The sequence below is a fragment of the Aquamicrobium sp. NLF2-7 genome, from assembly GCF_022359935.1.
In the GTDB taxonomy this organism is placed as follows: domain Bacteria; phylum Pseudomonadota; class Alphaproteobacteria; order Rhizobiales; family Rhizobiaceae; genus Mesorhizobium; species Mesorhizobium lusatiense.
Genome location: NZ_JAKSED010000001.1, coordinates 1,466,104 through 1,523,774, shown reverse-complemented (window position 1 = coordinate 1,523,774; position 57,671 = coordinate 1,466,104). Strand labels below are relative to the sequence as shown.

Here is a 57,671-nt window from a genome sequence, read left to right as displayed (position 1 = left end):
TTCACAGCTCGATTGTGAATGGTGGAAAGAAATTAGAAAAGGCCTATGCGGGCTGAGGCGCACAAAGTCCACAGGTGGCCTGCGACCTTTTACCGGGTAAATGCGGGGCGCCGGGTAAATGAAATGACGGCTAAAGCCATGGCGCGGCCAAATTCGTTCCTGTATGGTCCGCGCGCATAAAAGGCGGATCATGATCATGTCAGTTGAAAGAACCACCGCCCGTGGCGGCATGGAAACCTCCTACGGATTCCGCCAGGTCGGCGCCGGCGAAAAGCAGCCCCTGGTCAACGAGGTGTTCCACAAGGTCGCCAATCGCTACGACCTGATGAACGACCTGATGTCGGCGGGCATGCACCGCATCTGGAAGGACGCCATGATCGCCTGGCTCAACCCGCCGAAGCGGCCGGGCTGGAAAGGGCTGGACGTGGCCGGCGGCACCGGCGACATCGCCTTTCGCATCATCGAGGCCAGCCGGCGCAACGCCCACGAAACGGTGCTCGACATCAACGGTTCGATGCTTCAGGTGGGGCGCGAGCGCGCGGAAAAGAAGGGGCTTTCGACTTATCTCGATTTCGTCGAGGCCAATGCCGAGGAACTGCCTTTCGCCGATTCCACCTTCGATGCCTATACGATCGCCTTCGGCATCCGCAACGTGCCGCGCATCGATGTGGCGCTGTCGGAAGCCTTCCGCGTGCTGAAGCCCGGCGGACGTTTCCTGTGCCTCGAATTCTCCGATGTCAATATGCCGCTGCTCGACCGCTTCTATGAGGCATGGTCATTCAACGCCATTCCGAAGATTGGCGAAATGGTGACCGGCGACGGCGAGCCTTACGCCTATCTGGTGGAATCGATCCGCAAGTTTCCCGACCAGAAGAATTTCGCCGAGATGATTTCCTCGGCCGGCTTCGAGCGCGTGAGCTTCCGCAACTATTCGGGCGGCATCGCCGCACTTCATTCGGGCTGGAAGCTTTGACTGGACAGCCTTCATGAGCAGCGTGAGTGCGGGTTTCCGGCTGGTCAGGGCCGGCTGGGTTCTGGTGCGTGAGGGTGTGGTTGCCGCCCTGCCGGGCGATCAGCTTTCGGGTCTGCCGAAACTGGGCTGGCGGGTCGCCACGATGTTCACGCGGCGGCGCGCGCTGAAAGAGCAGCGCAGCGACCGGCTGGCGCATGCGGTGGCGCGGCTGGGCCCCTCCTATGTCAAGCTCGGCCAGTTCCTTGCTACCCGCCCCGATGTGGTCGGCAACGACATCGCCCTTGAGCTTGCGCTGTTGCAGGACAAGATGCCGACCTTCCCCAAGGCGGCCGCGCAGGCGGCTGTCGAGGCGTCGCTGGGGCGCACGATCGGCGATCTCTACCATGACTTCGGGGATGCCGTGGCTGCCGCCTCCATCGCGCAGGTGCATCCGGCAGATGTCGATTATCCCGATGGCCGGCGTCAGGTCGCGGTGAAGGTCATCCGCCCCGGTGTGCGACGGCGCTTCAATCAGGATCTGGAAAGCTATTTCCTCGCTGCCCGCCTGCAGGAGAAGTACATTCCCTCAAGCAGGCGGCTGCGCCCCGTGCAGGTCACCGAAACGCTGGCGCAGACCACCCGCATCGAGATGGATCTGCGGCTCGAAGGGGCAGCTCTTTCCGAGCTTGGCGAAAACACGAAGGACGATCCCGGTTTTCGCGTGCCGGCGGTGGACTGGGAGCGTACCGGCCGCGACGTGCTCACCATGGAGTGGGTCGACGGCATCAAGATGAATGACATTGCCGCGCTCGCTGCGGCAGGTCACGATCTGAGGGCCATCGCCACCAATCTGATCCAGTCGTTCCTGCGCCATACGCTGCGCGATGGCTTTTTCCATGCCGACATGCACCCGGGCAACCTGTTCGTGGAAGCCAATGGCACCATCGTCGCCGTCGATCTCGGCATTTCCGGGCGTCTCGGCAAGCAGGAGCGTCGCTTCCTGGCCGAAATTCTCTACGGTTTCATCACACGCAATTATCTGCGTGTGGCGGAAGTGCATTTCGAGGCCGGTTATGTGCCTGCCAGGCACGATGTCGCCGCCTTCGCGCAGGCGATCCGCGCCATCGGCGAGCCGATCCACGGCCAGCCGGCCGAGACCATCTCCATGGCCAAGCTGCTGACGCTGCTATTCGAGGTAACGGAGCTGTTCGACATGCAGACCCGGCCGGAACTGGTGTTGCTGCAAAAGACCATGGTGGTGGTGGAAGGCGTGGCCCGTACGCTCGATCCGGCCTTCAACATGTGGAAGACAGCGGAGCCGGTCGTGGGAGACTGGATACGGGACAATCTGGGGCCGCGCGGTTTGCTGACCGACGCCCGGGACGGGCTTTACGCCGTCACGGCGCTGGCACGTCAAATGCCCGAATTTGCCAAGCGCACGGAGCGCCTGTCGCGCGAAATCGATCATATGGCCGAGAACGGCCTGCGGTTCGATGCCGAGACGGCGCAGGCGATCGGCAAGGCCGAAGCCCGCCACACCCGCTCTGGCCGACTGGCTCTGTGGGTGATCGCGCTGACGCTCATCTACATTGCGTGGAAGGTGTTCTGAACGGCAAATTGACCGCACCGGCAGTCCTGCCTAATTTGCTTTTCCAGACAGGACGCTGCTTACGGAGTTGATCAACGGCATGTCGAGTACCCTTTCCGGCAAGCGCATTCTGCTTATCATTGGCGGCGGTATTGCCGCTTATAAAACGCTGGATCTCATTCGGCGGCTGCGCGAGCGCGGGGCGGCGGTGCGGCCGGTGATGACGCAGGCAGCGCAGCAGTTCATCACGCCGCTGGCAGTCGGGGCGCTGGCGGCGGACCATGTGTTCACCGACCTGTTCGACCGGCAGGACGAGCAGGATGTCGGCCACATCAGGCTGGCGCGCGAGGCCGATCTGGTCATGGTCGCGCCGGCAACAGCCGATCTGATGGCAAAGCTTGCCAATGGCCTTGCCAGTGATCTGGCTTCTGCCGTTCTTCTGGCAACGGACAAGCCGGTGCTGATCGCGCCGGCCATGAACCCGAAGATGTGGGCGCATCCGGCGACACGGCGCAACCGCGAGACGCTGGCAGGCGATGGCGTTTGCTTTGTCGGGCCGAAGCGGGGCGAAATGGCCGAAAGTGGCGAGGCGGGCGAGGGCCGCATGGCGGAACCGCTGGAAATCGTGGCAGCCATCGAGGCGCTGCTGGCGCCGGCGGCGAAACCGCTGGCGGGACGGCGCATTCTTGTCACCTCCGGCCCCACGCATGAGCCGATCGATCCGGTGCGCTATATCGCCAATCGCTCGTCGGGCAAGCAGGGCCATGCCATCGCGGCCGCCCTTGCCCGGCTGGGAGCCGATGTGCATCTCGTCTCCGGCCCGGTGACCATTGCTGATCCGGCTGGTGTGTCGGTTATGCATGTGGAAAGCGCGCGCCAGATGCGTGACGCCGTCGAAAGCTTGCTGCCGGCCGATGCGGCGATCTTCGTTGCCGCCGTGGCCGACTGGCGCACGGCCGATGCTGCCGGGGAAAAGATCAAGAAAGTGGCGGGCGAGGGACCGCCGGCGCTTCAGATGGTGGAGAATCCCGACATTCTGGCCGGCATTGGTCACCATTCGGGGCGACCATCGCTGGTCATCGGCTTCGCCGCCGAGACGCAGGATGTCGTGAGAAACGCACAGGCCAAGCTCGACAAAAAGGGCGCCGACCTGATCGTCGCCAATGACGTGTCGCATGACAGCGGCATCGGCGCTGGTGGGGTGATGGGCGGTGATCGCAACCGGGTGCGCATTGTGTCGCGAACCGGCGTGGAGGAGTGGCCGGAACTCACCAAGGATGAGGTCGCGACCCGGCTTGCTGATCTGGTTGCAGATCGTCTGGGCGGTGCAACCGGCTAAAGCGCATCGCCAGAAAATGGCCAGCGGATGCGACCCGACGACAGATGTGAGAATAGGAAACTAAAGCTTCAGGAACGAATCTGAAGGATCGCGACGCGCTTTAAGCCTGCAGGCATTCGGCAGGACGCCGTGATCGCCCTGCGGTGTGTTCGGCCGGGCTGCCCGATACCGTGAAGGACGCCGGCGAAACGCTGGGTTCCGCCGGCGGAATTTCCTTATTTCAGCGAGTGAACCAGTTCCAGCGACTGCACGGCCACCGCGAGGTTGAGGCCGGTCTGCGCCTGCACGCTGAGCGGCTGCAGGGCATAGGAGCGCTCGAAGCCGCCGACCAGCAGATTGGCGCCGCCACCGGTGATGACGCTGGCTTCGGCATTCACACCGAAATACTTTCCGGCGATGCGGCCGCTGTCATAGTTGCGGTTGGCGGCAAGCACTGCCCAGACGAGATTGCCCTGATGGGTCTTGCCGAGATCCACACCAAGCTTGGACACGACGCCGCTGTAATACTCGGTCGCGCGGCCATTGGAGGGCTTGAAGGAGCAGGCAAGGCCCTTGTTCGAGGTGATGAGGTAGCCAACACCGCCGTCGATCTTGCAGTCGAGAATGCCGAGTTCGAACATGTCGGCTGCATTTGCGGTGGCGGTCATCGAAGCAAGGCCGACCACTGCGGCGGCAACAAATTTCCTGATCATGAGAGAACTCCTGAATTCCTGATCGCGCATTGGCAGAATCGCCATGGCGATCAACGCCTGAAAGCGCGATACGTTGCGTCGAACCATGGCGCGATCATGGCGCGGCGATGCCGGATCGCCGCGATATGGCTGACGCTGCGGAAGAATATGTGCCCTTATCGGGTGCTTACTGAGTGCGGGAAAGCCCGTCCTTGGCAGGCTGATAGGCCGGCTTGAGGCGTACCGCCTCGCGATAGGACTTGGCGGCCTTCGCCTTTTCGCCGCGCCGCTCGTAGATCAGCGCCTGATTGGTCCACGCTTCGGCGTTCTTCGAATCCAGCTTGATCGCCATGTTGAAGTCGGCGAAGGCGTTGTCCTCCTGGTTCATGGCCAGATAGGAAAGGCCGCGGCCATTGTAAGGCTCGGAGGCGTCCGGGGCGAGGGAAATGGCCGACGAGAAGTCCTCGATGGCATAGCTGTGCTGGCCCTGTCCCTGATAGATCAGGCCTCTGTTGTGATAGGCGCGGGCATCGGTGGTGTCGAGCTGGATCGCCTTTTCGAAGTCGTTGAAGGCTTCCTGCGTGCGGCCTGCCTGCCGATAGACATTGCCGCGCCCGATATAGGCTGCGTCATAGCTCGGGTTGATCTGCAGGGCGCGGTTATAGTCGGCCAGAGCCTTGCCGCTGTCGTTCATGAAGCGATAGATCAGGGCGCGGTTTGCATAAGCCTGATAGAAATTCGGATTGAGCGAGATGGCGGTGTCGAAATCCTTCAGCGCCTGCTGGTAGCGGCCGCCGCGCCCATAGGCGGAGCCGCGGACATTGTAGCCTTCGGGATCGCGCGGATTGGCGTTGATCACCTGCGTCAGCGAAGAAATGTTCTCGCTCGAAGCCTGCGTGACGTCGACATTGCTGAGGTCGATGGCGGAGCCGGACTGGCAGGCGGCCAGAATCAGTCCGCTCAGGGCGAGCGCGGCGATGGAAGATCCGTGACGCGCGGCGCGCCGTTCGTTCACTGTTTCCATGGCAGTCTGTCCTCGCTTTGTCCTGTGTAGACCCTAGCCTGCAGCCAAAGCCCTGTCCCGGCTAAAGTGCCCCGGCAAAAACAAAAGGTGGCCGCGACCGGAATCGCGCCACCTCGATACCCTGCAAAAAGGGCGAAAGACAGATCGTATCAGCGCGCGGCGCGGGCGGCCGGAGCCGGGCGGGGGGCGGCGCCGGGAAGCAGGCCTTCGCGCTGCGCACGCTTGCGGGCCAGCTTGCGCGCACGGCGCACGGCCTCAGCCTTTTCGCGCGCCTTCTTCTCGGAAGGCTTTTCGTAGTGACCGCGCATCTTCATTTCACGGAAGATGCCTTCGCGCTGCATCTTCTTCTTGAGGGCGCGGAGCGCCTGATCAACATTGTTATCGCGAACGAGTACCTGCACGGGCGTTCCTGTCTCTCAGGTTAGGATGCATAAAACTGGCGGACAAAGCCTCCAGCTTCCGTGACGGCTCCCGCCACGAATTTGCGGCGGCTAGTATCAGAATGGGGGTTTGTTGTCCATACCATATTTCGCCGGTGGACCTGAGAGTGCAGCGCTGTGGCGCATGTTATTCGGCAGCGTCGGCCGAAGGCGCGGCTTCATCGGGCGCGTTGGGATCTCCGGGCGCGGTTTCGCAGCCGAGATCCGGGAAAGCCACGACGCGATTGTTGTGGAAATCGGTGCGCACGACGATCAGGTCGCGCTCCTCGAAATAGGTGAGAAGCCTGCGGGCACGGCGCGCTGAATGGGTGCCGTAGGCGCGCGCCAGCGTGGCGTCGGAGGGACAGGGCGCGCCGGTGACGGCGGCCTGCGCCACCATAAGAAACACGCCCTGCACGTCATCGGGCAGGCTTTCGGACAGCTGGAGCGCCTGCGGCCAGGCTTCGCCGCCGGCGGTCTTGCGGTCGACGCCCGCACGGGCGACGGCAAGGCGCCTGCGGAAAGCGGCTAGTTGCAGCGGTTCGCCCACGACCCGGCGAATGCGGCAGCGCACCAGAAAATCCTGATAGAGAACGGCATCGGTGCGGAAGCCGGCGTCAGGATCTTCGAGGATTTCCTTCAGCACGGTGTCGATGCCCGCCTCGCGCTCCGCCTCGTCGATTTCGGGGAACATCGGCTCGACCGGGGGTGGCATCGGGGCCGGTTGCGGACGCGCAAGCTGGGCCATCAGATCGGCGGTGGGAATGGGCTGAGGTGCTGCTTTGCGCATCGGCATGCGCACCTCCTCCGGACCCGGCGTGAACACCAGGTCGGCCATGTCCTCCGTCTTCTCGGGAAGCGGCATCAGCTTCGGGCTGACCGAGCGCGCCGAGGTTTCAACCGCGCCGATGGTGATCGGCAGGGGGCGGCGCGACATGGCAGGTCCGAGCGCCACGAAACGGCCACGGGCCAGATCGCGGAACATTTCGGCCTGCCGCCGCTCCATGCCCAGAAGGTCGGCGGCGCGGGCCATGTCGATGTCGAGGAAGGTGCGCCCCATGAGGAAGTTGGAGGCTTCCGCCGCGACGTTCTTGGCGAGCTTGGCCAGCCGCTGGGTGGCGATGACGCCGGCAAGGCCGCGCTTGCGGCCACGGCACATCAAGTTGGTCATGGCGGCAAGCGAGATGCGGCGCGCCTCGTCGGAGACTTCGCCGGCTGCGGCCGGTGCGAAGAGCTGCGCCTCGTCGACCACGACGAGAACCGGATACCAGTATTCGCGCTCGGCATCGAACATGCCGCCAAGGAAGGCGGCGGCGGCGCGCATCTGCTGGTCGACGTCGAGACCTTCCAGATTGAGCACGGCGGAGACGCGATGCTGGCGGATGCGGCCGGCGATGCGGGTCAGCTCGGCCTCGGTGCGCTGCGCATCGACCACCACATGCCCGAACTTGTCGGCCAGGGTGACGAAATCGCCTTCCGGGTCGATCACGCATTGCTGCACCCAGGGCGCGCTCTGCTCCAGCAGGCGGCGCAAAAGATGCGACTTGCCCGAACCCGAATTGCCCTGCACGAGCAATCGGGTGGCCAGCAGTTCCTCAAGATCGATCATGGCCGGCTTCCCTGGGGAGGCCGTGCCCATGTCAATGTCGACTCTCATTGCAGCTCCTTGTACTGGCGCTTTACCATTGCTGCGCCCCGGTTGCGAAGCCGTGCGGGGCGATACCCACAGGCGCGCTTCGCCGCAGCCGCTGACGGCGTTTATTGCGGCGGGCTCCGTCGCAAACAGCGCATGGGTGGCCGGGCTGTTTGGCTAGTGATAAGAAAAAGCACCTTCGTCGGAAAACTTGCCGTCCAATCGCGAGGCGTCGGAACGTGAAGAAATACTCGGTATTCGCCATCGCGCGGGAAGCCATGCGCGGCCACAAGGGGTGGGAGCAGCAATGGACCTCGCCGGAACCGAAGGCGGACTATGATGTTATCATCATAGGCGCGGGCGGGCATGGGCTGGGCACGGCCTACTATCTCGCCAGGGAGCACGGCATCACCAATGTGGCGGTGCTCGAAAAGGGCTGGCTCGGTGGCGGCAATACGGGCCGCAACACCACCATCATCCGCTCCAACTATCTGTATGACGAATCGGCCGGCATCTACGACCATGCGCTGAAGCTGTGGGACGGGCTTTCGCAGGACCTTAACTACAATGTGATGTACTCGGCGCGCGGCGTCATGATGCTGGCGCACAATGTTCATGACGTGCAGTCGCTCAAGCGCCATGTCCATGCCAATCGGCTGAACGGCATCGACAATGAATGGCTGACGCCGGAACAGGCGAAGGAATACTGTCCGCCGCTCAACATATCGCGCGATGCGCGCTATCCGGTCGTCGGCGCTTCCTTGCAGCGTCGTGGCGGCACGGCCCGCCATGACGCGGTTGCATGGGGCTATGCGCGCGGCGCCTCGGCGCGCGGCGTCCACATCATCCAGAACTGCGAGGTCACGGGCATCACGCGCGGGCCAAACGGTGCCGTTACAGGCGTTGAAACATCGCGCGGACCGATCGGCGCGAAGAAGATCGGCGTAGTCGCGGCCGGCAACACCTCCGTCGTCATGAATATGGCCGGGGTGCGCATGCCGCTGGAAAGCTATCCGCTGCAGGCGCTGGTATCGGAGCCGGTCAAGCCGGTGGTGCCCTGCGTGGTCATGTCCAACACGGTTCATGCCTATATCTCGCAGTCCGACAAGGGCGAACTGGTGATCGGGGCGGGAACCGACCAGTATTATTCCTATTCGCAGGCCGGCTCGCTTCACAATCTGGAACACACGCTCGATGCGATCTGCGAGATGTTTCCGGTGTTCACCCGCATGAAGATGCTGCGCTCATGGGGCGGCATTGTCGACGTGACGCCCGACCGCTCGCCGATATTGGCGAAGACGCCGGTGAATGGGCTCTATGTGAATTGCGGCTGGGGCACCGGCGGCTTCAAGGCGACTCCCGGCTCGGCGCATGTCTTCGCCCACACGATCGCGCGCGACGAGCCACATCCGATCAACGCGCCGTTCTCGCTGGAGCGTTTCCGCACCGGCCGGCTGATCGACGAGGCGGCGGCGGCCGCCGTGGCGCATTGATGCCGGTGCTTTCGGCGATCCTGCTGGCGGCGCAGACGGCGACAGTCACGTCGGTGCGTGACGAGCGCAGCCTGTTTCATCTGCCCAGCCCCGAAGAGGTGCGCGTGCAGTCGGTGGCGCGCACGGACAACGAGCAGCACTGGCCCTTCGTGCCCGAAGAGGGGCTTTTGATGTGCGTCTGGAGCGGAGGGCGCAAGGTCGTGATGTTTGCGGCGAAGCCGGACGGGAGCGAGACCGAAGCAAGGCCCGATCTGGTTTTCGTCTCGACCAATCCTCTCGATGCGACGCTGATGAACATGGGCAGCACCCATCTGATCGCGAAGACAGAAGGTGTCGGGGAACTGATCAGGCGCTTTGCGCCCTTCGAGCAACTTGGCCAGCGCCTGTGCAACCAGCCACAGGGCGCGAGGATCGGCCATAGCGAATTATAGGACAGGAATGGCGAGCCCATGCTTTTGATCCGCTGCCCCTATTGCGAGGAAGAACGCCCGGAGACCGAGTTCCGGCATGCGGGCGAGGCCCATGTGGCGCGCCCGTCCGACATCGCTTCGATCAGCGACGAGGCGTTCGAGGCGTTCTTCTTCATTCGCGCCAACACGCGCGGCACCATCTATGAGCGCTGGCGTCACATTCACGGCTGCGCCCGCTTCTTCAACGCGGTGCGCGATTCGGTGAGCGACCGCCTTATCGTCACCTATAAGGCCGGCGAGCCGAAGCCGAAGAAGCTTCCGGGGGTATAACATGGCCGAATCTCTCCGACTTCCGGGCAAAGGCCGCCTTGCGCAGGCCAGAACCGCCCGCTTTACCTTCGACGGCAAGAGCTACAGCGGGGTTGCGGGCGACACGCTGGCCTCGGCACTGCTTGCCAATGGCGTGCACCTTGTCGGCCGCTCGTTCAAATATCACCGGCCGCGGGGCATCCTCTCGGCCGGTGCGGAAGAGCCGAATGCACTGGTCGGCATCCATCGCGATGCTTCGCGCAAGACGCCAAACGTGCGCGCCACGGTGCAGGAACTCTATGACGGGCTGACCGCTGTTTCGCAGAACCGCTGGCCGTCGCTCGGCTTTGACGTGGGTGCGGTCAACGACCTTGCCTCGCCGCTGTTCTCCGCCGGCTTCTACTACAAGACATTCATGTGGCCGAAGGCGGCATGGAAATCGTTTTATGAGCCGTTCATCCGCTCCGCCGCCGGCCTTGGCTTTGCGCCGGACCAGCCCGATCCGGATCATTACGCCGCGCGCTTTGCCCATTGCGAGGTGTTGGTTCTGGGTGGCGGGGCGGCAGGACTCGCGGCGGCTCTGGCCGCGGCGGAATCCGGCCTGCGGGTCATCATCTGCGACGAACAGGCCGAGCTTGGCGGTTCCCTGCGTTTCGAGAGCGGTGCGGTCATCGATGGTGAGAGCGGCTGGCAGTGGGCGCAGGCGGCGCGGGCGAAGCTGGCTGCGATGGACAATGTGCAGGTGCTGACCCGCACCACGGCATTCGGATATTATCTTCAGAACTTCGTCGCGCTCACCGAGAGGGTGAGCGATCACCTTTCCAATCCGTCCGGCGGCCTGCCGCGAGAACGGCTGTGGCAGGTGCGGGCGAAGCGCGTGGTGCTCGCCACCGGCTCCATCGAGCGGCACATGGTGTTCGCGGACAACGACCGGCCGGGCATCATGCTGGCATCTGCGGCGCGCACCTATCTCAACCACTACGGCGTCGCGGTGGGCAAAAATGTCGGCGTCTACACTGCCAATGACAGTGCCTATGCGGCGGCCATCGACCTGAAGAAGGCCGGTGTCGGGGTGGCGGCGATCGTCGACCTGCGCGACAATCCGACCGGCGAGCTGGTGGACGAGGCGCGTGCGCTCGGCATCGAGATCCATGGCGGGCGCGGCGTGGTCCGTGTCGGCGGGCGGCTGCGGGTCAGTTCCATGACGGTGCGTCCGCGCACCGGCAGAGGGGGCGAGCGCACCATTCCTGTCGACGCGCTTTTGATGTCGGCCGGCTGGACGCCGTCGGTGCATCTGTTCTCACAATCGCGCGGCAAGGTCGCCTTCAACGACGAGGTCAAGCGCTTCCTGCCCGGCACCTATGCGCAGGACTGCATCTCGGTCGGCGCCTGCAACGGTACCGACGGACTTTCCGCCACCATCGATGAGGCTTATGCGGCCGGCGTAAAGGCTGCAAAGGAAGCCGGTGGCAAGGTGGCGAAACCGGCAAAGCCGAAGGTGGAAGCCAGCGAGAACTGGTCGCGCGGCATGCTGGGCGCGGGACCGGGGGCGGAGGCCGGCACCACGGTCAAGGCGTTCGTGGATTTCCAGAACGATGTGACGGCCAAGGACATCCGCCAGGCGGTTCACGAAGGCATGCAGTCGATCGAGCATGTCAAGCGTTTTACCACCAACGGCATGGCGACCGATCAGGGCAAGACCTCCAACATGCACGGTCTGGCCATCGCCGCCGAGGAACTCGGCCGGACGATCCCTGAGGTTGGCCTGACCACGTTCCGCGCGCCCTACACGCCGGTGACGTTCGGCGCCATTGTCGGCCACGCACGCGGAAAACTGTTCGATCCGACGCGCCGCACCGCCATGCATGGCTGGGCCGAACGTCATGGCGCGGTGTTCGAGGATGTCGGCCAGTGGAAGCGTGCATGGTATTTCCCGCGCGCCGGCGAGGATATGCAGGCGGCCGTCAACCGCGAATGCGTGACCGTACGCAAGAGTGCCGGCCTGTTCGACGCCTCGACGCTGGGCAAGATCGAGGTTGTGGGGCCGGATGCGGCGGCTTTCATGGAACTCATGTACACCAATCCTTGGCAGAAGCTGGAAGTGGGCCGCTGCCGCTACGGCGTGATGCTGCGCGAGGACGGCTTCATCTATGACGATGGCGTGGTCGGGCGGCTGGCAGACGACCGCTTCCATGTGACGACGACCACCGGCGGTGCTGCCCGCGTCATGAACCATATGGAGGATTATCTCCAGACCGAGTTCCCGCATCTGAAGGTGTGGCTGACCTCGATCTCCGAGCAATGGGCGGTGATCGCCGTTCAGGGGCCGAAAAGCCGCGACATCATCGCGCCGCTGGTCGAGGGCATCGACATTTCGGATGCGGCCATGCCGCATATGTCGGTGCGCGAGGGCAGCATCTGCGGCGTGCCGGCGCGGCTGTTCCGCATGTCGTTCTCCGGCGAGCGCGGCTTCGAGGTGAACGTGCCGGCCGATTATGGCGAAGCGGTGTGGGAGGCGCTGTGGGCCGAGGGGCAGAAGCATGGCGCCTGTGCCTACGGCACCGAAACCATGCATGTGCTGCGGGCCGAGAAAGGCTACATCATCGTCGGGCAGGACACGGACGGCACGGTAACGCCGAACGATGCCGGTCTCGACTGGGCTGTGGGCAAGAAGAAGGCTGATTTCGTCGGCATTCGCGGGCTGAAGCGGCCGGATCTGATGGCGGAAGGGCGCAGGCAGCTCGTTGGCCTGAAGACGCGCGATCCCGATGTGGTTCTGGAAGAGGGCGCGCAGATCGTCGCCGATCCGGAGCAGGCGGTGCCCATGAAGATGATCGGCCACGTTTCCTCCAGCTACTGGTCAGAAAATTGCAGCCGTTCCATCGCGCTGGCGCTGGTGGAAGGCGGCGCCAGACGAACGGGCGAAACACTTTACGTGCCGATGCCCGACCGCACCATCGAGGTGGAGGTCACCGGCACGGTATTCTTTGACGAGAAGGGGGAACGCCTCAATGGCTAAGGCAGCTAAGACCGTAAAGGCGGAAGCGGCGGCCGAGCGGCGGCCTGCGCTCGCTGGGCAGGAGGTATCGGCAAGCGGGGTGCGGGTCGAGGTGCTGCCGCCTGCTAATCGCGTGTCGCTGCGCGTGCCGGAAGAAGCGGTGGCTTCGCTGTCGCGGGCGCTCGGCGTTACCCTGCCACAGAAGCCGAAAACTTCCGCGGCAAAAGCCGCGCGGACGGCGTTCTGGCTGGGGCCGGACGAATGGTTCGTCATTGACACGGCGGGCGGCGACATACTGGCGGATTGCGGTAAGGCAAAGGGGCTTCATTCGGCGGTCGATGTGTCGCACCGCAATGTCGCCTTCGGGGTGAGCGGGCCAGCCGCGGAGGCAACACTTGCCGCCGGCTGCCCGCAGGATCTGTCGTTACAGGCGTTTGCCGCAGGCGCGTGCTCACGCACGGTGTTCGGCAAGGCGGAAATCCTGCTTTACAGGGTGAGCGAACAGGAATTCCGGGTGGAGTGCTGGCGGTCCTTCTCCGATTATGTGTTCGGCCTGCTGTCGGAAGGCGCGCGCGACGCAGCAGCCTGAGGGAACCCGGAGCCGGGGAACCGAGTTTCTGTATCGTCACCTGCTTTGGGACAGGTCCGGGACAAACTGGCCGGGAGAAACTGGAATGGCAAGCAACGTGAAAACCGACAACAAGACACGCAGCAAGACATCTGCCGTGAAGTCGCTGGAGCATGAGCGGCAGGTACAGGATCAGACCGAAGAGCTGGAGGAAGGTCTCGAAGACACTTTTCCGGCCAGCGACCCCGTTTCGGTAACGTCTTCCGCCATTCCCGGCGGGCCCAAGAAACCCGGGCAGGCCAAGACGGTCACAGGTCGCAAGCCGGGACGCTAAGGCGACATTTTTCCGCAGGGCTTTTTACCTTCGGCCAGAACGGCTCCCGGCGACGCCTTGGAAAAAGATCATGAAAAAAGGGCGGCTATCCGGGGGAAGGATGCCGCCCTTTCCGTATCGTGCGTACTCAGAGACCAGGCACGAACGGGTTTACGCCGATACCGAGACGAGGGCCGGAGGTCTTGCCTTCGCTGGTGGCGTTGTTGATCGATGCGGTTTTGGCGCAGTCGATCTTCACTTTCTTGCCAGTGGTGGGGCTGACCGCGACGCACTCGGTCGTGGCCTTTGCCTGTGTCGTGGTGGAAGCTGCCATGCTGACGCCGGACAAGGCGAGCAGGGCGGAAAGCGCGATGAGGGCGGTTTTCATTTCCTTCTCCGATCGTACGTGTATTTTATGGCGTACATGTATAATTATTAAAAACGTAAATCAAGAAGAAATTGTACATGTACGGAAATTGGCGCGCGACAACGTTCCTGCAGCTTTGGCAGGCAGCCGAGGATCATCCGTGCGTCCATCTGCGCTGCGCCCAGCGTGATGCAATCCGCGGACAGGGCGGTGTTCAAATGCAGAGACCTGATGCCCTTGGCCTGAGCGCCTGCACACCCTTTGCCTCAGGATGATGACGCAGAGCCGGGAAACAGTCAGGCAGAAGAGGAGGGAGAATATCTAAAGCGTATCGCGATCATTCAGGTTCGTTCCTGACGCTTTAAGTCCCAGTTTTCACGCATATTGCCCAAAACAGTTCTCACTTTCGGGCGAGATACGTCAGAGCATTTGCAGTGAAACGTCATCGTCTGACGAAGCACGGTGGAGCGGCGGGGTGCCTTCGTCGGAATGCCGCTGGTATGGTGCTACAAGCGCGCTTACCGGATCGGGCCACGCGGCTGACGAGCCCTCTGGCATGACCAGACGAAAGAGCTGCGCTTTCTTCGCCGATCTGAAGGCCGACGGATCAGGTGGGGGGAGCGAGCCGCGCCCGGCACATCGATCCGGGATTGTCACTCAGCGGCTTGATGTCCTGACCCTCAAGAGCACCGAGCGCGAAATCGCACATCTGCTTCAGGAAGGCGTCGCGATCGCCGAACTCGTGGAAGGGGAAGGTGATCATCAGGGAGATGGTGCCGTGGGCTATGCTCCACAGCATGGTGGCGATGGCGAAGGAATCGCCTTTCAGCTTCCCGGCCGCGATGCAGGCTTCGACACGGGTCAGAAGCGCCAGCATGGCGGGGTTGTTGGCCTCCATTTCCTCGAAGGTCATGCCCTCGGGAGGTCTGGTCTTCTCGGTCATGAAGACGATGCGATATTCGTTCGGATTGCCGAGGCCGAAGGCTGCGTATTCGGTCATCACCGCGCGCAGCGCCTCGACCGGATCGTCGGATGTGTTTTCTTCGATGCGCCGCGCAAGGATGGCGAAGCGGTCTTCCGCCAGTGCCAGCAGAATATCCTGCTTGTCGGCGAAATAGGAGTAGACGGACATCGGCGCATAGCCGACTCGCCTGGCAAGCTTGCGGATGGTGAGGCCATCATAGCCTTCTTCCTGCACAAGCTGGCGCGCCGCCTCGATCAGGTCTGATCGAAGCGTTTCTCTGTGTCGTTCGCGCCGTTCCTGAACGGTGGGCGACACGGTCTTTGTTTTGCGAGTGTCCTCCACAGGAGCGACTATATCCCTGATATGAGTGGGGGCAAGCCGTGCCGCAGCGTCAGGCTTGCGGTTCGGCGAAGGTGAGCGTGAGCCAGCGTGCGGTGAAGGCGGGCTTCTTCGATCCTTCGATCTCAACGGTCACATCGTGCATCACCTGCACCCAGCCGGACGGGCGGGCCTTGACGTCGGCCAGCACGAAGCGGGCGCGGATGCGCGATCCGGTCTTGACCGGGGTCATGAAGCGAACTTCGTCGAAGCCCTGATTGACGCCCATCTTGCCCTTTTCCAGCGGCGGCAAAGTCTCGAAGGTCATGGCCGAGAGCAGCGAAAGAAGCAGGAAGCCATGGGCGATGGTGCCGCCGAAGGGGGTTTCCCGGGCGGCGCGTTCAGGATCGCAATGGATGAACTGGTGATCGTCTGTCGCGTCGGCGAACTGATCGATCATGGTCTGCGTTACGGTGCGCCAGGGCGAGACGCCAACTTCCTTGCCAACACTGGCCAGAAGCTCATCGAGCGTGATCGGTTGCATGGCTGCCGCTTCTCCTGATGCCCGCATATCACCTTGGTTCGGGCAGGAGCAATACAGGGCCGTGTCCGCCCTGTCACCCTTCCGGTGTTAGCTTCGTCTGAAGGTTTGCTATTCCGCGGGCTCTACATTGGTGTAGGCGGCTTCTTCCAGCTCGCGGCGCAGGCGGTTCTGTTCCTCGACCTTCGGCGTGACGAAGCGGCCGAGCAGCAGATAGGCGACCGGCGTGAGGAAGAGAGTGGAGACGGTGGCAAGGCCGAGACCGCCGACGATGACCCACCCGAGCGCGATGCGGGCCTCGGCGCCGGCGCCGCTGGCCAGCACCAGCGGCAGGCCGCCCAGCACGGTGCAGATCATGGTCATCAGCACCGGGCGCAGGCGCACGTTGGCCGCCTCTTCGATAGCCTGACGTACATTGGCGCCACGGTCACGCAGCTGGTTGGCGAATTCCACGATGAGGATGCCGTTCTTGGCCATGACGCCGACCAGCAGCACCAGTCCGATCTGGCTGTAGGCGTTGAGGCTGGTGCCGGTGAGCACCAGCGCGACGATGGCGCAGGCGAGGCCGAGCGGCACCGTGGCCATGATGATGATGGCCGATATAAAGCTTTCGAACTGCGCGGCCAGCACCAGAAGGATGATGACCAGCGCGAAGCCGAACACGGTGATCATGCCCGCATTGGTTTCGCCCAGCGTCGCGGCTTCGGCCAACGGCAGGATCCGCACCCCGGCCGGCATTAGCGGTTCGGCGATGCGCTGCGCTTCGACATAGGCGTCGCCAAGCGCGAAATCGGCGCGCAGATCGGTGGTGATGGCCACCGAGGCCTGGCGCTGCTCGCGCGTCAGGGTCGGCGGCACTGCCTTCTCGGTCAGCGTGGTGATGGTCGACATCGGCACGAAGCGGCCGTCGCCCGTCCTGAGGAACAGGTTCTCCAGATCGGTCGGGTCGTTGACCGGATTGGTGGTCGAGACGAGTTTGACGCCGAACGCGCGGTCGCCGATGAAGACGTCGCCGATCTCGTTGCCGTCGAGCATGGCCTGCAGCGTATTGGCCAGCCCGTTGATGTCGATGCCGAGGTCGGATGCCCGCTCGCGGTCAATGGCGACCGAGAGCTGCGGCTGCGACGGGTCGATGGACAGGCGCGGCTTCTCGAAGCGCGGATCCTGCTCCATGGTGGCGATGATGTTGTCAGCTATGGCGCTGAGCGTGGCGCGGTCATTGCCGACGAGGGCGAACTGCAGGCCGTTGCCCGCGCCGCGGATGCCGAGGCTGTTGGGCTGGATGGGGAAGACGCGTATGGCCGGCATCTGGCGCGTCAGGCCATTGATCTGCGACCAGATCTCCTGCTGGCTGCGGCTGCGCTTGTCCCAGGGCGCGAGCGTGATCACCATGAAGCCGCTGTTGTAGTTGCCGCTGTTGCCGGCATACTGGAACGTGCTTTCGATCTCGCCCGTCATGCGCATGGGCTCGATCAGTTGCTCGATGGTGCGCATCTGCGCGGCCGTATAGTCGAGGCTGACGCCCTGAGGGGCGCTGACCCGCAGCAGCACCATGGAACGGTCCTCGCTCGGCGTCAGTTCCTGACGGATCGTTCCGAACAGGATGACCGCGAGGCCGGCAAACAGAACCGCCACCAGCACCACCAGCCATGGGGCATTGAGGCAGGCGTTCAGGCAGCGCTTGTAGAGGCCGCCGAGCTTCGCGCCGATGCGGCCGCCGATGCCGGTTCCGCCCTCGTGGTGCAATGACGCCGAAGTCAGCATGCGCGACGCCAGCATCGGGCACAGCGTCAGCGCCACCACGCCCGAGAGCAGGACGGAGATCGCCAGCACGAAGCCGAATTCTCGGAACAGGCCGCCGGTCTGGCCCGGCATGAAGGAGATCGGCACGAAGACGGCGATGAGGGTTGCCGTGGTCGCCACCACGGCGAAGAACACCTCCTGCGTGCCAAGCACGGCGGCGGCGCGGGGGCCGAGGCCCTGATTGCGCCGGCGCACGATGTTTTCCAGCACCACGATGGCGTCGTCGACGACGAGGCCGGTGGCGAGAACCAGCGCCAGCAAGGTGAGGATGTTGATGGAGAAGCCGGCCAGATAAATGGCGGCGATGGTGCCGATCATGGCCACCGGCATGGACAGGCCCGGAATGAGGGTGGCGCGCCAGTCGAGCAGGAAGGCGTAGATAACGATGAGCACGATCGACACCGCCAGCGCCAGCGCGATCTCGACCTCGTGAACCGCGCCGTTGACGAAGACGGCATCATCCGAGGTGATCTTGATGGTCATGCCTTCCGGCAGGTTCTGCTGGATGTTTTCGACCGCGGCCCTCACGCCATTGGAAATTTCAAGCGTGTTGGATTCGGCGGCGCGCACGATGCCGATGCCGATGCCGGTCTTGCCGTCCGAGCGCAGCATGCTCTGGCCGATGTCGGGGCCGAGCGTCACCGTCGCCACATCGCCGATGCGGGTGTTGCCGTCGATGTAGATCTGCTCGAAAGCCTCGGGCGTGTTCACTTCGGCGCTGGTGCGCACGACCAGATTCTGGTCGGAGGTGGAGATCGATCCTGCCGGCTTGTCGAAGGCGACGGACGCCAGAGCCGCGCGCAGGTCCGCCACGGTGAAGCCAAGGCTGGCGAGCCTTGCCTGATTGACGTCGATGCGGAAGATCTTCTCGCGATCGCCGTTGATCTGGACGTCGGCCACGCCAGGCACGGCGGCGAGCGTGTCCTCGATCTGGTCCTCGACGATGACGGTCATGTCCTCGACGGTCATCGTGTCGGAGGTGACGGCCAGACGCATGACCGCCTCGGCATTGGCGTCGGCCTTCACGATGCGCGGCGCGTCGGCCTCGTCAGGCAACTGGTTGGTGACGCGCGAGACGGCGTCGCGCACGTCGGAGGCGGCGACGTTGAGATCGACGCCGTCATTGAACTCGATGGTGACGCGGCTCGACCCATAGGACGAGCGCGACGAGATGGACTTCACGCCGGAGACGCGGGCAACCGCGCTTTCGATGACGTCGGTCATCTCGCGGTCGACCGTTTCGGCCGCCGCGCCGGTGAAGTTGGTGTTCACGGAAATGACGGCGCGGTCGACGTCCGGCAACTCACGAACCTCGACGCCGTAGAAGGCGGCGACGCCGGCCACTGCAATCAGCACGTTGAGCACGAAGGCCAGAACCGGGCGGCGGATGAAAAGCGCCGTCAGGCCTTTCTGGCCACTCTTGATCTCGTCATTCATGGCATGGTCTCGTTATTTCCGGGGCGGCCTTCAGCCGTCCGCATCCACGCTTCGGGCCGCGTCGCCGGCGATGCGCACGCCGCCGCCGTCACGCACGCTCTGCACGCCTTCGATGACGACGACAGTGCCTGCAGCGATTGGTGCGTCGATCAGCACATTTTCGGTGTTGCGCTGAACGATGCGCACAGGCACGCGCTTTGCCTTGCCGTCATCCACGGTCCAGATGAATGCGCCTTCCGAGCCCCACTGCACGGCAAGCGGGCTGACCGCCGGGTAGGATTCGCCGGGGAACGACATGTTGATCTGGAACGACATGCCGGCACGCAGAGAATCCGAGGGGTTGGCGATCGTTGCCTGCACCCAGAGCGTGCGGCTTTTCTCGTCAATGCGATTGTCGATGGCGCTGACCGTGCCCGCATATTCCCGGTCGGGATTGGCAAGCGGCGTCGCCCTGATCGGAGCGCCGATCTCGATCATCGATGCGAAACGTTCAGGGACGTGAAAATCGACAAGAATCGAGGAGCGGTCGTCGATGGTGGCGATCGACGTCTGGCTGGTGACATAGTTGCCGGCTTCGATCGGCAGAATGCCGACGACGCCGGAAATGGGCGACGTGACGGAGCGGCGATCCAGTGCCACTTCAGCGTCGTGCAGGCTCAGTTCGGCGTTGCGCAGCGCAAGTTCTGCATCCGTGAGCTGGACCTGCGTGGCGGCGTTGGACGACCGGAGCTGACGGATGCGCGCAACCTTGGCAACGGCATCCTCGTGAACGACTTTCGCGCGCTCGACGGCGATTTCCTCGGTGGCGGAATCCAGTCTGGCAATGACCTGCCCGGCTTCCACGCGCGAGCCCGAGACGACCAGAAGTTCAGTCAGGCGGCCGGAGCCATAGGGTGTCACGGCCACCGTGGCTTTGGCGCGGCCGGTGCCGATGGCGTTGAGCCTGTCGTTGATTGTCGCGGTGGTGGCCGTGGCCGCGACGACCGAAACGCTGCGGGGGCCTTCACCCTGTTCGCCGGTCGCGATGGAGCCGGTGCGGGTGGCAGGGTTTTCCGCCGTGCCGATGCCGAGACGGGCCAGAGTGTCGGTCGAGGCAGGCATGAACATGTAGCCCCCAACTGCGATTGCAGCGAGAATCGCTATTGAGAACAGGATCTGCTTCCAGGCTGCCATCGAAACTCCGGTCGTCTGCCAAACTGCGCGCCGCATTCCGAGCGTGGAATTCAAGCGCAGGGTACCACGAAATGCACATCGTGCCCGGTACCCAACCTTTATGACAATTCTCCGGTGGCAAAGCACATTAAATCTGCGTAAGGTTGCTCAACCCCTTGCAGAGGATGCGTTTCAGCGCAGCCCTTCCATCTCGCGGATACGTCTGGCGCCCTCCGTTTCGAGGCGTCTTGTGACGGCGTCGATCAGCGATTCCGCTATGACGAAAAGCGAAGCCGAGGAATCCCACGCCGAAGGCATGGCGGTGCGGCCTGCCACCACATATTTGGCGAAGCGCGATATGGGCGACAGCCACTGATCGGTGACGAGCACGATGGCGACGCCGCGCTGATGCGCTTTTTCGGCGAAACGCAGCAGGCTGTCCTGATAGCGGCGTATGTCGAAGATCAGCACGATATCCTGCTTGCCCATGTCGATGAGCCGGTCGCGCCACATGCTTTCCTGCCCTGCCAGATGAAAGACGTTCGGGCGGATGATGGCCAGATGGGCAGCCGTGTAACGGGCCAGCGGATCGGTAAAGCGGCCGCCAATCAAAAACAGATGCCCGCGCTTTTCGGCCAGACAGGCGGCGATATCCTCAAGCTGGCGATCGGAAATATGACGGAATGTCTCACGCAGATTGTCGAGGGTTGCCTCCAGCATCGGCGAGACGGCGCCCTTGCCGCGGCTGCTCGGCGCATAGGTGCGCGAGGCGGGCGATTGCAGCTGCGCGGCAAGCTCGTCCTGAAGCGTGGCCTGAAACTCGGCGTAGTTGTGAAACCCCAGCCGGGCGACGAAGCGCAGGATGGTGGGCGACGACACTCCGGCCTGCTGCGAGAAGTCCGCCACCGTCTTCAGACCCAGCAGCGGATAGTTGGCGATCAGCGTCTGTGCTGCCCGCCGTTCGCCGGCCGGCATGTCATCGATGCGCTCCGTGATAAGCTCGGCGATGCTGGAGTTCATGATATCCCCATTTGGAAGCGATTGGGCCAGAGCCCGATAAAACGGATTTGACAAAGCTGAGCAATGTGTATGAAATCATCCGTCAAGGCGAAATGAAAAACAATAAGTAACATATGATACGTCGCCTGGGGAACGGAGAGCTATGGGGAACGAGCGTTCATCAGAGCAGGCTGTCAGGGTTACGAATCCGGGAGGGCAAAGCCCTTATGTGTTCACCTGCGACCATGCATCCAACTACATGCCGGCCGAAATCGGAACGCTTGGCCTGTCGCAGGATGATTTTCAGCGTCATATAGCCTGGGACCCCGGCGCTTTGGCGGTCGCGACCCTGATGGCGAATGCGCTCGATGCCACGCTGATCGAAACCTGCATGTCGCGGCTGGTGATCGACTGCAACCGCCCGCTCGATGCGCATAATCTGATCCCGGCAACCAGCGAAACCACGACCATACCCGGCAATGCCGGCCTGACTCCCGATCAAAGGCAGGCGCGCGTCGATCTTGCGTGGAGGCCGTTTCACAACACGATCGCCGCCACCATCGAGGAGCGGCTGGCGGCGGGACGCGAGACGCGGCTGGTATCCGTCCATTCCTACACGCCGGTCTATTTCGGAGAAAATCGGCCCTGGCACATCGGAATCATCCATGATGAGGACGAGCGCATTTCAGCGCCATTGCTGCGCGCGCTGAATTCCGTGGCGGGCATCAGGGTGGGGGCGAATGAGCCCTATTCACCAGCTGATCTGGTTTATTTCACGCTGGAGCATCACGCCCGCGCGCGTGGGCTTGCCTGCGCGATGATCGAAATACGCAATGACGAGATCGCCGACGCGGCCGGCCAGCGCAAATGGGCGGAACTGCTCGGCTCGCTGCTCGCCAACATCCATGTCGGCGGCAACACTGAGGGAGACAAGGGAGGCGTCAATGCCTGAACCCATCAGGCTCTACGTTCGCTGGGTCGATGCGATCGGCTACGGGGTCGGTCGTTTCGCGATGTATCTGATCTTTCCGATGGGCGCGATACTGCTCTACTCGACGGTCATGCGCGTCGTCTTCGGCTACCCGGTCAACTGGGTCATGGAGATGTCGCAGTTCATGCTGTCGGCATATTATCTGCTGGGCGGAGCCTATTCCCTGCAGATCGATGCGCATGTGCGCATGGACCTGTTCTACGGCATGATGTCGCCGCGCCGCCGTGCGATGACCGATGCTTTCACCATTCTTTTCGTCATCTTCTATCTGGCGGTGCTGTTCCGTGCGGGCGTGTCGTCCACGGAATATGCCATCACCTACGGCCAGAAGAACTACACGGCCTGGGCGCCGCCTCTGTGGCCGATCAAGACGATCATGACATTCGGCATCTTCCTGATGCTGCTGCAATCCATTTCCACTTTCTTCAAGAACGTGGCTGAAGCGCGTGGGAAGCCGCTGACATGAGTTCGGAACTGATCACCCTTTTCATGTTCGCGTCCATGCTGCTGCTCATGGCGACGGGGCAGCGCGTGTTCGGCGTCATCGGCGCGGTGGGCGCCGGTGCGGCGCTGTGGCTGTGGGGCGATGGCGCGGCGGAAATGCCGTTCAACGCGGCTTTTCAGGTGCTCAACTGGTATCCGCTGATCACCGTGCCGTTCTTCGTCTTCATGGGTTACATGCTGTCGGAATCCGGCATCGCCACCAATCTCTACCGGATGTTCCATGTCTGGTTCGGGTCGGTGCGCGGCGGTCTTGCCATCGGCACCATGGGCCTGATGATCATCATCTCGATGGTCAACGGCCTGTCGGTGGCGGGCATGGCCATCGGAGCGACGGTGGCGCTGCCGGAACTGCTGCGCCGCGGCTACGACAAGACGATGATCACGGGCGTCATTCAGGGCGGCTCGTCGCTCGGCATCATGGGGCCGCCTTCGGTGGTGCTCATTCTCTATGCGATGATCGCGCGCCAGCCGGTTTTGCAGCTCTGGCTTGCCGGCATCGGGCCGTTCATCCTGATGGCGATCATCTTCACCGCCTACATCTATATACGCTGCCGCCTGCAGCCCGAGATGGGGCCGGCGCTGTCGAAGGAGGAACTCAGCCAGATCACCATGCGCGAGAAGCTGGTGCTGCTGCGCGCGGGCCTGCTGCCTTTCGGCCTGTTCGCCACGATCATGGGCCTGTTCCTCACCGGCACCACCAGCCTGGTTGAAACCTCGATGGTCGGTGCGCTTCTGGCGCTGCTGGCCGCGCTGTTCACCGGGCGCCTGACGAAGAGCGTGATGGAGGAGACGACGCGCAACACGCTGTCGGTTTCGGCGATGTTCCTGTGGATCATCCTCGGCGCACTGTGCTTCAGTGCCGTCTACGACGGTCTGGGAGCCATCAAGGCGATCGAGAACCTGCTGCTCCACACCTGGGAGCTGAGCCCGTGGGGCGTGCTGTCGATGATGCTGTTTTCCTTCATCATCCTTGGCATGTTCCTCGACGACACCGCGATGCTGGTCATCGTTGCGCCGCTCTACATTCCGCTGGTCAAGGCGCTCGGTTTCGATCTGATCTGGTTCGGCATTCTTTATACGATCACCTGTCAGATCGCCTATATCGTGCCGCCCTTCGGCTACAATCTGTTCCTGATGCGGGCCATGGCGCCGCCGGAAATCACCATTGTCGACATCTACAAGTCGATCATTCCGTTCTTCTTCATGATGGTGTTGACGATGATCATCATCATGATCTTCCCGGACATCGCGATGTGGCTGCCTGAGACCTACATGGGCAAGCGCTGAGATGAGCCATATGCGCCTTGTTTCCGAAAGGCGTGGGGCGGGGCGAAACATGCCGGCCCGCCCGAGTGAGTGAAGCGTTGACGGTTCGACATAACAGAGGGAGCAACTCATGACCGACAGCAAGAAGACCATCAGCAAGCGCGATTTCTTGCGCAAATCCGTTCTGACAGGGGCTGGCGCCGTGGGCGCCACGGCACTTGCCACCCCCTATGTGAAGGCGCAGGCGCCGATCAAGTGGCGCCTCCAGACCTATGCCGGTCCGGCGCTTGCCGATCACGTCTGCAAGCCGGCCATCGATGCCTTCAACAAGGCGGCCAATGGCGAGATGGTGATCGAGATGTACACCGCCGACCAGCTCGTGCCGCAGGGCGAGCTGTTCCGCGCCGTGCAGACCGGCACCATCGACGCCGCCCAGAGCGACGATGATTCCATGGCGTCGCCCGTGGATGTCGCCGTGTTCGGCGCCTACTTCCCCTTCGCCTCCCGTTACAGCCTCGACGTTCCGGTGCTGTGGAACTGGTATGGCTTGAAGGAGATCTGGGAAGAAGCCTATGGCGAGGTCCCCGGCGTGACCTGGCTCAGCGCCGGCGCATGGGATCCGTGCAACTTCGCCACCACCAAGCCGATCCGTTCGGTGGCGGACCTGAAGGGTCTGCGCGTCTACACCTTCCCGACCGGCGGCCAGTTCATCTCGCGCCTTGGCGTGGTGCCGGTTACCCTGCCGTGGGAAGACATCGAAGTCGCGCTCCAGACAGGCGAGATCGACGGTATCGCATGGTGCGGCGCCACCGAAACCTACACGGTGGGCTGGGCGGACGTCACCAAATACTATCTCACCAACAACATCTCGGGCGCATGGTCTGGCTCGTTCTTCGCCAACACCGACAAATGGAACGCGGTGCCCGATCATCTCAAGACGCTGTTCAATCTGGCGATGGATTCCTCGCACTACTATCGCCAGCACTGGTACTGGTGGGGCGAGGCGCACTACCGCACTACGGGCGGCAAGCTCGAACTCACCACCATTCCCGAAGAGGAGTGGAAGGGCGTCGAGGACATGGCGATGGAGTTCTGGGACGAAATCGCCGCCAAGAGCGAGCGCAACGCCAAGGTCGTTGAAATCCTGAAAAAGTATCAGGACACCATGCGCAAGGCCGGCGCACCCTATCGTTACGGCTGATGCATTTCGGTCCGGCCGCTCCGGTGGCCGGACCTCCTTCCAGATTTTGAACTGAACTCGCAATCATGCAGCCGCAGGGGCGGCGGAGAAGAGAATGGCCGGAAAACTTTCGTTCGATCAATTGAAGAGCGCAGTCGCCTCGGGCGAAATCGATACCGTTCTGACGGCATCGGTCGACATGCAGGGTCGTCTCATCGGCAAGCGCTTCGTGGCGCAGTTCTTCGTCGATTCCGCCTATGAGGAGACGCATGGCTGCAACTATCTGATGGCAGACGACATCGATATGGAGCCGGTGCCCGGCTACAAGGCGGCAAGCTGGTCGAAGGGCTATGGCGACTTCGTCATGAAGCCGGACCTGTCCACCATCCGCCCCGTGCCATGGCTGGAAAAGACGGCGCTGGTGATCTGCGACGCGCAGGATCACCATACCCGCGAAGATCTGCCGCATTCGCCGCGCGGCATTCTGCGCCGCCAGCTCAAGAGGCTGGAGGAGCGCGGCTACATCGCCTATTTCGCCTCCGAGCTGGAATTCTTCCTGTTTTCGGAAACCTATGCGACTGCCCGTGACAAGTACTGGCAGAAGCTCGACACGGCCTCTCCCTATATCGGTGATTATCTGATCGATATCACCTCCAAGGAAGAGGGATATATGCGGCGTCTGCGCAATGAGCTGAGCGCTGCCGGCATCCCGATCGAATGCTCCAAGGGCGAATGGGGCCCAGGCCAGGAGGAAATCAACGGCCGCTATGCCGAGGCGCTCGAAATGGCCGACCGCCATGTCTTCATGAAGAACGGCGCCAAGGAGATCGCCCATCAGGAAGGCAAGGCCGTGACCTTCATGGCCAAGTACAATTACGATCTTGCCGGCAATTCCAGCCACATCCACAATTCGGTGTGGAGCGCCGACGGCAAGACACCGCTGTTCTTCGACAAGAACGCACCGTGGACCCTGTCGGAGCTTGGCCGCCAGTGGTCGGCCGGCCAGATCAAATACGCACGCGAATATACCTATTTCCTCGCGCCCTACATCAACTCCTACAAGCGTTTTCAGGCCGGCACCTTTGCGCCGACCAAGATCATGTGGTCGGAAGACAACCGCACGGCCGGCTTCCGCCTGTGTGGCGAGGGCAGCAAGGCGATCCGCATGGAATGCCGGATCGGCGGCGCGGACCTCAATCCCTATCTGGCATTCGCTGCGCTCATCGCCGCCGGCCTTGCCGGTCTCGACGAGAAGCTGGAACTGCAGAAGCCGTTCGTCGGCGACGCCTATCAGGCCTCCAGACTTCCTGAAATTCCCAAGACATTGCGCGACGCGACCGAGACCCTGAACAAGTCGAAGCTGCTGCGGCAGGCTTTCGGCGACGATGTGGTGGATCATTATGTCCACACGGCCCGCTGGGAGCAGATGGAGTATGACCGGCGCATCACCGACTGGGAACTGCATCGCGGTTTCGAGCGCTACTGAGCACAGCCAGATTCCGGAGGGAGCGGCTGCAGGGCAGCGGCTCTTTCCGGAACAGCCGGAACTGCAGGAAATGGGGCGGTGTGTCCGCCCGGACAACTGACGAAGGACGACAACCATGACCGAAACGGTCAAGCTCATCTCCCCGATCGACGGCTCGGTCTACGCCGAACGACCGGTCGCGACCGATCAGGCGCTCAACGCTGCCGTCGAGCGCGCCCGCGCTGCCCAGCCCGGCTGGGCGCAGGTATCGGTCGCCGAGCGCGGCAAATACATGCTCGCCATGCTGGAAGCGCTTTTCTCCATGACCGACGAGGTCGTGCCGGAAATTGCGTGGCAGATGGGCCGCCCGATTCGATATGGCGGCGAATTCGGCGGCGTGCGCGAGCGCGCCTCCTACATGATCGAAATTGCCGAACAGGCGCTGAAGCCGGTCGCCGCAGCCAATCCGAAGGACGGTTTCCGCCGCTATGTGAAGAAGGAGCCGCTGGGCGTGGTGATGGTCATCGCGCCGTGGAACTATCCTTATCTCACGGCGGTCAACACTATCGTTCCGGCGCTGATGGCCGGCTCGACGGTGATCCTCAAGCACGCGGCCCAGACGCTGCTGGTGGGCGAGCGCTTCGCCAAAGCCTTCGAGATGGCCGGTCTGCCGAAGGGCGTTTTCCAGAACGTCGTGCTCAACCATGGCCAGACCGAGAAGCTGCTCGGCTCCGGCAAGATCGACCATGTCAACTTCACCGGATCGGTTGGGGGAGGGCGTGCCATCGAAAAGGCAGCCGCGGGCACCTTCATGACGCTCGGCCTCGAACTCGGCGGCAAGGATCCCGCCTATGTGCTGCCGGATGCGGGCATAGAAAATGCGGTCGCCAGCCTTGTCGACGGCGCCTTCTTCAATTCGGGGCAGTGCTGCTGCGGCATCGAGCGCGTCTATGTGCACGAGAAGGTCTATGACCAGTTCGTGGAAGGCTTCATTGCCGAGACGAAGAACTATGTGGTCGGCAATCCGCTGGAGCAGTCCACGACGCTCGGGCCGATGGCGCATGCGCGCTTTGCCGACCTGATCCGCGAGCAGAAGGCGGAAGCCCTGCGCAAGGGCGCGGTTGCGCATATCAACATGAAGGTCGATGGCGACGTTGCCGGCTCGCCCTATATCGGGCCGGAAGTGCTCACCAATGTCGATCACCAGATGAGCGTCATGCGTGAAGAGAGCTTTGGCCCCATCGTCGGCATCATGAAGGTGCGCAACGACGAAGAGGCCATCGCGCTGATGAACGACAGCCCGTATGGTCTCACGGCCTCGATCTGGACCAGCGATACCGAGCACGCGATCTCGATCGGCGATCAGGTCGAAACCGGCACCGTCTTCATGAACCGCTGCGACTATCTTGATCCGGCGCTGGTATGGACCGGCGTGAAGGACACCGGCAAGGGCGCGGCACTGTCGGCCATCGGCTACGACAACCTGACACGCCCGAAGAGCTACCATCTGAAGGAAAATATCTGATGTTCGCCGTCATTCCGGATACAGGCTTCGCCGCGTTTCACGGAATGGTGGACATCGGCTCCCAATCTGGCTTCCCCATCGAAAGATCATCTAAATGACCAATCCCGTCTCCAAATGGAATTATCCGACCACCGTTTTCTTCGGAGTCGGCCGCATCAACGAGTTGCCGGCAGCGCTTGCTTCCACCGGCATCAGGAACCCGCTCTTCGTCACTGATCCGGGTCTGGCGAAGCTGCCCGTCGTTGCCTTGACGCTGGCCATTCTCGATGCCGCCAAAGTGCCCTACGGCGTATTCTCCGACGTCAAGCCGAACCCGGTCGAGTCCAATCTGACGGCCGGCATCGAGGTCTTCAACAAGGGCGGCCATGACGGCGTCATCGCCTTCGGCGGCGGCTCGGCGCTGGACCTTGGCAAGCTGATCGCCTTCCAGGCCGGACAGAGCCGCCCGGTGTGGGACTTCGAGGACATCGGCGACTGGTGGACGCGCGCCGACGCGGACAAGATCGTGCCGATCGTGGCGGTGCCGACCACCGCCGGAACCGGCTCAGAGGTTGGCCGTGCCGGCGTCATCACGCATGAGGCTTCGCACACCAAGAAGGTCATCTTCCACCCGAAGATGATGCCGGCCATCGTAGTTGCCGATCCGGAACTGACCGCCGGCATGCCGCCGTTCATCACTGCCGGCACCGGCATGGATGCGCTGGCGCACTGCCTCGAAGCCTATTGCGCGCCGGGCTATCACCCGATGGCCGACGGCATTGCCGTGGAAGGCGTTCGTCTGGTTCTGGAAAACCTGCCGAAGGCGTTCCATGACGGCTCGGACCTGATCGCCCGCGCCAACATGATGTCGGCGGCAGCCATGGGCGCCACGGCATTCCAGAAAGGGCTCGGTGCCATCCATTCGCTGTCGCATCCGATCGGTGCGCTTTATGATACCCACCACGGCATGACCAATGCCGTGTTCATGCCCTATGTGCTGGCCTTCAACCGCGAGGCGATCGAGGAACGCATCGAGCGGCTCGCAGCCTATTGCGGCATTGAGGGCGGGTTCGATGGATTTGCGGCGGCAATCATCAGGCTGCGTGAGGAACTGAAGGTTCCGCATACGCTGCCGGGCCTGATCAAAGACCTCGATATGGATGCCGCACGCAAGGACCTCATCGCGGAAATGGCCATCGTCGATCCGACCGCTGGCGGAAATCCGCTCAAGCTGACCAAGGAAGGTGCGCTCAGACTGCTTGAGGGCGCTCTCACCGGAACCGTCTGAGAAGCAGCATAAGCTGCCCGGACTGCAACAGAAACTCCAGAGGGGAAACAGGAGGGTATTATTTAGCCGGAAAATAATAGGGGCCGATTGCTAGTATCGGCCAAAGTAGTTTAGCCTTTCACTTTGTGGCGGGCGGGTTTCATCTGGCTTTCATCCAAACGTCACATGAACTCGCTACCGCGTCGCAGGCGTCACAAGGCGTCAGCTCAATGGAGATAACGAGATGTTCAAGTTTGCGGGGAAGGTACTGTCCGTAACGGCAACCGCTCTGATGGTCACGTCGGCTATTTCGTCCGCCCAGTCGCTGGATGAAATCGTCGAGGCGGCCAAGAAGGAAGGCATGCTGACCACAATCGCCCTGCCGCACGACTGGTGCGGATGGGAAGGCATTCTGGCTGGTTTCAAGGCCAAGTATCCGGAAATCACCATCAATGAACTGAACCCGGACGCCGGCTCGGCCGACGAGATCGAGGCGATCCGCGCCAACAAGGGCAACACCGGCCCGCAGGCTCCTGACGTGATCGACGTCGGTCTCGCTTTCGGTCCGTCCTCGACCAAGGAAGGCCTGCTCCTGCCTTACAAGGTTTCGACCTTCGACGGCATCGAGGTCAAGGATCCGGAAGGCCACTGGTACGGCGGCTATTATGGCGTTCTCGCGTTCGAGGTGAACACCGACATCGTCAAGGAAGTGCCGCAGGACTGGGCCGATCTGCTGAAGCCCGAATATGCCAATTCCGTTGCGCTGGCGGGTGATCCGCGCGCGGCGAACCAGGCGATCCTGTCGGTCTATGCTGCGGGCCTTTCGGCTGCCGGCGGCGACGCCTCCAAGGCTTCGGAAGCCGGTCTCGACTTCTTCAAGCAGCTCAACGAGAAGGGCAATTTCGTGCCGGTCATCGGCAAGGCCTCGTCGCTTGCGCAGGGCACCACGCCGATCATCGTGCGCTGGGACTACAACGCCCTTGCTGACCGCGACACGCTGAACGGCAACCCGCCGGTTGAGGTCGTGGTGCCGAAGAGCGGTGTTCTCGCAGGCGTTTACGCGCAGGCGATCAGCGCCCATGCGCCGCATCCGAACGCCGCCAAGCTGTGGCTGGAATACATCTATTCCGACGAGGGCCAGATCGGCTTCCTGAAGGGCTACTGCCACCCGGCCCGTTTCAACCAGCTGGTTTCCGAAGGCAAGGTGCCGCAGGAAATCCTCGACAAGCTGCCGCCGGCGGAAGCCTACACCAAGGCCGTGTTCCCGACGCTTGAGGAACAGGATGCCAACAAGAACGCCGTCACCGGCGGCTGGGACAGCGTCGTCGGCGCCAACGTCCAGTAAGGCGGCCTGAACAATCCGGCGCGGCTCCGCAGGGAGCCGCGCCGGAGCGACCGGGCATCAATGCGAAGCCGGACTGGTTTCGCCCATTGCCTGTACACAGGGGTAAGATCGCCAGAGCGTGGCTGTTAAAGTGCGCGGTGATCGCGGGAAGAAGGCATGTGTTGCGCATGAGCCAATCGATCGCCGCGCCGGCTTCTGCGGTAACACGTCCGCGCATGTCGTTTGCGTGGCTTGGCGTGATGCCGTTTCTGCTGTTCGCGCTTCTGTTTCTCGTTTTGCCGACCATGCAGATCATCGTCGGTTCCTTCCGCAATGCCGCGGGCGAGTTCACGCTCGACAACATCATCAACCTGTTCCAGCCGTCGATCATGGCGGCCTACTGGATTTCGATCCGCATCAGCGTGGCTTCCGCGCTGCTCGGCTGCCTCGTCGGCTTCCTCATGGCATGGGCAATGGTGCTGGGGGGACTGCCCGCGTGGCTGCGCTCGCCGATGCTCACCTTCTCGGGCGTGGCCTCCAATTTCGCCGGCATTCCGCTGGCCTTTGCCTTTCTCGCCACCTTCGGGCGGCTCGGCCTCGTCACGCTCATCCTGCGCGACTGGTTCGGCATCAATATTTACGGAATGGGCTTCAACATCCTGTCCTTCGGCGGACTGACGCTGACCTATCTGTTCTTCCAGATCCCGCTCACCATCCTGATCATGACGCCGGCGCTGGACGGCATGCGCCGCGAATGGCGCGAGGCCGCCTCCATTCTGGGGGCATCGCCCTTCCAGTACTGGCGCATGGTGGCGCTGCCGATCCTGTGGCCCAGTCTGCTCGGTACCTTCGCGCTGCTGTTTGCCAATGCCTTCGGCGCGGTCGCAACCGCCTATGCGTTGACCGGCAGCTCGCTGTCCATCGTGCCGATCCTGCTGTTCGCGCAGATACGCGGCGATGTCCTGCAGGATCCGCATCTCGGTTATGCGCTCGCCTTCGGCATGATCGTCATCACCGGTATCGCGAACTTCATCTATATCTGGCTTCGCGCCCGCAGCGAGAGGTGGATGAAATGAAGATCAACCGCATCTGGTCCTGGCTGTTCTTCGGCATTGGCGCGCTTTATTTCATTTTCCCGCTGGTCAGTACGGCCGAATTCTCGCTCAAGATGCGTCGCGGCGCCTACACCCTCGATGCCTACTGGACGGTGCTGGCCGATCCGCGCTTCCAGCAGACCTTCACCTATTCCGTGCTGATGGCGCTCGCCACCATCGCCTTCGGCGTGCTGCTTGTGGTGCCAACCGCATACTGGGTTCGGCTGAAGCTGCCGCGCTGGCGTCCGGTTCTGGAATTCGTCACGCTTTTGCCGCTGATCATTCCGCCGATCGTCATCGTGTTCGGCTATATCCGCCTCTACAACACCTCGTCATGGCTGCCGCTCACCGGTTCGGCCATGGGCACCAACCTGCTCCTGATGTTCGGCTATGTGATCCTTTCGCTGCCTTACATGTACCGGGCGGTGGATACCGGCTTGCGCGCCATCGACGTCGCCACGCTGACGGAAGCCGCGCAGAGCCTTGGTGCCGGATGGATCACGATCCTTGCGCGGGTCATCCTGCCGAATGTGGCGGTGGCGGTTTTGTCGGGCGCATTCATCACCTTCGCCATCGTCATCGGCGAGTTCGTCATGGCGGCGCTGCTCAACCGGCCATCCTTCGGCCCGTACATGCAGTTGCTCGGCGCCAACCGCGCCTATGAGCCGGCGGCACTTGCCGTGATCGCCTTTGCCATAACCTGGGGCTGCATGGCCCTGATCCAGTTCGTCTCGAAGTTCGCGCCCAAGGCGCCGGGCGTTCAGCACTGAGAACGGAGACCGCACAGCCAATGCCAGAGCCCTTCCTGTCGATCCAGCACGTGCGCAAATCCTTCGGTGCCACCACCGTCGTGCAGGATTTCAATCTCGACGTCGAAGCGGGTGAATTCGTTTCCTTCCTCGGCCCTTCCGGCTGCGGCAAGACCACGGTTCTGCGCATGGTGGCGGGTTTCGAGGAGCCGAGTGCGGGGCGCATCGTCATTGGCGGCAAGGATGTCACCGCATTGAAGCCGAACCAGCGCAATATCGGCATGGTTTTCCAGGCCTATGCGTTGTTCCCCAACCTCACCGTGGCGCAGAACATCGGCTTCGGCCTGAAAGTGGCCGGGGTGCCGAAAGCCGAGATCGACAGCCGCGTCGCCGAGATGCTCGACATCATCAAGCTACCGGCCGGCGAGTTCGGCAATCGCTACCCCTATCAGCTCTCCGGCGGCCAGCAGCAGCGCATCGCGCTGGCGCGTGCGCTGGCGCCGAGACCGAAGGTGCTGCTGCTCGACGAGCCGCTGTCGGCGCTGGACGCCAAGGTGCGCGTGTCGCTGCGCGAGGAAATCCGCTCCATCCAGAAGAAGCTCGGCATCACCACCATTTTCGTCACCCATGATCAGGAAGAGGCGCTGTCGATCTCGGATCGCATCGTGGTCATGTATGGCGGCAAGGTTGAGCAGGTCGGCGCTGCTTTCGAGATATACAACCGCCCCGCGACACGCTTCGTGGCCGGTTTCGTCGGCACGCTGAACGTGCTCGAAGGCACGCTGGGGCCGGCAGGCAAGGTGCATCTCGGCAGCGGTGCGTTTTCGCTCCGGCAGGAGCCTGAAGGGGTGAGGGCGGGCGATGCGCTGTCGCTGGCGCTGCGCCCTGAGGCGATTGCCCTCGGCCACCGCGAAGGCAACGACGCGATGCTTTCGGGCGAGATCGCCGACGTGCATTTCCTCGGCTCGGTCATCCGGGTCCGGGTCAGGGTGGGCGACAGCATCGTCTCGCTGGATACGTTCAACAATCCCGCGACGCCACCGCCGCAGATCGGCGATCATGTCGAGATCAGCTTTTCGTCAGGCGATGTTCTGCTGCTGAACTGACGGCAGCGACTGCGGCACAAGCGGCGTGTCTGCCTGCCGCAGATTGCGCTCCGCGCCAACGCGCGACAGGAGCACCACCGGCAACAGGGCGATCAGCACGATGGCGAGCGCCGAAATCGACGCCTCCTCATAGGTGCCGCGCGCGGCCTCGCCATAAAGATGGGTGGCCAGCGTCTCCACATTGAGCGGGCGCAGCAGCAGCGTTGCCGGCAGCTCCTTCACGCAATCGACGAAGACGAGCAGGGCGGCGGCGGCGAGCGCCGTCTTCGACAGAGGCAGATGCACGCGCCGCAGGGTGCCGGATGCGGTTTCGCCGAGCGTGCGCGAAACCTCGTCCAGCGATTGCGGGATGCGGCTGAGGCCGGCAGCCATTCCGCCCGCCGAAATGGCGAGGAAGCGAGACGTATAGGCGTAGACCAGCGCCGCACCCGAACCGAGGAAGATGAGGCCGGTGGAGATGCCGAACCATGACCCGGCCAGTGCGTTCACCGTGCGGTCGAAGGTTCCCAGCACGATGACGAGCCCGATGGCGATGACGGTTCCGGGCGCGGCATAGCCGATGGTGGAAAGGCGGAAGGCTGAAGCGGAAAAGCCGCCCGGCCGAATGCGCGCCGCATAGGCCGCTGCCGCACCGAGCGCCAGCGTGAGCAGGGTGGCTGCCGCAGAAAGCAATATCGTGCCCGATACGGTCGACAGGAAGCGTGGGGGCATGCCGGCATAGCCGATGCGGGCCCAGGCTTCCGTCGCCAGATAAAGCGCTGGCCCGATGAAGCCGATCAGGACCGGTATCAGGCCGAGCACCAGCAGCAGCGCTCCGGCGGAGGCGGACACGCGATGGCGTTCGAAGCTCTTGCCGCCGCGCTGTGCGCCGGCCGCGAAGCGCTGGCGCCGCCGCGCATAGTGTTCAAGCGCTACGACCGCCACCACGACGACCAGCAGCGAAAGCGCAATCTGCGATGCGCCCGGCAGGTCGGAGCGGGTGATCCATGTCGTGTAGATCGATACGGTCAGCGTACGCACGCCAAGGAATTCGGCGGCGCCGATGTCGTTCAGCGTCTCCATCAGCGCAAGGCTGATGCCGACCGCAACGGCCGGCCGGGCCAGCGGCAGGGCGACACGCCAAAACACGGCCCGGCGCGAGACGCCGAGCGTGCGGGCCGCCTCGATCAGGCTTGCCGGCTGCGTCAGGAACATGGCGCGGGTGGCGATGTAGACATAAGGGTAGAGCACGAAGGAAAGCAGGATTATGCAGCCCATCATCGACCGGATGTCGGGCAGGCGGAATTCGCGCGGGCTGGAATAGCCGAGAATGGTGCGAATGGCGCCCTGAACGACGCCGATCGGGTGCAATATGTCGAGATAGGTATAGGCGACGATATAAGTCGGGACCGCCAGCGGCAGCAGCAGCGCCCATTCCAGCGTGCGGCGTCCGGGGAATTCATAGGCCGTGACCAGCCATGCCGTTCCGGTGCCGAGAACGGCGACCAGAACGCCGACACCGGCAAGCAGGATCAGCGTGTCACGCAGGGCAACCGGCAGGATGGTGGAGAAGAGATGCGCCCACAGCCCTTGCGAGCCGTGCAGCGCCTCGAAAAACAGGGCGAGAAAAGGCAGCGCGACGCCAAGGGCAGTGAAACCCGCCACAATGAGCCAGGCGGCGCCGGAGCGCCGCCTTCTGTTCGGTCCTGAACCCGTTGCTGCCATGGTCATGAAAAATGGAATGGCATCCGCGAGGATGCCATTCTCCCATGTCAGTTGTCGAAGCCGACCTTGTCAACCAGCTCGCTGGCGGCCTTGCGGTTGGCGACGATCTCGCTGAGCGGCTTGGAATCGATCTTCAGGTCGCCGAGTTCGGCGATGAGCGGATCGGCGGCGACGCCGGCCTTGACCGGATATTCATAGTTCGCTTCGGCGTAGATCTTCTGTGCTTCGTCCGAAACCAGATATTCCAGCAGCTTGACCGCCTCGTCCTTGTTCGGTGCATGTTTGGCGACGGCAGCGCCCGAGATGTTCACATGGGTGCCGTCGTCCTTGAAGGTCGGCAGGAGAACCTTGATGGCATCGGCCCATTGCTTCTGCTCGTCGCCGCCCTTGCCCGAGCGCATCAGGCCCACATAGTAGGAATTGGCGACGGCGATGTCGCAGACGCCGCCCAGAATGTCCTTGGCGCCTTCGCGATCGCCGCCGGCCGCCTTGCGGGCGAGGTTGTCCTTCAGGCCGGTCAGCCACTTCTCGGTTTCCTCAGCGCCATAGTGGGCGATGTAGTCGGCGATCAGGGCGGTGTTGTAGGGATGCTGGCCCGAGCGGATGCAGACCTTGCCCTTCCATTTCGGGTCGGACAGGTCCTCATAGGTGATTGCGTCGAGGTCGAGGTCGCTGGCGGCGTAGACAACGCGGGCGCGCATGGACAGGCCGAACCAGTTTCCGGCTGCGTCGCGGAGCTGGGCGGGGATCGCCTCGCTCAGCACGGCTGATTCCACCGGCTGGGTCACGCCCTTGTCGACCAGATCGACGAGATTGCCGGCATCGACCGCCATCAGAATGTCGGCCGGCGAGCTTTCGCCCTCCGAGGCTATGCGCTCGGCGAGGCCATCCTTGAGGAAGACGGTGTTGACCTTGATGCCGGTTGAGCTGCTGAAGGAATCCAGCAGCGGCTGGATCAGGCCGGGTTCGCGGGTGGTGTAGATGCTCACCTCCGCTGCCGAGGCCACATTGGCAACGGCAAGCAGTGAGGCGGCGGCGAGAAGCGTCGTCTTGAAATGTGCGTTGCGCATGGAACCTCTCCTCCTGTGTTAGGCTACACAAGCTGAGCACCATTTATGATCCAGATAGTCAAGTTTTCTTGGGCCAGTTTGGCGTCGATCACGGAAAGTTTATTGCCGAAATCGTCAGGAAGTGGCGAAGGCCAGAACCGTGTTCGGATCGATGTGGAAGTGCAGCTTGCCGTCCCGTATCTGCAAGGGCTGCGTGGTGCGCATGGTGAGCGGTGTTTCCAGTCCCTCGACCTCAAGTTCGAGCTGCTCGATCTCGCCGCGGAAGCTGCGGGCGCGGACCGCGCCGAAAAAGGCGTCTTCGGCAAGGCAGGGGCATACGGCCTGCGGGCGGATGAAGGCGAGCGCCTGGCCGCCCTCAGCGAGATCCAGCCTGCACGGAAAGGCGCCGAGCGCCGTATGCAGTCGGCCATTGCGATAGGTGCCGGGAACCCGGTTGAAGGTGCTGAAGAACTCCGCTGCATAGCGGTCGACCGGCCGGTCATGCAGTTCGCGGCCGGTGCCGCTCTGGACGATGCGGCCCGCCTTCATCAGCACGACGCGATCCCCGGTGGACAGCGCCTCCTCGGGATCGTGGGTGACGATGATCCCGGTCGTGCCGGTGCGGCGCAGCAGGGCGATCGTGTCGTGGCGCACCCGTTCGCGCAGGTCGCGGTCGAGATTTGAGAAGGGTTCGTCCATCAGCACCACGGCGGGCTGCGGCGCCAGCGCGCGCGCCAGTGCCGCCCGCTGCTGTTCTCCGCCGGACAGCATATGCGGGTAGCGGTCCGCCATCGCCGAGAGCGCCGTCATTTCCAGAAGCATGGCAACGCGCGCGCGGGCAGCCTCACGCGACCATTTGCGCAGGCCGAACATGACGTTCTGCTCGATGGTCAGATGCGGAAACAGGGCATAGTCCTGAAAGACAAAGCCGATATTGCGCTTCTCGGGTTCGACGAACACATCGGAACCGGCCAGTTCCCTGCCATCCAGCCGCAGGGTTCCGCTGTCCGGCTGCTCGATGCCGGCGATCAGGCGAAGCAGCGTGGACTTTCCGCAGCCCGAATGGCCGACGAGGCAAACGATCTGCTTCGGCTCGATGGCAAGCTCGACCGGACCCAGCGCGAAGCCGGGTCCAAGCCTGCGCGCCAGCCTGTCGATCTCCAGAACAGGTTCCGGACGATTCCCGCTGCCATGAAGTTGTTCCGTCACGAAACGATCCTCTCCAGCTTCAGCCATATGAACCGGGCTACATGGCCATGGCGCCTGAATCAAGGATGCAGCAATGACAGTGGACCAAAGGATCGCGCGGTTCATGCGCATTGCAAGAGCGGTTGCAGCCCTTTACGGCGGGTAACGGATTTAAGCCGGCTCTTTGCAATCCGGAGGCGACAGCAGGTGAAATGACATGAGCCTTGCCGTTTTCAGCGCCGTTCTTGCCGCGGCACTGATGCATGCTTCGTGGAATGCCCTGATCAAGGTCAGGCTGGACCGTTTCGCCTCGATCTCCCTGACGTCGCTGGGCATGGCCATCACGGCGCTCCCGGTGCTGCCCTTCGTGGTATTTCCCGGCAGGATGGCATGGATGTGGATCGGCGTTTCGCTGTGCATGCACATCGGCTACCGGCTGTTCCTGATCCGCGCCTATGAGGTGGGTGATCTTGCCCAGACCTATCCGCTGGCGCGGGGCACGGCGCCGCTCATCACCACGATCGGCGGTATCGTCCTCATTCAGGAGGTGCCCGGCAAATTTGCCCTGATCGGCATTTTGCTGTTGTCGGCCGGCACATTTCTCATGTGTTTGCGTGGGGGTGGGCGGCTGGCCGCTCTCAATCCGGCCGCCGTCTTCTATGCGCTGACGACCTCGCTGTTCATCGCCGGTTATACGCTGGCGGACGGATTGGGTGCCCGCGAAGCGCCGACTGCGCTGTCCTATGCCGCGTGGCTGTTCGTGTGCGACGGCATCGTCGCCACAACCGTTGCGCTGATCTATCGTGGCCGGCGTCTGGCCACCACGCTGGCGCTGGAATGGCGCATCGGCCTGCTCACGGGGTTTCTCAGCGGTGCGGCCTATGCGATCGCCATGTGGGCGATGACGAAGGCGCCGATCGCCTCCGTGGCGTCGTTGCGCGAGACCTCCATTCTTTTCGCCATGGCGATCTCGGTGTTCGCGCTGGGCGAAAAGATGACCGGCTGGCGCGCCGCTTCCGCCTTGTGCATCGTGGCCGGGGTGGTGGCGCTGAGGCTCAGCTGACGACTGCCATTCCGTTGAAAAGGCGCGGCGCAAGCCGGCGCCCGCAGGCCTTGCCGGGTCGTCTTGACGAACACCGCATCGTTCCGCATTCTCTGCCCTGTGGTTGGGAATGGAGATTGTCCATGGATGACGCAGGCGTAGGCTGGATTGCAGCCATCATCATCGGCGGCCTTGCAGGCTGGATCGCTTCAAGGTTCATGAACAGCGACACCGGCGTGTTCATGAACGTCATACTCGGTATCATCGGCGCGGCTGTCGCCAGCTTCATCTTCGGTTTTCTGGGCGTGTCGTTCGGCGGCTGGCTCGGATACCTCGTCGCTGGCTTCGTTGGCGCATGCATCCTGATCTGGGGCGCCCGCGCCGTCAGGAGTTGAAGCCGGACGTTTTGGCCGTGCGCTGAGCGGCTGCCGGCAAACCGTGGTGAAGATAGGCGGTGGCCCGTACTGGTCGTCGCCTGTCCGGAGAGCAGTCATTCGCTGTGAGCGGGTGGCGAGGACGTCTTGTTCCGGGCATGCCGTGCGTGAAGAGGGCTGGGTCGGTAAGCTGCATGCCGCGCTGGCGCAAACCGGGTCGGCGCTGCTCTGCCGTGAGGTTCGATGAACCCGCGGGGAACAACATGAAACTGTGCTAAGTTATTGAAACGGATGGTGGGCGTGACAGGGATTGAACCTGTGACCCCTACGATGTCAACGTAGTGCTCTCCCGCTGAGCTACACGCCCATCCGATGGCGGGCTTACATCATTTTTGCTGGAGCCCGTCAATAGCGCAAATTGGAAAATTGCGCTCCTTATGCAGCCTGCAGCATCTTTTCCACCTCGTTGACGAGGTCGCGCAGGTGGAAGGGCTTCGACAGCACCTTGGCGTCGCGCGGGGCCTTGGAATCGGGGTTCAGGGCAACGGCCGCGAAACCGGTGATGAACATGACCTTGAGGTCGGGATCGATCTCCGTGGCACGGCGGGCAAGCTCGATACCGTCCATTTCCGGCATGACGATATCGGTCAGGAGGAGAGAGAAGGGCTCCTCGCGCAGCCGCTCATAGGCGCTGGCGCCATTGTCGAAGTCGCTGACCTGATAGCCGGCGCGTTCCAGCGCCTTCACCAGAAAGCGGCGCATATCGTCGTCGTCTTCTGCAAGCAGAATGCGTGCCATGATTTCCCGTCCGAATCACTAACCCGGCCGGCGTGTGCCCCAGCCTGATAATCTGATTGTATATGAGCCAGCGCCGGTAAAGATCAAGTGAAGACAGCGCCATACGTGCCGGTTCCTGGCTTCGTGACGCTGTGGGCGAAGCTATGGACAGGCCCGGCCACGAATGGCACTTTCCGGGATTGACGTTTCGCAGTTCAGAGGTTCACCGACATTGACAAGCGCGGCCGAGGATTTTTCGGTTGTTCCCGCCTTCGAGGTAAGATCGGCCGCCGAGCAGCGGGTGCCGTTCGTTTTCAGCTCGCCGCACAGCGGGCGCTATTACCCGCAGCGCTTTCTGGCGATGAGCCGGCTTGACGAGCACAATGTGCGCCGCTCCGAGGACTGCTATGTCGACGAATTGTTCGGTGGCTGCGTCATGCTGGGCGCTCCCCTGCTGGCGGCCAATTTTCCGCGCGCCTATCTCGACGCCAACCGGGAACCCTGGGAACTCGATCCGCGGATGTTTTCGGAGCCGGTGCCTCCCTATTGCAACATTCGCTCCGCCCGCGTCGCGGGCGGCCTTGGCACCGTGCCGAAGCTGGTCGGCGACGGCTTCGACATCTATTCCGGCCGTCTGCCGCTGGCCGAGGCGGTGACGCGGATCGAGACGATCTACAAGCCTTTCCACGAAACCCTGAAAAAGCTGGTGATGCGCACTCATGCAGCGTTCGGCTTTGCCGTTCTGGTCGATTGTCATTCCATGCCCGCAGGTGTGCGTGTTTCCGACACGGGGCTGCGGCCCGATTTCATCGTCGGCGACAGGTTCGGGACCTCCGCCTCAAGCGCGCTGACCGTCACGGCGATCGACCTGCTTTCGGCCATGGGCTACAGCGTGGCTCACAACAAGCCCTATGCCGGCGGCTTCATCACCGAGCATTACGGCCGCCCGACACGAAAGGTGCACGCGTTGCAGATCGAGATCAATCGTGGGCTCTACATGAACGAGAGCACACTTCAGAAGACTGCCGGATTTGATGCGCTTGTCGAGGATCTGACCCAGTTCTGCGCCGACCTGATGGCGTTGACGGATCATCATTTCCGCATCCCGCCGCTTGCCGCGGAATAAGCCTGTGCAGCCCCGTGACTTTGTCTGCGGCTTTGCTATGACTGGCTGACACCTGCGCTTTCCCGATCAGGAGACACCATTGCACATTTCACCCGATTTTCTTCGGCGCGTCGCCGGAGTTGCCGCGGCCGAGACGTTGCCCCGGTTCCGCGCTCAGGGAGCCGTCGACAACAAGGAGGCGGCTGGTTTCGATCCCGTGACCGAGGCCGACCAGCAGGCCGAACTGGCGATCCGGCGCCTGATCAATGCCGAGTTTCCCGATCATGGCATTCTGGGTGAGGAGCATGGCAGCGAGAACCTCGGCAGCAGCCATGTGTGGGTGATCGACCCGATCGACGGCACCCGTGCCTTCATTTCCGGCCTGCCGGTATGGGGCACGCTGGTGGGGCTGACGATCGATGGCGAGGCGGTTGCCGGAATGATGTCCCAGCCGTTTACCGGCGAGCTGTTCTATGCCGATGGTGCGGGATCGCACTATGAGGGACCAGGCGGGCCGCGAAGGCTTGCCACCCGCAAGACCGAAAATCTTGCCGAGGCCATCTCGTTCACCACCACGCCTTCCTTGTTTAAGGGCGATATGCGCAAACGTTACGACGCATTCGAGAGCAAGGTGCAATTGGCGCGCTACGGCACCGACTGCTACGCCTTCGCCATGCTGGCGGCGGGATGCGTCGATATAGTCATGGATCCCGGCCTGAAGCCCTATGACATCGTGGCGCTGATCCCGATCATCAAGCAGGCCGGCGGCATCGTGACCACCTTCGACGGCGGGCCGGCCGAAAATGGCGGTGACATAGTGGCGGCGGCGACGCCACAGCTGCACGAAGCAGCAATGGCCGCTCTGCGCGGCTGAGGCCGTAAATTGCCACTCCAGCGCGGCTGATGCCGCGCTCAGCCTTCAGGCGGCCTTGAATATCTCTTCTTCAGTGCCGGGAATGAAGGCATCGAACGCAGCCAGAAACTGCTCGCGGTAGAAGTCGGCTTCCTGCAGGATCTCGTGGCGGGCACCATCTATGGTGAGCAGCGAACTCAGCCGCAGCCGCCGGGCGTAATCGGAAGCAGCCCGGGTGGAGACGATGCTGTCGGCCCCGGCGGTCACGATCAGGGTGGGAATACGCATGCCGGCCAGGAATTGGGGATCACTGACCCTGAGCACGGCCATGCTTGCCGCGCGCAGCCAGCGCACAGTCAGCCCGCTGAGCGCAAGATGGGGGTGCTCTTCATAAACGGACGTATTGCGCCGGTATCGGACGGGATCCGAGGTCAGGTCGTTGATCTCGAAGGGGGCCGCCGCCTTCGCCCGCTTTCTTTTGACGTACATACGGCCAAGTCCCATGAACATGAGGGCCGTCGTCATGGTGCGGATCGACTTCATCGAGTAGCGCTGCCCCGGCATGCCGATAAGCGGGGTCAGCAGAACCATGCGCTGGACGCGGTTGACCAGTGAGGCCGAGGCCAGCAGGGCCACCAGCGCGCCGGTGGAATGGGCGAGGATGTAGTAGGGGCCGCGGCAATCCGGAAGCACGACCTCCCGGAAGAAGATGTCCAGATCGTCCACATATTGGCCGAAGCTTTTGACGTATCCCTTTCGGGGATCCCGGATCAGCCGGTCCGAGCCGCCCTGACCGCGCAAATCGAAGGTGGCGGTGCCCAGCCCTCGCGCCGACAGATCGCGGATGGTCTCGAAATATTTTTCGATGCACTCATTGCGGCCCTGCAGCAGGACGACAGTGCCTTTTTCAGGCCGGCCGCCGGGAGCAAAACGTGCATAGCGAATCTGCCTGCCGTCGCGGGCTCTGAAAAAGCCGCCACTGGCATTGTTGGGGACGGGGTTGTCCGTCGTGTGAAAGAAAAGCTCTGTCATGCGGCCGCCGGCCTGTGCTGCGGGTCTGGTCACGGTGATAGGAAGGGCACGGTCATATTGCAAAGGAAATCATTGCAGGAACAATCCGGCACGCTTGTGGCAGCGTGGGAGCCGGAAGTCGCCTCAAACGACTTCCGGCCATTGTCGATCCGGATGGAAGGGACGTTACACCCGGATCGGCTCTGGTCTGGCATCGCCGCCGTTCCGTTGCAGAGAAAGGCATAGGGCACACAAGCTGAACGGCTTTTGAGCGCGCCGTTCATCGCGCGTTCATCCGCGCGCCAATGGGGTGAATGACAGGGTCTTGAAACCGTTTTGGCAGGCACCCAAATGTACTGTGCGGTCGCCGATGTCGGGGCCGCTGGCCCGGAAAGCGCCATCAGGGTTTTCAAGTGGTCACAACGCAAACCTTGTTGCTCGACAGGAGAACACACCATGCGTCACGTTGATTTTTCGCCTCTTTATCGCTCGACCGTAGGCTTCGACCGCCTGTTCAATATGATTGACTCGCTCGGTCAGCCCGAAGGCGGGCAGTCCTATCCGCCCTACAACATCGAAAAGACCGGAGAGGATGCCTATCGCATCTCCATGGCCGTGGCCGGCTTTGCGGATGACGAGATTTCCATCGAGGCTCACCGCAATGTGCTGACCATCAAGGGTGAGCGCGGGCAGGAGACTGAAAGCGACGGCGCCGAACTGCTTTATCGCGGCATTGCTTCGCGCTCCTTCGAGCGCCGGTTCCAGCTTGCCGACCATGTCGATGTCGTCGGCGCAGCCCTCAAGAACGGCCTGCTGCACATCGACCTGAAGCGCAACATCCCCGAGGAACTGAAGCCGCGCAGGATCGCCATCACCTCCGTGCCGGCTGACAATTCCCGGCAGATCGAAGCCAAGACCGTCAACTGATCTTCTCTCACTCCTCCCGAGGGAGAGGCGGCGCGGGGAAACCCGCGCCGCTTTTGCGTTCACGCGGGATCAGCGGATCAGGCCGGCCAGCCGCTCTATATCCTCGCTCTGCGTGGCGAAGCTGGTGACGAAACGATAGATTTTTTCGTCCTCGCCAAGCTGCCCGCTGAACCCCGCCGGCGCCGGCCATTGGTGGAAGGTCGCGCCGGCGGCCTGCAGCCTGGCGGCCATGTCATCGCCGAATATGGCGAAAACCTCGTTGGCCTGCGGCTGCCATGCAAGGCGCGCGGTGAGGGCTGCGTCGATCGCTTCGGCAAGGCGGCTGGCCATGGCATTGGAGTGACGGGCGTTTTCCAGCCACAGGCTGTCATGGAAATAGGCGTCGAACTGTGCGGCCACGAAGCGCGATTTCGAGAACAGCTGCCCGGCACGCTTGCGCAGGAAGGCCATTTCCCGCGCCAGATCGAGGTCGAACAGCACGATGGCCTCGGCGCACCAGCAGCCATTCTTGGTGCCGCCGAAGGACACCACGTCAATTCCGCGCTTCCACGTCATTTCCGCCGGCGTGGTTTCAAGTGCAACCAGCGCATTGGCGAAGCGCGCGCCGTCCATGTGCAGGGGCAGGCAGCGGCTGCCGGCGATGGTGGAAATCGCCTCGATATCCTGCAGTGAGTAGACGGTGCCGATTTCGGTCGACTGGGTGATCGATATGGTGGCCGCACGCCCGGTGTGGACTGATTCGGGGAAGAAATGGCCGAGTGCCTTCTCCAGCGCGGCCGGGTCCATGCGGCCGAGGCTGCCATCGATGCCGAGCAGCCGCCCGCCGCCGGAGAAATATTCGACCGCCCCGCACTCGTCCTCCATGACATGCGCCTCCCGGTGGCAAAATGATATGCCGCCGGGCTTTCCATAAAGGGCCAGGGAAAGCGAGTTGGCCGCCGTGCCGGTGGACACGAAGAACACCGCCACTTCGCGTTCGAAGACTTCGCTGAATTTTTCATAGACGGCGCGGTCGAGATCACCGTCGCCATAGGCCGTGCTGAAGCCCGCCGCAGCCCCTGACATGCGCGCGGCAACGGCAGGATGGGCGCCGGCCCAGTTGTCTGACGCGAAGAACATTTCCGGCTCCGATGCTGCTGCTTTTCAGGTGCGCAATTGATCCTTTTCAGCAGCACCTTGCAAGGTAGCGACAGGCATTGTGCCGCTTTGCTGCCCGCAAGTGGCTTCGGAGTGAGCAAGAATCGACGGAAAGTTTCCCTTTGTGTCAGGCTTTCGCAACTTTCTATCCAAAAGACGCAATTTTTTTCATCAATCGGTCTTGTGCGCTTTTTTGATTTCTGCCATAGAAATTTAGGACAGCAATGCTGTCTTATTTATCCGCGCAAAGCAGCCCGGATCGGCGTATAGTGAAATTGTCGATCCGACTGGTGGCGCAAGCGGCTTTTCCCCGCTGACCGGCGGGGCGTGAAGAGTTCTCGCCAGCGGTTACGCATACCCAACCGGGAGCCTGATGCTCCCCAAGGCAACCAGACGCCTCTCCGGCGCGAAAATGGAGGACGACAGCGATGACGCATGTGACGCCATCTGTGACGACGGATTTCAGGCCGGCCGCACAGACCGGGGCGGCCACCACGAAACGCATCGCTAACCGGGGCATTCCTCCCTCCGCGCAGGGCCTTTACGATCCGCGCAACGAACATGACGCCTGCGGCGTCGGCTTCATCGCCAACATGAAGGGCGTGAAGTCGCACCAGATCGTCAGGGATGGCCTGTTCGTTCTGGAAAACCTCACTCATCGCGGCGCGGTGGGCGCCGACCCGCTGGTCGGCGACGGTGCGGGCGTGCTCGTGCAGATGCCCGACCGTTTCTTTCGCGAGGAAATGGCGACGCAGGGCGTCGAACTGCCGCCGTCCGGCCGTTACGGCGTCGGCCACTGGTTCATGCCGCAGGACGAGGCCGCGCGCGCCCATGTGAACGATGTGATCGTGGAATCGGCGCAATCGGAAGGTTTCACCATTCTGGGCTTCCGCGAGGTTCCCGTCGACAATTCGTCGCTTTCCAGCGCACCGGAAATCGTCGCCGCCGAACCGTTCCACACGCAGGTTTTCTTCGACCGCCCCTCCGACGCCGGCGACGATGACGAGTATGAGCGCCGCCTCTATATCCTGCGCAAGGTCATCTCCGGCCGCATCTATGCCGAGAACGACAACCGCGACGTCGGCTCCTACTGCGTGTCGCTGTCGGCCCGCACCATCGTCTACAAGGGCATGTTCCTCGCCAATCAGGTGGGCGCCTACTACACGGACCTTCTCGATCCGCGCTTCGAATCGGCGCTGATCCTTGTCCACCAGCGCTTTTCGACCAACACCTTCCCGTCGTGGAAGCTGGCGCATCCTTACCGCATGGTCGCGCACAATGGCGAGATCAACACGGTGCGCGGCAACAACAACTGGATGGCGGCGCGTCAGGCGTCGGTGGACAGCGAGCTTTTCGGGAACGACATCTCGAAGCTGTGGCCGATCTCCTATGAAGGCCAATCCGATACGGCCTGCTTCGACAACGCGCTCGAATTCCTGTTCCAGGGCGGCTACAGCCTGGCCCATGCCATGATGATGCTGATCCCGGAAGCCTGGGCCGGCAACAAGCTGATGGGCGACGAACGCAAGGCGTTCTACGAGTATCATGCCGCCCTGATGGAACCGTGGGACGGTCCGGCCGCCGTGGTGTTCACCGACGGGCGCCAGATCGGCGCGACGCTCGACCGCAACGGGCTCAGGCCCGCGCGCTACATCGTCACCGACGACGACCGCGTCATCCTCGCTTCCGAGGCCGGCGTGCTGCCGGTGGCGGAAGAGCACATCGTCACCAAGTGGCGCCTCCAGCCGGGCCGCATGCTGCTGATCGATCTCGAAAAGGGCCGCATCGTCTCCGACGAGGAAATCAAGACCGAGATCGCCACCCGGCACCCCTACGGCAAGTGGCTGGCGAACACGCAGCTCATTCTCGAAGACCTCAACCCGGTCGAGCCGCGCGCGCTGCGCAAGGACGTGTCGCTCCTCGACCGCCAGCAGGCCTTCGGTTACAGCCAGGAAGACCTCAAGCTTTTGATGTCGCCCATGGCGACGACGGGGCAGGAGGCCGTCGGCTCGATGGGCACCGACACGCCGATCGCGGCCATGTCGGACAAGCCGAAGCTGCTCTACACCTATTTCAAGCAGAACTTCGCGCAGGTCACCAATCCTCCGATCGATCCGATCCGCGAGGAACTGGTGATGAGCCTCGTGTCCTTCATCGGGCCGCGGCCGAACATCTTCGACCTCGTCGGCACCTCGCGCCGCAAGCGGCTGGAAGTGCGCCAGCCCATTCTCACCAATGCGGACCTCGAAAAGATACGCTCCATCGGCCATACCGAAGAGCGCTTCGACACCAAGACCATCGACATCACCTATTCGGTGACGGAAGGAGCCGAAGGCATGCCGGCGGCCATCGAGCGGCTGTGCGAGCGGGCCGAGGCGGCGGTGGCCGGCGGCTACAACATCATCATCCTGTCCGATCGCCAGATCGGGCCGGACCGCATCGACATTCCGACCCTGCTGGCCACGGCGGCGGTGCATCATCACCTGATCCGCAAGGGGCTGCGCACCTCGGTCGGGCTGGTGGTGGAATCGGGCGAGCCGCGCGAGGTGCATCATTTCTGCTGCCTTGCCGGTTATGGCGCCGAGGCGATCAATCCCTATCTCGCCTTCGACACGCTGGTCGACATGCACGCAAAGGGGCAGTTCCCGCCGGAAGTGGACCCGCAGGAGCTTGTCACCCGCTACATCAAGTCGATCGGCAAGGGCATCCTCAAGGTGATGTCCAAGATGGGCATCTCGACCTACCAGTCCTATTGCGGCGCGCAGATCTTCGACGCGGTCGGGCTGAAGTCCGAATTCGTCGATCGCTATTTCACCGGCACGGCCACGCTGATCGAAGGCGTGGGGCTGGAGCACATCGCGGCCGAGACGGTCGCGCGCCACGCGTCCGCCTTCGGAGACGATCCGGTGCTGCGCCGGGCGCTGGAAGTGGGCGGCGAATACATGTTCCGCATGCGCGGCGAGGCGCACGCCTGGACGCCGGATGCGGTCGCGACCCTTCAGCATGCGGTGCGGCAGGGATCGGCCGAAACCTTCAGGCAGTTCTCCGAACAGGTGAACGACGCCACGGCCAATGCCCACGCCATTCGCGGCCTGTTCAGGATCAGGACGGCGGAAGAGGTCGGCCGCAAGAAGGCGCGGCTGGACGATGTCATGCCGGCCGCCGAGATCGTGAAGCGCTTCTCCACCGGGGCCATGTCCTTCGGCTCGATCTCCCGGGAAGCGCACACCACGCTTGCCGTCGCCATGAACCGCATCGGCGGCAAGTCGAACACGGGCGAGGGCGGCGAGGAGCCGGACCGCTATCTGCCGCTGCCGGGCGGCGCGGCCAACCCCGAGCGCTCGGCGATCAAGCAGATCGCTTCCGGCCGTTTCGGAGTGACGACGGAATATCTCGTCAATTCCGACATGATGCAGATCAAGGTGGCGCAAGGGGCGAAGCCCGGCGAGGGTGGCCAGCTTCCGGGCCACAAGGTCGATGCCACCATCGCCAAGACGCGGCATTCGACGCCGGGCGTGGGCCTGATCTCGCCGCCGCCGCATCACGACATCTATTCGATCGAGGATCTGGCGCAACTCATCTACGACCTGAAGAACGTCAATCCGCGCGCCGACGTGTCGGTAAAGCTGGTGTCGGAAGTGGGCGTGGGCACGGTCGCGGCCGGCGTTGCCAAGGCGCGTGCCGATCACATCACCGTCTCCGGCTATGACGGGGGCACCGGCGCATCGCCGCTCACCTCGCTCAAGCATGCCGGCAGCCCGTGGGAGATCGGCCTTGCCGAGACGCACCAGACGCTGGTGCTGAACGGGTTGCGCAGCCGCGTCGCCCTTCAGGTCGACGGTGGTCTGCGCACCGGCCGCGACGTCATCATCGGCGCGCTGTTGGGCGCCGACGAGTTCGGCTTCGCCACCGCGCCGCTGATCGCGGCCGGCTGCATCATGATGCGCAAGTGCCACCTCAACACCTGCCCGGTGGGCGTGGCGACGCAGGATCCGGTTCTGCGCAAGCGCTTCAAGGGCACGCCGGAGCACGTCATCAACTACTTCTTCTATGTGGCGGAAGAGGTGCGCGAGCTTCTGGCCGAAATGGGCTTTACCCATCTCGACCAGATCATCGGCAATACCGACCTGCTCGAGAAGCGCGCGCTCATCGACCACTGGAAGGCGCGTGGGCTCGATTTCTCGCGCCTGTTCCACAAGCCGGACGCGCCGGCCGAGCAGACGCACTGGACCGAGCGCCAGAACCATCCAATCGACGATGTGCTCGACCGCAGGCTGATCGAGCTTGCCGCACCGGCGCTCGACGCACGGCAGGCGGTGACCATCGAGGTTCCGATCCGCAATGTGGATCGTTCGGCGGGCGCCATGCTCTCCGGCGAAGTCGTTCGCCGCTTCGGCCACAAGGGACTGCGCCCGGACACGATCGCGGTCACGCTCACAGGAACCGCCGGCCAGTCTTTCGCGGCGTTCCTGTCGCGCGGGGTGTCGTTCGAGCTGGTTGGCGACGGCAACGACTATGTCGGCAAGGGTCTTTCGGGCGGCCGCATCGTCATCCGCCCGCCGCATGACACGAGGATCGTTGCCGCGGATTCCATCATCGCCGGTAACACCGTGCTCTACGGGGCCATCGAGGGCGAGGCCTATTTCGCGGGCGTCGCCGGAGAGCGGTTTGCCGTGCGCAATTCGGGGGCCATCGCGGTTGTCGAGGGCGTCGGTGATCATGGCTGCGAATATATGACCGGCGGCGTGGTGGTGGTGCTTGGACGCACGGGTCGCAACTTCGCGGCCGGCATGTCCGGCGGTGTCGCCTACGTGCTCGATGAGGACGGCGATTTCGCGCAGCGCTGCAACATGGCGATGGTCGAGCTGGAACCGGTGCCGGAAGAGGACGACATCCTTGAAAAGTTGCACCATCATGGCGGCGACATCGCCCACAAGGGCAGGGTCGACGTGTCCGGCGACATGACCAGCCATGACGAGGAGCGCCTTTACCAGCTCATCCTCAACCATGTGCACTATACGGGCTCCAGGCGCGGCCGCGCCATTCTCGACGAATGGGCAAGCTACCGGCCGAAATTCCGCAAGGTCATGCCGGTCGAGTATCGCCGTGCCCTTCTGGAGATGGAGCGCGCCCGCATGAACGTGGCGGCGGAATAGGAATGAGCACGCCGCTCTTCCTCTACGGTGTTCCGCCAGACCTCAAACCGGGGGCGCGTCCGCGCTAGCCTGAGGAGCCTTGCCGCGCAGGGTTCCCCTACCCGTCGGGCGCGGTGTCGCGCCCGGAACCGTCAGCACCCGTACGAACGGCCCGCGCGCCATGCGCCTGCGTGCCGCACGCAAAGGTCAAGGAAGCATAATGGGCAAGGTAACTGGTTTTCTGGAGATCGACCGGCAGGTTCACAAGTATCAGCCTGCATCCGATCGCATACGTCATTTTCGCGAGTTCACGCTGCCCCTTTCGGACAGCGAGGTGGAAAAGCAGGCGGCGCGCTGCATGGATTGCGGCATTCCGTTCTGCCATGGGCCGACCGGCTGCCCGGTGCACAACCAGATCCCCGACTGGAACGATCTCGTCTACAACGGCGAGTGGGAGACGGCGATCCGCAACCTGCACTCCACCAATAATTTTCCCGAGTTCACCGGCCGCATCTGCCCCGCGCCCTGCGAGGAAGCCTGCACGCTGAACCTCGAGGACATTCCGGTCGCCATCAAGACGGTGGAGCAGGCGCTGGCCGACAAAGCCTATGAGATCGGTTACATCCGGCCCTATCCGCCGCTGATGAAGACCGGCAGGCGGGTCGCCATCATCGGTTCCGGCCCGGCCGGAATGGCCGCCGCCCAGCAGCTTGGCCGGGCCGGCCACGAGGTGCATGTCTATGAGCGCGAAAGCCGCCCCGGCGGGCTGATGCGCTACGGCATTCCCGACTTCAAGATCGAGAAGCATTTCATCGACCGCCGCATCGAGCAGATGCAGGGCGAAGGCGTGACCTTCTTCTGCGGTGTCAATATCGGTGTCGACAGGAGCGTGGACAGCCTGCTGGCGGAGTATGACGCGGTGCTTTACTGCGGCGGCTCCGAAACGCCGCGCGCTGCCGGCATTCCCGGCGCCGATCTGGAAGGCGTGCACGATGCCATGCCCTATCTGGTGCAGCAGAACCGCCGCGTCGGCGGAGAAGACATCCAGTCGGTGGCATGGGCGGCCCCCGAAATCCTCGCCAACGGTCAGCATGTCGTGGTGGTCGGCGGCGGCGACACCGCATCCGACTGTGTCGGCACTGCCTTCCGGCAGGGAGCGGTGCGCGTCACCCAGCTCGACATCCGGCCGCAGCCGCCCGAGAAGGAGGACAAGCTTTCGGTCTGGCCCTACTGGGCCACCAAGATGCGCACCTCCTCAAGCCAGGCGGAAGGCGCAAATCGCGAATTTCAGGTGTCGACGCTGGAATTCATCGGCGAGGACGGCAGGCTTGTCGGCGTCAAGTGCTGCGAAGTGGACGAGAAGCGCAAGCCCATCGCGGGCAAGGAATTCGTCATCCGCGCCGATCTCGCCTTCATCGCCATCGGCTTTGCCGGACCGTTCCACAAGGGCGTGCTGACGGAGCTGGACGGACGCATGAAGACGATAACCGACAATCGGCGCTCCACCAACATCGCCGCCAGCGACCGCGACTATCGCACCAGCATGGACCGTCTGTTCGCTGCCGGCGATGCACGGCGGGGCCAGTCGCTGGTGGTGTGGGCGATCCGCGAAGGCCGGCAGGCCGCGCGCGCCATCGACGAGGCACTGATGGGGGCGTCGCTGCTGCCGCGGTGACGGCGATCGAAGGGCAATTGCGAAAGCAAGGCCACTGACACCTTTGCCGGAAAGGCGTTAGTTCCTGCGCGTGACGGAACCGGTCGTCTCCTGCGGCGCGGTCGTCGCGGTCGTGCGCTGCGGCGGCCATGTGAAATCGTCAGCCCGGCCGGGAGAGACCTTGCCGGCCTCCCGCGTATCCTGCTCTTTGTTTGCAGAGGCGTCTTTAGTCGGCAGGGATGCGCCGAGCAGCTCCGTACCGCCGTCCAGAGCTGGGTCGCTCAGCAGCATCGGCGGCGTGCGGTCGATGTTGACCGGCATCTGCGGGCTGTCCGGCGAGCCGGGGATCGGGGCCGGAAGCACCGGATCAGCCGTCGTGGCGTTGGGAGAAGCCAGTCCGAGCAGCTTCAGCAGCGGCTTTTCGGTGTAGAAGGCGACCTTGCGCTTGCCGGCCCGCGTCATGTTGATGCCGTCCTCGGCGCGCAGGGTCACGGGCTGGCCGTTGATGTCAGGGCCTCGGGTGATGAAGGTGCCGTTTTCGTCGACGAAGCCTTCCCATATGTCGACGAATTCCCCGCCGGCGGTCTCGGCCGCATCGCGGTAGATCTCGTTGAGGGCAAGCATGTCGGAGGTCATCGTGCCGGGCCGGAAGGAAGGCATGCCCACCCACAGAAAGGGCAGCTTCGCCTCAGTGATGTGCTTGCCGAAATTCACGGTCCGCTGCTTGTATTCCTGTGTCCAGCCTTCCGTGCGCGGCGCTTCGCGGCTATCGCCGACCTTCATCTGCTGGCGGTCGTTGGACCCCATCATTACCAGAACGACGGCCGGCTTCTCGGTTTCCAGTATGGGCCCGATTTCGCCCGGCCAGTTGTAATAGTCGTCACGCACGAAACCGGACGAGCCGTTGGAGCGGTCCACCACGCGCACGGCCGGGTTCTCGGCGAAGACGGTGGTCAGCCCGTCGGCCAGCCCGCTGGCCAGAAAGTCGCCCACCACGAGCACGACGCGCGCGTCGGATGCCTTTTCCACGACCGGAGCGGGCGGCGGGGCGGGCTCTGCCGGATTGGCGCGCACCACATTCTTCCTGGCGGCAGGAGCCTGGGTTTTTGGCTGCTGCTTCTGTGGCACGGCGGCGGGAGGTTCTTCGACCCGCTCGGCGCGCCGCGGCGAGAACAGGTTGCGCAGCCACGGCCGCAGCTGCAGATCCTGCCCGTAGGCGGGTGAAGACTGCAATGAGGCGCCGGCGCCCACAACCAGAACGGCAAAGCCCGCCAGCAGGGCAGGCTTTGCCATTTTTCCGATCCGCTTAGACAATGGCAAAGCCAAGGCGACCCCTCTCCGAGCCTGAAGACTTATACGGGAACCGCGCTCATGCCGCCGTTTTCGGCAGCCGCCGGTTCCCGTATGGCTGCTCGCGACCCTTACTGGTTGCGCCGCAGCCGCGACAACACTTCCATGCTCGGATGGCCATCCTGCTGCATGCCGATCTTGGCCTGATAGGCCATGATCGCGGACCGCGAGCCGGATCCGATCTTACCATCGAACTTGCCCGTATAGTAGCCATACTGCGACAGGCGCTGCTGCAGTTCCTGCCGCTCGACGAAGCTCAGCTTCGTGAAAGGCCGGTTCCAGTCCTGCACCATCCCGCCATAGCCGGCGATCTCGTCGGCGAGCAGGCCGACCGCCAGCGCGTATTTGTCGGCATTGTTGTAGCGCTTGATCACCGAGAAGTTCTTGATGACGAGGAAGGCCGGTCCCTGACGGCCGTCGAGAACCTTCAGTTCCGCCTGATCCGAACCGCTGACGAAAGGTTTGCCGTTGGCGCGCTTCACGCCGATCGAGGCCCATTTGTCGAGCGACATCGAGCCGCTGGGGAACTTGCGGCCCGGCGGTAGCACCACCTCGTACCCCCATGTGCGGCCGCTCTGCCAGCCGTTCTTGGCGAGCAGGTTGGCGGCGGTGCCGAGCGCGTCGGGAACGGAGCTCCAGATATCGCGTTTGCCGTTGCCGTCCATGTCGACCGCATAGGCCTGATAGCTGGTGGGGATAAACTGGGTGTGGCCCATGGCGCCGGCCCACGAACCGGTGAGGTGGCTCTCGTCGATGTCGCCGCTTTGCAGGATCTTCAGCGCGGCGATCAGCTGGGTGCGCGCGAACTTCGCCCGCCGCTTGTCGGCATAGCCGAGAGTGGCCAGCGAACGCACGACGGAGCGCATCACATCGTCGCGCTTGAGAATTTCGCCATAGTTCGATTCCATCGACCAGATGGCGAGCAGAATGTGGCGGTCGACGCCGAAGCGCTTTTCGATGCGGTCGAGCCATGGCTTCCACTGGCGCGCCATCTGGCGGCCGGTGGCGACGGATTCGTCGTGAACGCGATTGTCGAAATAGTCCCAGGTGGGTGCCACGAATTCCGGCTGGAAGCGGGCTTTCTCCAGAACCACGGGATCTATCTCGGTAATGCCCCGGAAGGCGCGGTCGAAGGTGGCGCCGGAGACGCCGTTCTGCGTCGCCGTGGTGCGGAAGCTTGCCACCCATTGGCGGAAGCCGGCATCGGCAAAGGCTGAGCCTGCCGGAAGCATGAGGGCGAGCGACAGACCTGCCACGGTCAGGGCGCGCAGGAACGGGCGTGCTTTTCGATCGGACATCTGGTTCTCCTGAGATATGCCGGAAAGCCAATCCATTGCAGGAATTGGGTTAGGATTTAGTTTACCATAGGCCTGACAGAGGAACGAAAATGAGGACAGGCTGTTTACTCCACGTAACCGCCGGAAGCTGTCGGATTCCGGCTGTTCAGTATTCCTCAATTTCGCCATGCGAATGTTCCGTACGGTGGCGGCAAAAAAGAGAGTGAGACGCTGAGATTATGAAGAAAGTAAGAAAGGCAGTCTTCCCTGTCGCGGGACTGGGCACGCGCTTCCTTCCGGCCACGAAGGCCATTCCGAAGGAAATGCTGACGGTGGTGGACCGGCCTGTCATTCAATATGTTGTCGATGAAGCGCGCGAAGCGGGCATCGAGCATTTTATCTTTGTCACCGGACGCAACAAGGCGGTGATCGAGGATCATTTCGATATTCAGTTCGAGCTCTACGACACGCTGGAACAGCGCGGAAAAACCGAGGTGCTGGAGCGCCTGCAGCAGTTGCAGCCGGCTCCGGGCCAGACCAGCTTCACCCGCCAGCAGGTGCCGCTGGGGCTTGGCCATGCGGTATGGTGCGCGCGCGAGCTGGTCGGAAACGAGCCGTTTGCCCTGCTTTTGCCGGACATGATCATGCAGTCGCGCAAGAGCTGCCTCGCCTCCATGGTCGAGCTTTACGAGAACACCGGCTCCAACATCGTGGCCGTGCAGGAATGCGATCCGGCCGAAGCTCATAAATACGGTATCGTCGGGCGGGGCGAAGCGGCCCATTCGGGGTTCCGCATCACCGAGATGGTGGAAAAGCCGGCTCCGGGCACCGCACCTTCCAACCTCTACATCAATGGTCGCTATATTCTGCAGCCGGAAATCTTCAGCATTCTGGAAGGGCAGGAGAAGGGCGCGGGCAACGAAATCCAGCTCACGGACGCCATGCTGCGTCTGGGCAAGGAACAGCCCTTCTATGGCTATCGCTACGAAGGGCGCACCTATGATTGCGGCTCGCCTGAAGGATTTGTCGAGGCCAATGTGGCTTTCGCTCTGTGGCGCAGCGACCTGAGCGCTTCGATGGCCGGCTCGATCCGGTCGCTGCTCGACGAGATCAAACCTGCGTGATCGGCAACCGCATGTGACTTAACGGCGGGCGGCAGTGAGCCGCCCGTTTCGTTTTTGAGGCTTCGGTTCAGATGGGGTTTCGGTCCAACGACAGCTGTCAGCGTCTTGCGGTGATGCCCAGATAGACACTGTTGGTCTTGGAATCCCGGCCCGTGATATTGCTGTCCAGCGTCTCATGACGGGCACGTACGGTCAGCCCCATATAGCGGTTCATCCACCATGTCAGGCCGGCTTCGGCGCTGTAGATGAGATCGCGCTCATCCGAGCCGCTGTAGTCTCGCCAGTCGATGCCAAGTGCGGCATTGGCGGTCAGGTTGGCGCGGATCTGGCGATCGCCGGTCAGGCGGAGCGCGTAGAGCACCGACCCGCTTTCGCCCGGCGTCGTGCTGCCCTCAAGCGTTGTCGTGCCACGCAGACCGATATTGGTGCCGCGCTGCGGCGACCATCTGAGCGTCGCATCAAGCGTGGCTGCCGAAAGGGCACGGAGGCGATCGTCGTCGAAGCTTTCGCGCAGCCAGCCGGCGGCTATTTCGCCGCCCAGCTTCTCGCCGAGGTCGAATTCCGTGCCGATGCTGGCGCCGATACGGTCGGCGGAGCGGCGATAGGTGCCCGGATCGACACGCTCGTCATAAATGCGCCGCCCGCCTTCGATCTGCACGAACGGGGTAAGTGCGGGCGAAATCTCGTAACCCGTGCGCAGCCTTGCGGTGTAAAGCGTCGAATCGCGATGTTTCTGCGAAAGCGTTCCACCCGATGAGAGCTTCGCGTCCTCGTAGAGGTCGCGCTGAACTTCGCCGGTAAGGCCGAGGCGCAATTTGCCGAGAGACTTCTCGACACCGATGCTGCCGTCGATCCTGTGGCGGGTCGGCTGCGAGGCCGTACCGGTGATGGCGACCGGCGACGAGGCGGATTCGGGCGAGCTTTCATAGCCGAGCCGTGCAATAGCGCGCCATTCCCGGTCGAGATCAAGGTTGAGCGTAGCATCGATCCGGCCCCGTACCTCGTCCAGATGCTCGCCTGAAACGGATTTGCGCCAGGTCGTGTAGCCTGTGATGTCGGCTGAATGCCTGTTCCAGTCGGATACGGCGCCAAGGCGCAGCGTCGTGTCGGAAAGCACGGCGGAGCCGCCGCCCGCGCTGCCGCTGGCGTTCGATGTCGCAGTCAGGCCCTGTTCGAATGAGGGGCGCAGCATAAAGCTGCCCATTCTGATGCCGGGTGCCGCAAACGGATCGTCATCGAAGCTGCCGGTTCCGCGTTCTATGGCTCCGGTGCGTTCCTCACGCATGTTGGTTCGCGAAATCTCTTCCGGATTGACGGCACCTGTGCGCGGGTTTGGAGCCTGTCCTTCCTCGCGCTCTTCTGTCACCGCTGCCGGGCGGCGACGGGTGGGCGCGGGTTCGGGAGGCGCATCGAGTGCCGCATCGACCAGCGGGTCGACGCCCTGCGCGATGTTCGCGTCCGGTGGGGATTCGGAGCCTGCGCCGGAGGTGGCAGGCCGGTAGGCGGGTGCCTGAATGCCCCGCTGACGCTCCTGCTGCCGGGGTGAAGCGGAGGTTCCGCGCAACTCCATATCCTGAGCCGACGATGGGGCGACAGGTATCAGAAAACTCGTCATCAGAAGCAGCGCGCCGAGTTTCCCGGCACGCTGAACGGTTCCGAATCTGGAGTTCAAACGCGGCATCACCACCTCAAAGGCGCGGGCGCGCCATGCTTACCGAACCGTAAACGGTGATGGTTAACGGAGGGTTGAACGGAGGTTTGCGTGAGGGTGCGAGGAGCAAATTATTGGACATGAAGCGCATGAAGCGCTAAGCGCACGCCCATGACCGATACCAGCGCTTCCGATCTGCGGCACCCGACCGTGGAATCCGCACTCCGCACCGTCGCGACCGGACAGGCGGGATTGCTTGCTCTGACCGATGCCCTGCAGAACGGACTGGCCGGGCCTTTCCGGCAGGCCGTCGATACGATTTCGGCTATAAAGGGCCGGGTCATCGTCACCGGCGTGGGCAAGAGCGGGCATATCGGTTCCAAGATCGCGGCCACGCTTGCCTCGACGGGCACGCCGGCTTTCTTCGTGCATCCTTCCGAGGCCAATCATGGCGACCTTGGCATGATCGCCCCCAACGACGCGATCATTGCGTTGTCATGGTCGGGTGAGACGGCGGAGCTGAAGGGCATCATCGCCTATTCGCGCCGTTTCTCCATTCCGATGA

Annotated in this window: 48 protein-coding genes and 1 tRNA gene (1 of these 49 running past the window's edge); 29 read left to right on the top strand and 20 right to left on the bottom strand. The window is 63.1% G+C overall.

Going from position 1 to position 57,671, the window contains the following annotated elements:
• Positions 1-196: 196 nt before the first annotated feature.
• The 3 genes from ubiE (at position 197) to coaBC (ending at position 3,879) form a co-directional block, all read left to right on the top strand.
• Positions 197-973 (top strand): bifunctional demethylmenaquinone methyltransferase/2-methoxy-6-polyprenyl-1,4-benzoquinol methylase UbiE, encoded by a 777-nt coding sequence (gene ubiE, locus MIC97_RS07400; protein WP_239799489.1) that lies wholly within the window; start codon positions 197-199, stop codon positions 971-973.
• 13 nt (positions 974-986) lie between these two features.
• Complete coding sequence (gene ubiB / locus MIC97_RS07395) at positions 987-2,561, top strand: 2-polyprenylphenol 6-hydroxylase (RefSeq protein WP_239799488.1); 1,575 nt, start codon at positions 987-989, stop codon at positions 2,559-2,561.
• A gap of 79 nt (positions 2,562-2,640) precedes the next feature.
• Entirely contained in the window at positions 2,641-3,879 is a 1,239-nt protein-coding gene (coaBC, locus tag MIC97_RS07390) for a bifunctional phosphopantothenoylcysteine decarboxylase/phosphopantothenate--cysteine ligase CoaBC (RefSeq protein WP_239799487.1), read from the top strand.
• A gap of 215 nt (positions 3,880-4,094) precedes the next feature.
• Here coaBC and MIC97_RS07385 read toward each other — a convergent pair whose 3' ends face one another.
• The 4 genes from MIC97_RS07385 to MIC97_RS07370 all read right to left on the bottom strand — a co-directional run bounded on the left by MIC97_RS07385 (position 4,095) and on the right by MIC97_RS07370 (position 7,650).
• On the bottom strand, positions 4,095-4,571 hold the full coding sequence (locus tag MIC97_RS07385; RefSeq protein ID WP_239799486.1) for a DUF992 domain-containing protein: 477 nt from the start codon (positions 4,569-4,571) through the stop codon (positions 4,095-4,097).
• Positions 4,572-4,737: 166 nt separating this feature from the next.
• Positions 4,738-5,574 carry a tetratricopeptide repeat protein gene (locus MIC97_RS07380; RefSeq protein WP_239799485.1) on the bottom strand — a complete coding sequence of 279 codons (837 nt, stop codon included), beginning with the start codon at positions 5,572-5,574 and terminating at the stop codon, positions 4,738-4,740.
• Between the two features lie 149 nt (positions 5,575-5,723).
• Positions 5,724-5,975 (bottom strand): 30S ribosomal protein S21, encoded by a 252-nt coding sequence (gene rpsU / locus MIC97_RS07375; RefSeq protein WP_183831877.1) that lies wholly within the window; start codon positions 5,973-5,975, stop codon positions 5,724-5,726.
• 166 nt (positions 5,976-6,141) lie between these two features.
• Positions 6,142-7,650, bottom strand: a complete 1,509-nt coding sequence (locus MIC97_RS07370; protein WP_239799484.1) for an ATP-binding protein — start codon at positions 7,648-7,650, stop codon at positions 6,142-6,144.
• Between the two features lie 215 nt (positions 7,651-7,865).
• On the opposite strand from MIC97_RS07370, the gene MIC97_RS07365 reads away from it, so the two are divergent.
• The 6 genes from MIC97_RS07365 (at position 7,866) to MIC97_RS07340 (ending at position 13,738) form a co-directional block, all read left to right on the top strand.
• Entirely contained in the window at positions 7,866-9,119 is a 1,254-nt protein-coding gene (locus tag MIC97_RS07365) for a sarcosine oxidase subunit beta family protein (protein WP_239799483.1), read from the top strand.
• The gene (locus MIC97_RS07360) at positions 9,119-9,550 is read left to right on the top strand and encodes a hypothetical protein (RefSeq protein WP_239799482.1); all 432 of its coding nucleotides are present in this window, start codon (positions 9,119-9,121) and stop codon (positions 9,548-9,550) included. Before MIC97_RS07365 ends, MIC97_RS07360 begins: the two co-directional genes overlap by 1 nt.
• An 18-nt stretch (positions 9,551-9,568) precedes the next feature.
• Positions 9,569-9,859 carry a sarcosine oxidase subunit delta gene (locus tag MIC97_RS07355; RefSeq protein ID WP_239799481.1) on the top strand — a complete coding sequence of 97 codons (291 nt, stop codon included), beginning with the start codon at positions 9,569-9,571 and terminating at the stop codon, positions 9,857-9,859.
• Position 9,860: 1 nt separating this feature from the next.
• Complete coding sequence (locus MIC97_RS07350; protein WP_239799480.1) at positions 9,861-12,857, top strand: sarcosine oxidase subunit alpha; 2,997 nt, start codon at positions 9,861-9,863, stop codon at positions 12,855-12,857.
• Positions 12,850-13,425 carry a sarcosine oxidase subunit gamma gene (locus MIC97_RS07345; RefSeq protein ID WP_239799479.1) on the top strand — a complete coding sequence of 192 codons (576 nt, stop codon included), beginning with the start codon at positions 12,850-12,852 and terminating at the stop codon, positions 13,423-13,425. The genes MIC97_RS07350 and MIC97_RS07345 overlap by 8 nt, the downstream gene beginning before the upstream one ends.
• Before the next feature lie 85 nt (positions 13,426-13,510).
• A complete protein-coding gene (locus MIC97_RS07340; RefSeq protein ID WP_183831870.1) occupies positions 13,511-13,738 on the top strand; it encodes a hypothetical protein in 228 nt (75 codons plus the stop codon).
• Between the two features lie 127 nt (positions 13,739-13,865).
• Here MIC97_RS07340 and MIC97_RS07335 read toward each other — a convergent pair whose 3' ends face one another.
• The 6 genes from MIC97_RS07335 to MIC97_RS07310 all read right to left on the bottom strand — a co-directional run bounded on the left by MIC97_RS07335 (position 13,866) and on the right by MIC97_RS07310 (position 21,319).
• Complete coding sequence (locus tag MIC97_RS07335; RefSeq protein ID WP_239799478.1) at positions 13,866-14,105, bottom strand: DUF680 domain-containing protein; 240 nt, start codon at positions 14,103-14,105, stop codon at positions 13,866-13,868.
• 586 nt (positions 14,106-14,691) lie between these two features.
• The gene (locus MIC97_RS07330; protein WP_239799477.1) at positions 14,692-15,363 is read right to left on the bottom strand and encodes a TetR/AcrR family transcriptional regulator; all 672 of its coding nucleotides are present in this window, start codon (positions 15,361-15,363) and stop codon (positions 14,692-14,694) included.
• A 76-nt stretch (positions 15,364-15,439) separates the two neighbouring features.
• Positions 15,440-15,910 (bottom strand): MaoC family dehydratase, encoded by a 471-nt coding sequence (locus MIC97_RS07325; protein ID WP_239799476.1) that lies wholly within the window; start codon positions 15,908-15,910, stop codon positions 15,440-15,442.
• 108 nt (positions 15,911-16,018) lie between these two features.
• On the bottom strand, positions 16,019-19,147 hold the full coding sequence (locus MIC97_RS07320) for an efflux RND transporter permease subunit (RefSeq protein WP_239799475.1): 3,129 nt from the start codon (positions 19,145-19,147) through the stop codon (positions 16,019-16,021).
• A gap of 30 nt (positions 19,148-19,177) precedes the next feature.
• On the bottom strand, positions 19,178-20,320 hold the full coding sequence (locus MIC97_RS07315; RefSeq protein ID WP_239799474.1) for an efflux RND transporter periplasmic adaptor subunit: 1,143 nt from the start codon (positions 20,318-20,320) through the stop codon (positions 19,178-19,180).
• Positions 20,321-20,491: 171 nt separating this feature from the next.
• Positions 20,492-21,319, bottom strand: a complete 828-nt coding sequence (locus MIC97_RS07310) for a MurR/RpiR family transcriptional regulator (RefSeq protein ID WP_183831864.1) — start codon at positions 21,317-21,319, stop codon at positions 20,492-20,494.
• Between the two features lie 142 nt (positions 21,320-21,461).
• Here MIC97_RS07310 and MIC97_RS07305 point away from each other — a divergent pair, with 142 nt between their 5' ends.
• The 11 genes from MIC97_RS07305 (at position 21,462) to MIC97_RS07255 (ending at position 33,748) form a co-directional block, all read left to right on the top strand.
• Complete coding sequence (locus MIC97_RS07305) at positions 21,462-22,250, top strand: N-formylglutamate amidohydrolase (protein ID WP_239799473.1); 789 nt, start codon at positions 21,462-21,464, stop codon at positions 22,248-22,250.
• Positions 22,243-22,755 (top strand): TRAP transporter small permease subunit, encoded by a 513-nt coding sequence (locus tag MIC97_RS07300; protein ID WP_239799472.1) that lies wholly within the window; start codon positions 22,243-22,245, stop codon positions 22,753-22,755. Before MIC97_RS07305 ends, MIC97_RS07300 begins: the two co-directional genes overlap by 8 nt.
• Positions 22,752-24,080 carry a TRAP transporter large permease subunit gene (locus tag MIC97_RS07295; RefSeq protein ID WP_183831861.1) on the top strand — a complete coding sequence of 443 codons (1,329 nt, stop codon included), beginning with the start codon at positions 22,752-22,754 and terminating at the stop codon, positions 24,078-24,080. The genes MIC97_RS07300 and MIC97_RS07295 overlap by 4 nt, the downstream gene beginning before the upstream one ends.
• Positions 24,081-24,189: 109 nt before the next feature.
• The gene (locus MIC97_RS07290) at positions 24,190-25,260 is read left to right on the top strand and encodes a TRAP transporter substrate-binding protein (protein ID WP_183831860.1); all 1,071 of its coding nucleotides are present in this window, start codon (positions 24,190-24,192) and stop codon (positions 25,258-25,260) included.
• A gap of 94 nt (positions 25,261-25,354) precedes the next feature.
• On the top strand, positions 25,355-26,725 hold the full coding sequence (locus MIC97_RS07285) for a glutamine synthetase family protein (RefSeq protein WP_239799471.1): 1,371 nt from the start codon (positions 25,355-25,357) through the stop codon (positions 26,723-26,725).
• Positions 26,726-26,840: 115 nt separating this feature from the next.
• On the top strand, positions 26,841-28,229 hold the full coding sequence (locus MIC97_RS07280; protein WP_239799470.1) for an aldehyde dehydrogenase family protein: 1,389 nt from the start codon (positions 26,841-26,843) through the stop codon (positions 28,227-28,229).
• Between the two features lie 94 nt (positions 28,230-28,323).
• Positions 28,324-29,496, top strand: a complete 1,173-nt coding sequence (locus MIC97_RS07275) for an iron-containing alcohol dehydrogenase (RefSeq protein WP_239799469.1) — start codon at positions 28,324-28,326, stop codon at positions 29,494-29,496.
• A gap of 223 nt (positions 29,497-29,719) precedes the next feature.
• Positions 29,720-30,820, top strand: a complete 1,101-nt coding sequence (locus MIC97_RS07270) for an ABC transporter substrate-binding protein (protein ID WP_239799468.1) — start codon at positions 29,720-29,722, stop codon at positions 30,818-30,820.
• Positions 30,821-30,987: 167 nt separating this feature from the next.
• Positions 30,988-31,875, top strand: coding sequence for an ABC transporter permease subunit (locus tag MIC97_RS07265; protein WP_239799467.1), 888 nt, complete (start codon positions 30,988-30,990; stop codon positions 31,873-31,875).
• Positions 31,872-32,663: an ABC transporter permease gene (locus MIC97_RS07260; protein ID WP_183831854.1), complete on the top strand. Its 792-nt coding sequence runs from the start codon at positions 31,872-31,874 to the stop codon at positions 32,661-32,663. Before MIC97_RS07265 ends, MIC97_RS07260 begins: the two co-directional genes overlap by 4 nt.
• Before the next feature lie 20 nt (positions 32,664-32,683).
• Complete coding sequence (locus tag MIC97_RS07255; protein WP_239799466.1) at positions 32,684-33,748, top strand: ABC transporter ATP-binding protein; 1,065 nt, start codon at positions 32,684-32,686, stop codon at positions 33,746-33,748.
• Here MIC97_RS07255 and MIC97_RS07250 read toward each other — a convergent pair.
• From MIC97_RS07250 to MIC97_RS07240, 3 genes are all read right to left on the bottom strand, one after another.
• Entirely contained in the window at positions 33,722-35,458 is a 1,737-nt protein-coding gene (locus tag MIC97_RS07250; RefSeq protein WP_239799465.1) for an iron ABC transporter permease, read from the bottom strand. The two genes, MIC97_RS07255 and MIC97_RS07250, sit on opposite strands and share 27 nt — an antisense overlap.
• Before the next feature lie 41 nt (positions 35,459-35,499).
• Positions 35,500-36,522, bottom strand: a complete 1,023-nt coding sequence (locus tag MIC97_RS07245; RefSeq protein ID WP_239799464.1) for a Fe(3+) ABC transporter substrate-binding protein — start codon at positions 36,520-36,522, stop codon at positions 35,500-35,502.
• A gap of 114 nt (positions 36,523-36,636) precedes the next feature.
• Positions 36,637-37,665 carry an ABC transporter ATP-binding protein gene (locus MIC97_RS07240; protein ID WP_239801059.1) on the bottom strand — a complete coding sequence of 343 codons (1,029 nt, stop codon included), beginning with the start codon at positions 37,663-37,665 and terminating at the stop codon, positions 36,637-36,639.
• A gap of 241 nt (positions 37,666-37,906) precedes the next feature.
• Between MIC97_RS07240 and MIC97_RS07235 the strand changes: the two genes are divergently transcribed.
• Together MIC97_RS07235 and MIC97_RS07230 are read left to right on the top strand one after the other, a co-directional pair.
• Entirely contained in the window at positions 37,907-38,752 is an 846-nt protein-coding gene (locus MIC97_RS07235) for an EamA family transporter (RefSeq protein ID WP_239799463.1), read from the top strand.
• 122 nt (positions 38,753-38,874) lie between these two features.
• A complete protein-coding gene (locus tag MIC97_RS07230) occupies positions 38,875-39,126 on the top strand; it encodes a GlsB/YeaQ/YmgE family stress response membrane protein (protein WP_183831848.1) in 252 nt (83 codons plus the stop codon).
• A gap of 271 nt (positions 39,127-39,397) precedes the next feature.
• Here the strand turns inward: MIC97_RS07230 and MIC97_RS07225 are convergent.
• Positions 39,398-39,472 (bottom strand) — tRNA-Val (locus MIC97_RS07225).
• A 68-nt stretch (positions 39,473-39,540) separates the two neighbouring features.
• Positions 39,541-39,903 (bottom strand): response regulator, encoded by a 363-nt coding sequence (locus MIC97_RS07220; protein WP_183831847.1) that lies wholly within the window; start codon positions 39,901-39,903, stop codon positions 39,541-39,543.
• A gap of 163 nt (positions 39,904-40,066) precedes the next feature.
• Between MIC97_RS07220 and MIC97_RS07215 the strand changes: the two genes are divergently transcribed.
• Both MIC97_RS07215 and hisN read left to right on the top strand, forming a co-directional pair.
• Positions 40,067-41,008 (top strand): N-formylglutamate amidohydrolase, encoded by a 942-nt coding sequence (locus tag MIC97_RS07215; RefSeq protein WP_239799462.1) that lies wholly within the window; start codon positions 40,067-40,069, stop codon positions 41,006-41,008.
• A 79-nt stretch (positions 41,009-41,087) separates the two neighbouring features.
• Positions 41,088-41,861, top strand: a complete 774-nt coding sequence (gene hisN, locus MIC97_RS07210; RefSeq protein ID WP_239799461.1) for a histidinol-phosphatase — start codon at positions 41,088-41,090, stop codon at positions 41,859-41,861.
• Positions 41,862-41,906: 45 nt separating this feature from the next.
• Here hisN and MIC97_RS07205 read toward each other — a convergent pair whose 3' ends face one another.
• Positions 41,907-42,872 carry an alpha/beta hydrolase gene (locus tag MIC97_RS07205; protein WP_239799460.1) on the bottom strand — a complete coding sequence of 322 codons (966 nt, stop codon included), beginning with the start codon at positions 42,870-42,872 and terminating at the stop codon, positions 41,907-41,909.
• 435 nt (positions 42,873-43,307) lie between these two features.
• On the opposite strand from MIC97_RS07205, the gene MIC97_RS07200 reads away from it, so the two are divergent.
• Entirely contained in the window at positions 43,308-43,778 is a 471-nt protein-coding gene (locus tag MIC97_RS07200; protein WP_183831843.1) for an Hsp20 family protein, read from the top strand.
• 69 nt (positions 43,779-43,847) lie between these two features.
• Here the strand turns inward: MIC97_RS07200 and MIC97_RS07195 are convergent, their stop codons facing one another.
• Positions 43,848-44,897: a low specificity L-threonine aldolase gene (locus MIC97_RS07195; protein WP_239799459.1), complete on the bottom strand. Its 1,050-nt coding sequence runs from the start codon at positions 44,895-44,897 to the stop codon at positions 43,848-43,850.
• A gap of 446 nt (positions 44,898-45,343) precedes the next feature.
• Here MIC97_RS07195 and gltB point away from each other — a divergent pair, with 446 nt between their 5' ends.
• On the top strand, positions 45,344-50,071 hold the full coding sequence (gene gltB, locus MIC97_RS07190) for a glutamate synthase large subunit (RefSeq protein WP_239799458.1): 4,728 nt from the start codon (positions 45,344-45,346) through the stop codon (positions 50,069-50,071).
• A 199-nt stretch (positions 50,072-50,270) separates the two neighbouring features.
• A complete protein-coding gene (locus MIC97_RS07185; RefSeq protein ID WP_239799457.1) occupies positions 50,271-51,725 on the top strand; it encodes a glutamate synthase subunit beta in 1,455 nt (484 codons plus the stop codon).
• A gap of 57 nt (positions 51,726-51,782) precedes the next feature.
• Here MIC97_RS07185 and MIC97_RS07180 read toward each other — a convergent pair whose 3' ends face one another.
• Together MIC97_RS07180 and MIC97_RS07175 are read right to left on the bottom strand one after the other, a co-directional pair.
• Positions 51,783-52,997 carry a DUF459 domain-containing protein gene (locus MIC97_RS07180; protein ID WP_239799456.1) on the bottom strand — a complete coding sequence of 405 codons (1,215 nt, stop codon included), beginning with the start codon at positions 52,995-52,997 and terminating at the stop codon, positions 51,783-51,785.
• A 128-nt stretch (positions 52,998-53,125) separates the two neighbouring features.
• Positions 53,126-54,352, bottom strand: coding sequence for a lytic murein transglycosylase (locus MIC97_RS07175; protein ID WP_239799455.1), 1,227 nt, complete (start codon positions 54,350-54,352; stop codon positions 53,126-53,128).
• A 218-nt stretch (positions 54,353-54,570) separates the two neighbouring features.
• Between MIC97_RS07175 and galU the strand changes: the two genes are divergently transcribed.
• Complete coding sequence (gene galU / locus MIC97_RS07170) at positions 54,571-55,455, top strand: UTP--glucose-1-phosphate uridylyltransferase GalU (protein ID WP_183831836.1); 885 nt, start codon at positions 54,571-54,573, stop codon at positions 55,453-55,455.
• A gap of 97 nt (positions 55,456-55,552) precedes the next feature.
• Here the strand turns inward: galU and MIC97_RS07165 are convergent, their stop codons facing one another.
• On the bottom strand, positions 55,553-57,127 hold the full coding sequence (locus tag MIC97_RS07165) for an outer membrane beta-barrel protein (RefSeq protein WP_345773541.1): 1,575 nt from the start codon (positions 57,125-57,127) through the stop codon (positions 55,553-55,555).
• Between the two features lie 150 nt (positions 57,128-57,277).
• Here MIC97_RS07165 and MIC97_RS07160 point away from each other — a divergent pair, with 150 nt between their 5' ends.
• On the top strand, positions 57,278-57,671 hold the start of the coding sequence (locus tag MIC97_RS07160; protein ID WP_183831834.1) for a KpsF/GutQ family sugar-phosphate isomerase. It continues 599 nt past the right edge of the window; 394 of the gene's 993 nt are visible here — the first part of the coding sequence; its start codon is at positions 57,278-57,280; its stop codon lies beyond the right edge, outside the window.

Excerpts from the sequence above, each read along its gene's own strand:
- ubiE (WP_239799489.1), top strand. The coding sequence starts at position 197 with ATGTCAGTTGAAAGAACCACCGCCCGTGGCGGCATGGAAACCTCCTAC.
- ubiB (WP_239799488.1), top strand. The coding sequence starts at position 987 with ATGAGCAGCGTGAGTGCGGGTTTCCGGCTGGTCAGGGCCGGCTGGGTT.
- coaBC (WP_239799487.1), top strand. The coding sequence starts at position 2,641 with ATGTCGAGTACCCTTTCCGGCAAGCGCATTCTGCTTATCATTGGCGGC.
- MIC97_RS07385 (WP_239799486.1), bottom strand. The coding sequence starts at position 4,571 with ATGATCAGGAAATTTGTTGCCGCCGCAGTGGTCGGCCTTGCTTCGATG.
- MIC97_RS07380 (WP_239799485.1), bottom strand. The coding sequence starts at position 5,574 with ATGGAAACAGTGAACGAACGGCGCGCCGCGCGTCACGGATCTTCCATC.
- MIC97_RS07370 (WP_239799484.1), bottom strand. The coding sequence starts at position 7,650 with ATGAGAGTCGACATTGACATGGGCACGGCCTCCCCAGGGAAGCCGGCC.
- MIC97_RS07360 (WP_239799482.1), top strand. The coding sequence starts at position 9,119 with ATGCCGGTGCTTTCGGCGATCCTGCTGGCGGCGCAGACGGCGACAGTC.
- MIC97_RS07355 (WP_239799481.1), top strand. The coding sequence starts at position 9,569 with ATGCTTTTGATCCGCTGCCCCTATTGCGAGGAAGAACGCCCGGAGACC.
- MIC97_RS07350 (WP_239799480.1), top strand. The coding sequence starts at position 9,861 with ATGGCCGAATCTCTCCGACTTCCGGGCAAAGGCCGCCTTGCGCAGGCC.
- MIC97_RS07345 (WP_239799479.1), top strand. The coding sequence starts at position 12,850 with ATGGCTAAGGCAGCTAAGACCGTAAAGGCGGAAGCGGCGGCCGAGCGG.
- MIC97_RS07340 (WP_183831870.1), top strand. The coding sequence starts at position 13,511 with ATGGCAAGCAACGTGAAAACCGACAACAAGACACGCAGCAAGACATCT.
- MIC97_RS07335 (WP_239799478.1), bottom strand. The coding sequence starts at position 14,105 with ATGAAAACCGCCCTCATCGCGCTTTCCGCCCTGCTCGCCTTGTCCGGC.
- MIC97_RS07325 (WP_239799476.1), bottom strand. The coding sequence starts at position 15,910 with ATGCAACCGATCACGCTCGATGAGCTTCTGGCCAGTGTTGGCAAGGAA.
- MIC97_RS07320 (WP_239799475.1), bottom strand. The coding sequence starts at position 19,147 with ATGAATGACGAGATCAAGAGTGGCCAGAAAGGCCTGACGGCGCTTTTC.
- MIC97_RS07315 (WP_239799474.1), bottom strand. The coding sequence starts at position 20,320 with ATGGCAGCCTGGAAGCAGATCCTGTTCTCAATAGCGATTCTCGCTGCA.
- MIC97_RS07310 (WP_183831864.1), bottom strand. The coding sequence starts at position 21,319 with ATGAACTCCAGCATCGCCGAGCTTATCACGGAGCGCATCGATGACATG.
- MIC97_RS07305 (WP_239799473.1), top strand. The coding sequence starts at position 21,462 with ATGGGGAACGAGCGTTCATCAGAGCAGGCTGTCAGGGTTACGAATCCG.
- MIC97_RS07300 (WP_239799472.1), top strand. The coding sequence starts at position 22,243 with ATGCCTGAACCCATCAGGCTCTACGTTCGCTGGGTCGATGCGATCGGC.
- MIC97_RS07295 (WP_183831861.1), top strand. The coding sequence starts at position 22,752 with ATGAGTTCGGAACTGATCACCCTTTTCATGTTCGCGTCCATGCTGCTG.
- MIC97_RS07290 (WP_183831860.1), top strand. The coding sequence starts at position 24,190 with ATGACCGACAGCAAGAAGACCATCAGCAAGCGCGATTTCTTGCGCAAA.
- MIC97_RS07285 (WP_239799471.1), top strand. The coding sequence starts at position 25,355 with ATGGCCGGAAAACTTTCGTTCGATCAATTGAAGAGCGCAGTCGCCTCG.
- MIC97_RS07280 (WP_239799470.1), top strand. The coding sequence starts at position 26,841 with ATGACCGAAACGGTCAAGCTCATCTCCCCGATCGACGGCTCGGTCTAC.
- MIC97_RS07275 (WP_239799469.1), top strand. The coding sequence starts at position 28,324 with ATGACCAATCCCGTCTCCAAATGGAATTATCCGACCACCGTTTTCTTC.
- MIC97_RS07270 (WP_239799468.1), top strand. The coding sequence starts at position 29,720 with ATGTTCAAGTTTGCGGGGAAGGTACTGTCCGTAACGGCAACCGCTCTG.
- MIC97_RS07265 (WP_239799467.1), top strand. The coding sequence starts at position 30,988 with ATGAGCCAATCGATCGCCGCGCCGGCTTCTGCGGTAACACGTCCGCGC.
- MIC97_RS07260 (WP_183831854.1), top strand. The coding sequence starts at position 31,872 with ATGAAGATCAACCGCATCTGGTCCTGGCTGTTCTTCGGCATTGGCGCG.
- MIC97_RS07255 (WP_239799466.1), top strand. The coding sequence starts at position 32,684 with ATGCCAGAGCCCTTCCTGTCGATCCAGCACGTGCGCAAATCCTTCGGT.
- MIC97_RS07250 (WP_239799465.1), bottom strand. The coding sequence starts at position 35,458 with ATGACCATGGCAGCAACGGGTTCAGGACCGAACAGAAGGCGGCGCTCC.
- MIC97_RS07245 (WP_239799464.1), bottom strand. The coding sequence starts at position 36,522 with ATGCGCAACGCACATTTCAAGACGACGCTTCTCGCCGCCGCCTCACTG.
- MIC97_RS07235 (WP_239799463.1), top strand. The coding sequence starts at position 37,907 with ATGAGCCTTGCCGTTTTCAGCGCCGTTCTTGCCGCGGCACTGATGCAT.
- MIC97_RS07230 (WP_183831848.1), top strand. The coding sequence starts at position 38,875 with ATGGATGACGCAGGCGTAGGCTGGATTGCAGCCATCATCATCGGCGGC.
- MIC97_RS07220 (WP_183831847.1), bottom strand. The coding sequence starts at position 39,903 with ATGGCACGCATTCTGCTTGCAGAAGACGACGACGATATGCGCCGCTTT.
- MIC97_RS07215 (WP_239799462.1), top strand. The coding sequence starts at position 40,067 with ATGGCACTTTCCGGGATTGACGTTTCGCAGTTCAGAGGTTCACCGACA.
- MIC97_RS07205 (WP_239799460.1), bottom strand. The coding sequence starts at position 42,872 with ATGACAGAGCTTTTCTTTCACACGACGGACAACCCCGTCCCCAACAAT.
- MIC97_RS07200 (WP_183831843.1), top strand. The coding sequence starts at position 43,308 with ATGCGTCACGTTGATTTTTCGCCTCTTTATCGCTCGACCGTAGGCTTC.
- MIC97_RS07195 (WP_239799459.1), bottom strand. The coding sequence starts at position 44,897 with ATGTTCTTCGCGTCAGACAACTGGGCCGGCGCCCATCCTGCCGTTGCC.
- gltB (WP_239799458.1), top strand. The coding sequence starts at position 45,344 with ATGACGCATGTGACGCCATCTGTGACGACGGATTTCAGGCCGGCCGCA.
- MIC97_RS07185 (WP_239799457.1), top strand. The coding sequence starts at position 50,271 with ATGGGCAAGGTAACTGGTTTTCTGGAGATCGACCGGCAGGTTCACAAG.
- MIC97_RS07180 (WP_239799456.1), bottom strand. The coding sequence starts at position 52,997 with ATGGCAAAGCCTGCCCTGCTGGCGGGCTTTGCCGTTCTGGTTGTGGGC.
- MIC97_RS07175 (WP_239799455.1), bottom strand. The coding sequence starts at position 54,352 with ATGTCCGATCGAAAAGCACGCCCGTTCCTGCGCGCCCTGACCGTGGCA.
- galU (WP_183831836.1), top strand. The coding sequence starts at position 54,571 with ATGAAGAAAGTAAGAAAGGCAGTCTTCCCTGTCGCGGGACTGGGCACG.